This window comes from Shewanella gelidii (genome assembly GCF_014647855.1).
GTDB lineage: Bacteria > Pseudomonadota > Gammaproteobacteria > Enterobacterales > Shewanellaceae > Shewanella > Shewanella gelidii.
In genome coordinates this window covers 403,700-461,370 of sequence record NZ_BMPZ01000003.1, presented here as the reverse complement: position 1 = coordinate 461,370, position 57,671 = coordinate 403,700, and the positions used below count along the sequence as shown (strand labels likewise).

The 57,671-nt window shown below is 45.1% G+C and carries 46 protein-coding genes (2 of these 46 running past the window's edge); 25 read left to right on the top strand and 21 right to left on the bottom strand.

From position 1 onward, the window contains the following. On the top strand, positions 1–89 hold the end of the coding sequence (gene hemE, locus IEY18_RS09005) for a uroporphyrinogen decarboxylase (protein ID WP_188919930.1). It extends 976 nt beyond the left edge of the window; the window shows 89 of its 1,065 coding nt (coding positions 977–1,065); its start codon lies off the left edge, out of view; it ends in the stop codon at positions 87–89. Positions 90–181: 92 nt separating this feature from the next. Here hemE and IEY18_RS09000 read toward each other — a convergent pair whose 3' ends face one another. The 4 genes from IEY18_RS09000 to IEY18_RS08985 all read right to left on the bottom strand — a co-directional run bounded on the left by IEY18_RS09000 (position 182) and on the right by IEY18_RS08985 (position 3,981). Continuing rightward, a complete protein-coding gene (locus tag IEY18_RS09000) occupies positions 182–1,630 on the bottom strand; it encodes a sensor histidine kinase (RefSeq protein WP_188919928.1) in 1,449 nt (482 codons plus the stop codon). A 37-nt stretch (positions 1,631–1,667) separates the two neighbouring features. Continuing rightward, the gene (locus IEY18_RS08995; protein ID WP_188919926.1) at positions 1,668–2,405 is read right to left on the bottom strand and encodes a response regulator transcription factor; all 738 of its coding nucleotides are present in this window, start codon (positions 2,403–2,405) and stop codon (positions 1,668–1,670) included. A gap of 155 nt (positions 2,406–2,560) precedes the next feature. Beyond that, the gene (locus IEY18_RS08990) at positions 2,561–3,268 is read right to left on the bottom strand and encodes a spondin domain-containing protein (protein ID WP_188919925.1); all 708 of its coding nucleotides are present in this window, start codon (positions 3,266–3,268) and stop codon (positions 2,561–2,563) included. Positions 3,269–3,279: 11 nt separating this feature from the next. Then, complete coding sequence (locus tag IEY18_RS08985; protein WP_188919923.1) at positions 3,280–3,981, bottom strand: spondin domain-containing protein; 702 nt, start codon at positions 3,979–3,981, stop codon at positions 3,280–3,282. A 425-nt stretch (positions 3,982–4,406) separates the two neighbouring features. Here IEY18_RS08985 and IEY18_RS08980 point away from each other — a divergent pair, with 425 nt between their 5' ends. The 3 genes from IEY18_RS08980 to putP all read left to right on the top strand — a co-directional run bounded on the left by IEY18_RS08980 (position 4,407) and on the right by putP (position 9,589). Next, positions 4,407–6,998 (top strand): putative bifunctional diguanylate cyclase/phosphodiesterase, encoded by a 2,592-nt coding sequence (locus tag IEY18_RS08980; protein WP_188919921.1) that lies wholly within the window; start codon positions 4,407–4,409, stop codon positions 6,996–6,998. 83 nt (positions 6,999–7,081) lie between these two features. Next, the gene (locus tag IEY18_RS08975) at positions 7,082–7,885 is read left to right on the top strand and encodes an SDR family oxidoreductase (protein ID WP_188919920.1); all 804 of its coding nucleotides are present in this window, start codon (positions 7,082–7,084) and stop codon (positions 7,883–7,885) included. A gap of 213 nt (positions 7,886–8,098) precedes the next feature. Next, positions 8,099–9,589, top strand: coding sequence for a sodium/proline symporter PutP (gene putP, locus IEY18_RS08970; RefSeq protein WP_188919918.1), 1,491 nt, complete (start codon positions 8,099–8,101; stop codon positions 9,587–9,589). A gap of 401 nt (positions 9,590–9,990) precedes the next feature. On the opposite strand, the gene IEY18_RS08965 is transcribed toward putP, so the two are convergent. The 3 genes from IEY18_RS08965 to purH all read right to left on the bottom strand — a co-directional run bounded on the left by IEY18_RS08965 (position 9,991) and on the right by purH (position 13,750). Continuing rightward, on the bottom strand, positions 9,991–10,608 hold the full coding sequence (locus tag IEY18_RS08965) for a protein-disulfide isomerase (protein WP_188919916.1): 618 nt from the start codon (positions 10,606–10,608) through the stop codon (positions 9,991–9,993). A gap of 198 nt (positions 10,609–10,806) precedes the next feature. Beyond that, a complete protein-coding gene (purD, locus tag IEY18_RS08960) occupies positions 10,807–12,090 on the bottom strand; it encodes a phosphoribosylamine--glycine ligase (protein ID WP_188919914.1) in 1,284 nt (427 codons plus the stop codon). A 70-nt stretch (positions 12,091–12,160) separates the two neighbouring features. Continuing rightward, a complete protein-coding gene (gene purH / locus IEY18_RS08955; RefSeq protein WP_188919912.1) occupies positions 12,161–13,750 on the bottom strand; it encodes a bifunctional phosphoribosylaminoimidazolecarboxamide formyltransferase/IMP cyclohydrolase in 1,590 nt (529 codons plus the stop codon). Positions 13,751–14,045: 295 nt separating this feature from the next. Here purH and zntR point away from each other — a divergent pair, with 295 nt between their 5' ends. Next, on the top strand, positions 14,046–14,513 hold the full coding sequence (gene zntR / locus IEY18_RS08950) for a Zn(2+)-responsive transcriptional regulator (protein ID WP_188919910.1): 468 nt from the start codon (positions 14,046–14,048) through the stop codon (positions 14,511–14,513). Positions 14,514–14,515: 2 nt separating this feature from the next. After that, positions 14,516–15,934, top strand: coding sequence for a permease (locus IEY18_RS08945; protein WP_188919908.1), 1,419 nt, complete (start codon positions 14,516–14,518; stop codon positions 15,932–15,934). Between the two features lie 156 nt (positions 15,935–16,090). On the opposite strand, the gene IEY18_RS08940 is transcribed toward IEY18_RS08945, so the two are convergent. From IEY18_RS08940 to IEY18_RS08930, 3 genes are all read right to left on the bottom strand, one after another. Continuing rightward, positions 16,091–16,501, bottom strand: coding sequence for a hypothetical protein (locus tag IEY18_RS08940; protein ID WP_188919906.1), 411 nt, complete (start codon positions 16,499–16,501; stop codon positions 16,091–16,093). A 257-nt stretch (positions 16,502–16,758) separates the two neighbouring features. Beyond that, entirely contained in the window at positions 16,759–18,822 is a 2,064-nt protein-coding gene (locus IEY18_RS08935; protein ID WP_188919905.1) for a S9 family peptidase, read from the bottom strand. Between the two features lie 300 nt (positions 18,823–19,122). Next, positions 19,123–19,521 (bottom strand): nitrous oxide-stimulated promoter family protein, encoded by a 399-nt coding sequence (locus tag IEY18_RS08930; protein ID WP_188919903.1) that lies wholly within the window; start codon positions 19,519–19,521, stop codon positions 19,123–19,125. A gap of 534 nt (positions 19,522–20,055) precedes the next feature. On the opposite strand from IEY18_RS08930, the gene IEY18_RS08925 reads away from it, so the two are divergent. The 7 genes from IEY18_RS08925 (at position 20,056) to IEY18_RS08895 (ending at position 25,789) form a co-directional block, all read left to right on the top strand. After that, positions 20,056–20,886, top strand: a complete 831-nt coding sequence (locus IEY18_RS08925; RefSeq protein WP_188919901.1) for a hypothetical protein — start codon at positions 20,056–20,058, stop codon at positions 20,884–20,886. Positions 20,887–21,102: 216 nt separating this feature from the next. Then, positions 21,103–21,387 (top strand): hypothetical protein, encoded by a 285-nt coding sequence (locus tag IEY18_RS08920; protein WP_229779796.1) that lies wholly within the window; start codon positions 21,103–21,105, stop codon positions 21,385–21,387. 87 nt (positions 21,388–21,474) lie between these two features. Further along, on the top strand, positions 21,475–22,923 hold the full coding sequence (locus tag IEY18_RS08915; protein WP_188919897.1) for a protein adenylyltransferase SelO: 1,449 nt from the start codon (positions 21,475–21,477) through the stop codon (positions 22,921–22,923). 66 nt (positions 22,924–22,989) lie between these two features. Then, the gene (locus IEY18_RS08910; RefSeq protein ID WP_188919896.1) at positions 22,990–23,316 is read left to right on the top strand and encodes a DUF3630 family protein; all 327 of its coding nucleotides are present in this window, start codon (positions 22,990–22,992) and stop codon (positions 23,314–23,316) included. Then, positions 23,313–24,305 carry a serine/threonine protein kinase gene (locus tag IEY18_RS08905; RefSeq protein ID WP_188919894.1) on the top strand — a complete coding sequence of 331 codons (993 nt, stop codon included), beginning with the start codon at positions 23,313–23,315 and terminating at the stop codon, positions 24,303–24,305. Before IEY18_RS08910 ends, IEY18_RS08905 begins: the two co-directional genes overlap by 4 nt. 222 nt (positions 24,306–24,527) lie before the next feature. Then, positions 24,528–25,139, top strand: a complete 612-nt coding sequence (locus IEY18_RS08900) for a thiol:disulfide interchange protein DsbA/DsbL (RefSeq protein WP_188919892.1) — start codon at positions 24,528–24,530, stop codon at positions 25,137–25,139. A gap of 437 nt (positions 25,140–25,576) precedes the next feature. Further along, the gene (locus tag IEY18_RS08895) at positions 25,577–25,789 is read left to right on the top strand and encodes a DUF1107 domain-containing protein (RefSeq protein WP_188919890.1); all 213 of its coding nucleotides are present in this window, start codon (positions 25,577–25,579) and stop codon (positions 25,787–25,789) included. 75 nt (positions 25,790–25,864) lie between these two features. On the opposite strand, the gene IEY18_RS08890 is transcribed toward IEY18_RS08895, so the two are convergent. Continuing rightward, positions 25,865–26,068: a cell division protein ZapB gene (locus IEY18_RS08890; RefSeq protein WP_188919888.1), complete on the bottom strand. Its 204-nt coding sequence runs from the start codon at positions 26,066–26,068 to the stop codon at positions 25,865–25,867. 266 nt (positions 26,069–26,334) lie between these two features. Here IEY18_RS08890 and IEY18_RS08885 point away from each other — a divergent pair, with 266 nt between their 5' ends. Further along, complete coding sequence (locus IEY18_RS08885; protein WP_229779795.1) at positions 26,335–27,303, top strand: DUF1223 domain-containing protein; 969 nt, start codon at positions 26,335–26,337, stop codon at positions 27,301–27,303. Here IEY18_RS08885 and IEY18_RS08880 read toward each other — a convergent pair whose 3' ends face one another. Beyond that, positions 27,304–27,870 (bottom strand): outer membrane beta-barrel protein, encoded by a 567-nt coding sequence (locus IEY18_RS08880; RefSeq protein WP_188919886.1) that lies wholly within the window; start codon positions 27,868–27,870, stop codon positions 27,304–27,306. It lies immediately after the preceding gene. A gap of 386 nt (positions 27,871–28,256) precedes the next feature. Between IEY18_RS08880 and IEY18_RS08875 the strand changes: the two genes are divergently transcribed. After that, on the top strand, positions 28,257–29,351 hold the full coding sequence (locus IEY18_RS08875; RefSeq protein ID WP_188919884.1) for a branched-chain amino acid aminotransferase: 1,095 nt from the start codon (positions 28,257–28,259) through the stop codon (positions 29,349–29,351). An 82-nt stretch (positions 29,352–29,433) separates the two neighbouring features. On the opposite strand, the gene IEY18_RS08870 is transcribed toward IEY18_RS08875, so the two are convergent. From IEY18_RS08870 to ilvY, 6 genes are all read right to left on the bottom strand, one after another. After that, positions 29,434–34,002 carry an EAL domain-containing protein gene (locus IEY18_RS08870; protein WP_373290729.1) on the bottom strand — a complete coding sequence of 1,523 codons (4,569 nt, stop codon included), beginning with the start codon at positions 34,000–34,002 and terminating at the stop codon, positions 29,434–29,436. Positions 34,003–34,245: 243 nt separating this feature from the next. Next, positions 34,246–35,181, bottom strand: a complete 936-nt coding sequence (yihG, locus tag IEY18_RS08865) for a 1-acylglycerol-3-phosphate O-acyltransferase, YihG family (RefSeq protein ID WP_188919882.1) — start codon at positions 35,179–35,181, stop codon at positions 34,246–34,248. Then, positions 35,175–36,086, bottom strand: coding sequence for a 1-acylglycerol-3-phosphate O-acyltransferase, YihG family (yihG, locus tag IEY18_RS08860; RefSeq protein WP_188919880.1), 912 nt, complete (start codon positions 36,084–36,086; stop codon positions 35,175–35,177). The genes yihG (IEY18_RS08865) and yihG (IEY18_RS08860) overlap by 7 nt, the downstream gene beginning before the upstream one ends. Before the next feature lie 148 nt (positions 36,087–36,234). Next, the gene (locus tag IEY18_RS08855) at positions 36,235–37,761 is read right to left on the bottom strand and encodes a YifB family Mg chelatase-like AAA ATPase (RefSeq protein WP_188919878.1); all 1,527 of its coding nucleotides are present in this window, start codon (positions 37,759–37,761) and stop codon (positions 36,235–36,237) included. 321 nt (positions 37,762–38,082) lie between these two features. Then, positions 38,083–38,883, bottom strand: coding sequence for a GGDEF domain-containing protein (locus IEY18_RS08850; RefSeq protein WP_188919876.1), 801 nt, complete (start codon positions 38,881–38,883; stop codon positions 38,083–38,085). Positions 38,884–39,114: 231 nt separating this feature from the next. Continuing rightward, positions 39,115–39,987, bottom strand: a complete 873-nt coding sequence (gene ilvY, locus IEY18_RS08845; RefSeq protein ID WP_188919874.1) for an HTH-type transcriptional activator IlvY — start codon at positions 39,985–39,987, stop codon at positions 39,115–39,117. A gap of 197 nt (positions 39,988–40,184) precedes the next feature. Between ilvY and ilvC the strand changes: the two genes are divergently transcribed. From ilvC to IEY18_RS08815, 6 genes are all read left to right on the top strand, one after another. After that, positions 40,185–41,666, top strand: a complete 1,482-nt coding sequence (gene ilvC / locus IEY18_RS08840) for a ketol-acid reductoisomerase (RefSeq protein ID WP_188919872.1) — start codon at positions 40,185–40,187, stop codon at positions 41,664–41,666. Positions 41,667–42,232: 566 nt separating this feature from the next. Next, a complete protein-coding gene (gene ilvG / locus IEY18_RS08835; RefSeq protein WP_188919870.1) occupies positions 42,233–43,903 on the top strand; it encodes an acetolactate synthase 2 catalytic subunit in 1,671 nt (556 codons plus the stop codon). Beyond that, positions 43,903–44,160 carry an acetolactate synthase 2 small subunit gene (ilvM, locus tag IEY18_RS08830; protein ID WP_188920047.1) on the top strand — a complete coding sequence of 86 codons (258 nt, stop codon included), beginning with the start codon at positions 43,903–43,905 and terminating at the stop codon, positions 44,158–44,160. The genes ilvG and ilvM overlap by 1 nt, the downstream gene beginning before the upstream one ends. Positions 44,161–44,196: 36 nt before the next feature. Then, positions 44,197–46,047 carry a dihydroxy-acid dehydratase gene (gene ilvD / locus IEY18_RS08825; RefSeq protein ID WP_188919868.1) on the top strand — a complete coding sequence of 617 codons (1,851 nt, stop codon included), beginning with the start codon at positions 44,197–44,199 and terminating at the stop codon, positions 46,045–46,047. A 69-nt stretch (positions 46,048–46,116) separates the two neighbouring features. After that, complete coding sequence (gene ilvA / locus IEY18_RS08820; protein WP_188919866.1) at positions 46,117–47,673, top strand: threonine ammonia-lyase, biosynthetic; 1,557 nt, start codon at positions 46,117–46,119, stop codon at positions 47,671–47,673. 392 nt (positions 47,674–48,065) lie between these two features. Continuing rightward, entirely contained in the window at positions 48,066–49,196 is a 1,131-nt protein-coding gene (locus tag IEY18_RS08815; RefSeq protein ID WP_188919864.1) for a pyridoxal-phosphate-dependent aminotransferase family protein, read from the top strand. Between the two features lie 58 nt (positions 49,197–49,254). On the opposite strand, the gene IEY18_RS08810 is transcribed toward IEY18_RS08815, so the two are convergent. Further along, entirely contained in the window at positions 49,255–50,160 is a 906-nt protein-coding gene (locus IEY18_RS08810) for a DMT family transporter (RefSeq protein ID WP_188919862.1), read from the bottom strand. A 683-nt stretch (positions 50,161–50,843) separates the two neighbouring features. Here IEY18_RS08810 and IEY18_RS08805 point away from each other — a divergent pair. Then, positions 50,844–52,079, top strand: a complete 1,236-nt coding sequence (locus IEY18_RS08805; RefSeq protein WP_188919860.1) for a hypothetical protein — start codon at positions 50,844–50,846, stop codon at positions 52,077–52,079. A gap of 138 nt (positions 52,080–52,217) precedes the next feature. Here the strand turns inward: IEY18_RS08805 and IEY18_RS08800 are convergent, their stop codons facing one another. Continuing rightward, complete coding sequence (locus tag IEY18_RS08800) at positions 52,218–54,155, bottom strand: alkaline phosphatase D family protein (RefSeq protein WP_188919858.1); 1,938 nt, start codon at positions 54,153–54,155, stop codon at positions 52,218–52,220. A gap of 347 nt (positions 54,156–54,502) precedes the next feature. Here IEY18_RS08800 and IEY18_RS08795 point away from each other — a divergent pair, with 347 nt between their 5' ends. The 3 genes from IEY18_RS08795 to IEY18_RS08785 all read left to right on the top strand — a co-directional run bounded on the left by IEY18_RS08795 (position 54,503) and on the right by IEY18_RS08785 (position 57,539). Continuing rightward, positions 54,503–55,753 (top strand): sensor histidine kinase, encoded by a 1,251-nt coding sequence (locus tag IEY18_RS08795; RefSeq protein ID WP_188919856.1) that lies wholly within the window; start codon positions 54,503–54,505, stop codon positions 55,751–55,753. After that, positions 55,750–56,292: a response regulator transcription factor gene (locus tag IEY18_RS08790; RefSeq protein ID WP_188919854.1), complete on the top strand. Its 543-nt coding sequence runs from the start codon at positions 55,750–55,752 to the stop codon at positions 56,290–56,292. The genes IEY18_RS08795 and IEY18_RS08790 overlap by 4 nt, the downstream gene beginning before the upstream one ends. 269 nt (positions 56,293–56,561) lie before the next feature. Then, positions 56,562–57,539 carry a sensor domain-containing diguanylate cyclase gene (locus IEY18_RS08785; RefSeq protein WP_188919852.1) on the top strand — a complete coding sequence of 326 codons (978 nt, stop codon included), beginning with the start codon at positions 56,562–56,564 and terminating at the stop codon, positions 57,537–57,539. Between the two features lie 94 nt (positions 57,540–57,633). Here IEY18_RS08785 and ahpC read toward each other — a convergent pair whose 3' ends face one another. Further along, positions 57,634–57,671: the end of an alkyl hydroperoxide reductase subunit C gene (gene ahpC, locus IEY18_RS08780; RefSeq protein ID WP_188919850.1), read on the bottom strand. The gene runs 532 nt beyond the window's last position; the window shows 38 of its 570 coding nt (coding positions 533–570); its start codon lies beyond the right edge, outside the window; the stop codon is at positions 57,634–57,636.

Below are 57,671 nucleotides of genomic sequence, written 5' to 3'. Positions count from 1 at the left end.
GCCATGGTATTCACCAACATGTGAATCCTGAACATGCAGGTGCATTTATTAACTCAGTTCATGAGCTCTCTAAGCAATATCACAAGTAACCCTTGTGATATGTAATAAAAAAGGCCCGTTTAGGGCCTTTTTTATGGGTGCAGATTGGTCCCACCGGGCGAGTTTTTCCCACATTTTCAAATCAAACCAGTTGAATTCGGAACTGACTGCCTTTCCCGGGTTGGCTTTCAATTTCGATGGGGTACTGCAGAAGTCCTAATAGTTGCCGCACTATCGCCAGCCCAACGCCGAGCTGTGGCAATGCCGCATTATCCTCGTATCGAATCGGCTTGCCAGACATTTGTTGTAGGGCGCTAAGTTCGTGTTGATGCATACCTGAGCCGGTATCCACGACATCGAGCCATTCCTGCCCATTTTTTGAGTGGTGTCGAATCGATATTTTGCCACCGCTAGGTGTATAGCGAATGGCATTATCGACGAGATTACTAATCACTCGCTTGAGTAGGTGTGGATCGGTTTGAATTGCGCGGTCATGGGGCAACTGAAAGTCCAGCTGAATCCCTTGCGTTTCTGCGCGTGGCGCAAAGCTTTGTTGCAGTTCTTCGAGCAATAAGCGGAGTGACACTTGCTGGACTGAAGCGTGAACCTGGCCATTTTCTAAAGCTGCTAATTCCAGTAGTTGCGCAAGCAATTGTTGCAGCGTTTTTCCAGAGTTGGCAGCAATTTCTATCCACTCAGCTTGGCGTTCATTTGGTGGTGTGACTAGCCATGTTTCAATATAGCCCTGCAAAGATGTGAGAGGCGTTTTTAAGTCATGGGATAAATGGAGAAGGAATTCATGTTTGGCCTGCTGTTGCCCTGCGATTGTTTGATGTTGCAGGCTCAGCTCTGCGAGTAATTTATCGATGTGCTGGCTGAGCTGGTTGATCTCACGGCTACCTCGATAATCCCCTGGCAAAGCAACGCCCTCACTGAGGCTTTGACTTGCAACTTGTCCAAGGTCGTATTCAAGACGTGCGAGTGGCGCAGTGAAATACTTGAGGAGAAGGGTAAAAATAATCAAAGCGGCCAAAATGCCAAAAGCAATTGCCGCACTCCACTGTTTCGGGGCTTGATGCTGACTGATGAGGGTTTGCCAACTATCAAATATTTCGCCGCCAATGATGACGTAAAGATATCCTGTATGCTGGCCTGACTGGTCTAATAAGCGAGTTGCGGAAAAAATCTTTTGCTTGGTTTCACTTCTGGGATCGGTGCCGAGCAAGGGTAATTCTTGGCCTGCAATAAATTGTTCAATGTATTGTATATCGACTTGCGAAGATTTAATTTTTTCTTTCTTCGCGTCATATGCAACGACTTTGCCCGAGGTATCTAATGTATATATCTCGAAGCTTGGCCCAAGTAGCATGAAATCATGAAATGCTTCTTTTAACGCTGCATCGGAGGTTACCCCTTTGGATAGGAGCGGGTTGATATGTGCCATGTGAGCGGCCAGCTCTTTATGCAGTGATTGCTGAACCTGCTGGCTGGTGAACTCATGGCTAAACTGTAGCCATTGCCATATTGACGCAAATAACAGAATGACGGCAAATGTTGCAGACAGCCAAAGCCGACTAAATAAACTTTTCATAGAGCAGCCTAAAATCAATGAGTAAGAGTCGTAGGGATTACTGGGTTGCTAGATTGCTCGGTGGCGCGAATTTGTAGCCGACGCCCCATACCGTTTTGACGAGATCAGGATTGCCCGGTGCTCGTGAAAGCTTGCCCCGCAGACGGTTGATATGGCTATTCACCGTATGCTCATATCCCGAATGGCTATAGCCCCATACGGCTTCGAGTAGTTGCATTCGGCTGAATACTTGTTGAGGGTGCTGCGCCAAATACAATAACAAATCGAATTCTCTTGCCGTTAATTCAAGGGCGTTATTGAAGGCAACAACTTCTCGCGTATCACAGTTGATGGTGATCCCGTTGAACTCTAAACGCTGCTGCTCAGTGTGCTGTTTAGCCCCTCGGCGCAGCAGAGCTTTTACCCGTGCTCTTAATTCTAAAACGCTAAAAGGTTTTACGAGGTAATCGTCTGCACCGGATTCAAGGCCGAGCACAATATCTGCTTCGCTATCCTTTGCCGTAAGCAACATCATCGGGGTTTCACGGCCGCTTTCTCTGAGTTGCTGGCATAACATAATGCCATCTCCATCAGGGAGCATTCTGTCCATTAAAATGAGATCAATCGATTCATCTGCAACCATCTTATTGGCCTGCTCTAATGTAGCGCAATGAAACACCTTGTAGTTCAAGGCATTTAAGTTGAGCATGACCAACTTGGCTAGATCTTGCTCATCTTCAACCAACAAAATTTGTTGAATTGTTTTGTCTGGGTTCGATGCATGTAATCCTTTCATTTTAAAAATCCTCTCGGCAGCCCTGTTTTCACAAGACCTGCCTAGAAGTATTTTTATTGCAGAGGATTCATTCGGGACGTTCAAATGACGGCTTCATCTGACGTCAGATTTGACGGATTTCAACGCCCGAATCGACGACATCTAACAGTTTACAGTTACTCGCTGCGTGCGATCGTGACGCTCATGGTTGGGTTATCAAAGCGATGAGAGGCGCCAAGTACAGAATCACTGAGACCATCATCTGCACTAATGACACCGGGGTGACTATGAACGCGGTTGACATCATCTCGCGCCGCGTTGAATCCTTCACCACCATCAGCAGGTCCGGGAATGGTTCCCTTGGCTTCAGAGTTGTTTTCTGTGCCAGCATCATAGGTGATGGTGCGCATTTTAACCATTGAGCCAGCCGCGAGGGCTGAGATGTCATAGTTACCAAGCCCAGTAAAAGCATCATTGGTGTTGACTAGCATTGTGACCACACTGAGGTTGCTTACTTGCGCTGCAGTGAGACTCAGGTTAATGGTTTCGCTCATGCCAGGTGCGATAATACCACTACCACTGACGAGTGCTGCAACGCCTGTTTCAGTCGCGAGCCCTGAGCCATCTCCTGACTCTGCGAGGGTTTCTAGTGCGACACTTGCAGGCATGCCTGCGGTCCAAAGCGGTGTATCTGCTTGGTGAGCGACCACAGCAACAGGTGAAAAGGGCTGATTTGCCGTTAAGTTGGTGACGGTAACCACGTAATCAAAACTCTCTGGCTCAGGTGCTGGCGTTTGGTCATCGTCATCGGAACAGCCCACGAGCGTCAAGCTGGCAACTACGGCAAACGCTGTCGCGCCGTATTTAAATGTTGAATAAGCCATGGATGTCCTCCTTACTTCACAACAACAGTGATGCGTGCAACTGGGTTTAACCAGCGATGAATGCGGCTATCTAAGTCACTTGCTCCGCCATTGGGGTCGGTGTCACCCAATACACCAGGGTGAATATGTACTTTGTCATTGCTCGAACCGTCCATGACTCCAGTTCCGTTCGCGCCGCCATCCATGCCCGGTGCAGCAGGGATTCCCGGGGTACCGGCAGCACCACCGCCATTGATGATTTCATCATTGGCCTCAGTGCCTGCGTCATAAGCATTGAGGTTTAGGGTATATGTGCCTGCTTCTGTTGGAATCTCCCATGCATCTAACCCGACAAAGGCATCGTTTGTGGGAAGTAACATTGCAGTGACCGATAAGTGGGTCATGGTTAGCGTATCTAACATAATGCTATCAACGTGGGCGCCGGGAAATAATAAACCTCCAGCAGGGTTCTCAGATGTGACACCTCCAGCACCGGTGACTGCCGCTGCAAGATCTGCGATATCGCCACCTTCAGCCATTTTTTGTAGGGCTGGCGTTGCCATTTCTCCTGCTTGGAATAGATGGCTATCACCATCATGGGCTGCAATAAGAATGGGAGTAAATTGATTACCATGAGTGAGGTTTTGAACGGATATTTCAAGTTCTGCTGCAGCCACTGTTTGGCTCATAATTCCGCTGACGATCAGTGCGCTTGCTAAGGTTTTAAGTTTCATGCCATGTCTCCTTGATAGTGTATGCACTGATAATGGCAGTTGATTATCACCCTGATATCGCCGATTTATCACAAAAGTTTAACATCTTGATTTTGTACCGCATGGATCGCAATTTTTGCTAATGCTATTAGGTTTCTTCACAATCAATGCGCTACATCAAAGTCTCACCCATCAGATATGGGCAATCTAACGCTCACTTTAGCTTTGTTTAAAGTAATGCCAAACGGGCATGAATACTGGGATTGCGGGTTGTTCATCTATACAAAAATGTGGGTTTTAAACTTACTCTTTTGAAATTAGATAGTTAGCTTTGCAGTAGTAGTGAGATTGTAGGCGAGACGAATTAGGGAGGATGAGTTTAAGGTCAAGAAATGATCGGTGTCGCGGCGTTGCTTTTTTTGCGTTGGGTCATTTAGCGGCTGTTCATGCATATTTGTAAAAAAGTCATTTTATCTATTATTGGTATAGTTTTCCCTATACTCGCGTTGATTGCGTGGTGGGTGAATGGCTGGTTTTCTGCTCAACTTGAAGCAACCTCTCAGCTATCCAAGCAAAATTTTTCCACGCAAGTTCAGGCTGTCATTGGTCAAAACCTGTCTAGCTTTGAACAATATGCAGCTTTGTATGCCAATACTTACGATATTCTTGTCGAACAGTCTAAATCCCATGGTGACGCTAGGCTTCCCAGTCTTCCTGAAGGGATAGAGGTTTTCAGGTATTCACCAATGAAGCCCAAATACCTTTACCCATTACATTCGCAAGCTGCACAATCGAGCTCTCTGGCTTTCCAACAAGCCCTAAATCAAACGTTCGCTCATGATAGCGGTTTCGTGTGGTTGGGTGGTCAAGCTTACCTCATGCAATTGGTACCGATTGCAGGTGGTGAATCTTTAGTTTTCAGACAGAGTTTGACACCTTCGTATTTGGCCAAATTGATAACGACAAGTGCACGGAGTCCTGTCAGTTCCGATACGCTTTCCCCTGTCCCCAAACCATTGGTGACAAATGCCACCCAATTTGATGTAGAAAACTATGCTGGTATTCGTGTCGCTTTGCCTGCATTTGCGCAAATGCCTTCAATCTACCTGCACGTTCCTTATCATCCCGCAATAGCTGCCGGTTTGACACGAGGGATTGCCTGGTTGCCAGCCGCGACTATTCTTTTGGGGCTATTGATTGTCGCATTGGCTTGTTTGTGGCTAAAACGTGCTGTAGTTGAACCCTTTGCGGAATTAAATCAGCAGCTTGAAGCGATTGATCCCGATGCAAAGTGTGTCGATGAGATTAAGCTCAAGGCTTCTAAAGAGTTCACAAAAGTAGTAGAGCAGTTCAATCATCTGCTCAAAACGATTTCCCTGCATAAAGAGCGCGCGAAAGTTACGCTTGAAGCCATTAATGATGCGGTGATCGTGACCAACACTAATGCCAATATTTGTTATTTAAACCCGCAAGCGGAATCATTATTTGGTCATCATAGTAAACAGGCGTTTGGTAAAGATATTGATCAGTTAGTGAGCAGTGACTCACTATTTACGCCCATGATTAGCAAGCTTTTTCGGAGTGATGATCACCAAACACTAAGCAATAAGGTTAAGCTCAGAACCCAATCTCCCAAAATTGCCGAACGCAATATTAGTAAACTTTTTGGCTATCAAGGTGAGGTTATCGGTAGTGTCATTGTCATCCGCGATATCACACAAGAAGAACTATTGAAAAGCGAGTTAAGACGACGCGCCAATTTTGATCGAGTGACAGGTTTACTTAACCGCAGTGCATTTGAATATCAGGTAGAAAGCTTTATCGCCAATGCGCAATCAGTTGCCATTTGTTATATGGATTTAGAGCAGTTTAAGCTGATTAACGATAATTGTGGCCATTCAGCCGGTGATGAAATGTTAGCGCTCGTTGCGCGAGCAATGCAAAGAAGCCTTGCTGGACGTGGGCTTCTGGCGCGGTTAGGTGGTGACGAATTTGGCCTAGTTTTACAAAACTACTCTAAGCATGAAGCTGAATTGTTATTGAAACTCCTGATCCATAGTGTGTCGTCACAAGTGATGCATAATGATGATTGTCATCATAGCGTCGGCTTAAGTGTTGGCGTTGCATTTGTGGAAGGGCTGAACCGGCCCAAAGCAATGGAAATGCTCAAAGATGCTGATATTGCTTGTCTCGCCGCAAAACGCAAAGGTAATAATCAAATCGACTTTTATGATGATCATGATAAAGAGTTAAATTATCAACGAAACGCGCCTAAATGGGCGGTGCGGATTGCCCAAGCGATAGAACATAACGAACTACTTCTCTACTACCAGCCGATCAAAGGGTTGGCTGCGCATTGCCAACGCAAGCGCCTTGAAATCCTGTTACGCATTCTTGAGCCCAATGGTAATATCTTACCGCCAGCGCAGTTCATTGCCGCGGCCGAGCGGTTTAAGTTGATGACAGAAGTTGATAAAGATGTCATACGTAAAGCCTTTTTATGGCTATCTCTACATGAAGAGGTTTGGCACGATCACTGCCTATCGATCAACCTATCGGGCAATAGTTTAGGTGCCGTTGGTATGATTGAGTACATAAAAGAGCAGCAAGCTCGATTTGAAGTGCCTAGCGAGTGCATCTGTTTTGAGATTACAGAAACCAGTGCCATTCAAAATCAAACTCGCGCCATGGAGATGTTAAAACAATTACGCGCCCTTGGTTTTGCTTTTGCGCTTGATGATTTTGGAACCGGCTTCGCATCATACGGCTACCTCCGAGAGTTGCCTGTTGATTATGTTAAGATTGATGGTTGCTTTATCAAGAGCTTAGCGACTAATGCAAAAGATTATGCCATTGTTAAATCCATTCATGACGTGTCTATCTCGATGGGCATTCAGACTGTAGCCGAATTTGTGGAAAACCAAGATATCATTGAAGCACTCCATGAAATCGGTATTAACTACGCACAGGGTTATGCCATTGGCCGGCCGAAGCCACTGGAAGAATATTTACCGCTACGCAACGCGAAACGCGCCTAAAAACGAATCATTTGTTCATTTGAATTCAGCCAATGAATGTGCGAGATTTGAGTTACCTCGTCACTTGCCTGAAGGCTTCTGCTGTGAACTCCATTCAAAACAAAGTTGTAATTCTAACGGGTGCCTCTGAAGGGATTGGTCGCGCATTGGCACTTGAACTGGCTCAGTTAGGTTGCCGTTTGGTGATTACCGCTCGCAACCTAGCGCGACTAGAGTCTTTGGCTACAGAACTTGAAGCTTTGGGGGCTGAAGTGGTCGTTGAGCCTGGCGATATCAGTGTGCAACAAGATTGCCAGCGTATTGTTGCAACTGCGCTAGCACAATTCGGACACATCGATATTGTGATTAACAATGCTGGCATGACGATGTGGACTCGGTTTGATCAGTTGTCGAATCTAGATGTGCTTGATGATGTGATGCGCGTGAACTATTTGGGTCCGGCTTACCTGACACATGCGGCGCTACCACACTTAAAGCAAAGCCAAGGGCAAATTGTGGTTGTGGCGTCTGTTGCAGGCCTTACTGGTGTGCCAACGCGCAGTGGCTATAGTGCATCTAAGCATGCGGTTATGGGCTTTTTTGATTCATTACGAATTGAATTGGCTGATGACAACATCGCGGTGACAATGCTCTGCCCTGATTTTGTTTTATCGGAAATACACAAGAGAGCCTTGGACGGTGAGGGAAAGCCGTTGGGGCAATCTCCCATGCAAGAGTCAAAAATTATGACGGCTGCACAGTGTGCGCAGCAAATGCTTCCTGCAATTATTCATCGAGAGCGCCAATTGATTACCTCAACTCGCGGCCGATTAGGGCGTTGGTTAAAACTGTTTGCACCACAGCTGATCGATAAAATTGCACGCAAAGCCATCCAATCCGGACATTAATTTTCTAAAATTCTGTAATCGGCACCCCTGCTGAGCTGAATGATTAGACTAGTGTCGCCTTTTCTATTTGTCCTCGATGTGGTTTATTAGCATTACATCAATAACAATTGATGGTCTCTTTGCATAAATCGGTGGGCCATTACATGGGCAACTCGGGTTGCTTCAATTGGCATGTGCCTATCCACATAATAACGACTTAAAGAGGATTATAAGATGGAAAATAGCTTTGCTATTTCAGCCACATTTATTGCTTACCTAATTTTAATGCTAGCCATTGGTGTCATCGCGTATCGTCGCACATCAAATTCATCAGATTATTTTCTTGGTGGGCGTTCGTTGGGGCCTTGGCCTGCAGCGTTATCTGCTGGGGCTTCAGATATGAGTGGTTGGCTATTACTCGGTTTACCTGGTTATGCTTATGCTTCGGGATTTGAAGCGTTTTGGTTGGCAGGTGCTCTGCTGATAGGCACGTGGGCGAATTGGTTGATTTGTGCCAAACGCTTACGTACGTATAGCATCACGACCGATGCGTTAACATTGCCAGAATTCTTTGCGCGTCGATTTCAAGATTCCTCAAAGTTAATTCAAACGATATCAGCGTTCTTCATTCTATTGTTCTTCCTATTTTATACCAGCTCAGGGCTGGTCGCTGGTGGTAAGTTATTTGAAACTGTCTTTGGGCTAGATTACACCGCAGCAGTCATTATTGGCACCGTGTGCGTCATGTCGTATACATTATTTGGTGGTTTTCTCGCGGTATCATGGACTGATTTGGTGCAGGGGTTGTTGATGGCCGCTGCGTTGTTGTTGGTGCCTATTGCCGCTATGAATGGTGGAGTTACGCAATTGAGTGCAGATCTCACGAGCATTAACCCAGAGCTATTAACGTTATGGAATGATGCCAAAGGCCAACCGTTATCGCTTATCGCGATTTTATCGTTAGTCGGCTGGGGTTTAGGTTACTTTGGTCAACCACATATTTTAGCGCGCTTTAAGGCAACTCGAACCAATCGAGATTTGCAGGCAGCACGACGCATCGCGGTGATTTGGTCTGCCGTTTCGATGGCAGGAGCAATGCTCGTTGGTTTTGTGGGGTTGGTTTATGTCACCCAAAATAGCAATGTGACACTTGATGATGGTGAGAAGATCTTTATGTTGCTGGTGAATGCCATGTTCCATCCTGTGATTGCAGGTATCTTATTGGCCGCGATATTAGCCGCAATTATGAGCACAGCAGATTCTCAGTTGTTGGTATCATCTTCGGCGCTGGCTGAGGATTTTTATAAGCAATGGCTTAACCCACAAGCCACTTCTGAACAAGTGGTGCTGGTGGGCCGTTTAGCGGTGTTGATCTTATCAGTGATTGCATTGATGCTGGCACTATCCCCTGATAGTTCGGTTTTAGGTTTGGTATCCTATGCATGGGCAGGGTTTGGTGCTGCGTTTGGGCCGGCTGTGATATTGAGTTTGTATTGGCGTCAAATGAATCGTTATGGTGCCCTTGCTGGTGTGCTTGTTGGCGGCGTAACCATCGTGGTTTGGAAACAGATCTCGGGTGGTTGGTTTGATGTGTATGAAATTATTCCCGGCATTATTTTCTCGTCTGTGGCGATTGTCGTCATAAGTAAAGCGACCGGTGGTGCAGATCAACAGGTAGCAACGCTGCATCAGCAATTTGAAGCGGACTTAAAAGATTTGCCATGAACAAACAGGCATGTCCGGATTAAACAGAGCCACTTCTGGAGCGGCAAAACTTGTCTATTCGGTGAAGGTTGATATGCTGAATGAAGAAGAATGAACGGAGGAATAATCCGTGGATAGTAAAAAAGCCCGACGATTGAATATCATCATTGCAGTGTTTTTTGCGCTTGCAATGTTGGTGACATCTTATGTGATATCCGATCGCTCCTTATCTCAGAACGTAAATTTTCTGTTGATCGCGGTTTGGTTGGTGCCGTTTTTCTTTTTTTCGAAAAGAGCCCAATCTTGCAAGTCTGAGCAAGAGCAAAAAGACTAAGCGCAAGATATACACTGGGTGTTATCTATAACAAAAAACCTGCTTTGCAGGTTTTTTGTTTTGGAGTCAGGGGTCTTTAGGTCGCGTTCTATTTATTCGCTTGAATGGCTGCGAACTCATTGCTCACTGCAGAGACGACACTTTGAGGATCGGCAAGATGCTTAGAATGATCGATAAAAATTGCGTCATCATTAAGCGTCATCACCAGTGCGGGAAAGTTAGACGTACCGATCAATTGCTGTATTTCAGCAATCGTTTCTAAGGCTGTTTCTGCATCGATGCTGAGCTCGTTACGAAATACCTTATTGGAAGGTGACAACTTAAATTGTTCGATAATGGCATTAAAATCATGCTTTTTATCGAGTGGATTTCCATTTACAAAATGTGCTTTTTGGATTGCATTGAGTACATCAAGTTGTTTGTCACCTTGCTTGTTTTGTAGCCAAGTCATTAAGTTCGCACAAGCAATAGAGCTTTTAGGGCTGTTCACGTAACGAAGGTGATCTTTTCCGAACTTCAATCCGCTGATTTGCGCGACGGTTTCTACTTGTGCTTCTCCTGCACAATCCTTGCCTATGTAGTGGGCACAATGCAGCAGGTGTACCGTCATTTCTGGGTGTGCTTGTTTGAGTGCGTTGACAAGTGGTGTCGCGGCATAACTCCAAGGGCAATGGGAATCGTAGACAAAATATAGCGCAGTGGTCATTCAGTGGTTTCTTGTTAGCGAGCAGTAGCGATGATCCTAATGAGTTTGTCGGTATTATTCAATCATTGAACGCGAAACGACACACTAAAACGTAAAGCTGCTGAGCTACTGATGTACAAAGAAAGAGGCAAAAAAATACCTTGCCAAAGCAAGGTATTTGATTCAATTCATTTTCAAATAGATTCAAGAGGCAGAAAACTATTTTGCTTCTCGGGCAATGGCTCGGTAAGCAATATCTGTTCTGAAGTAAACATCATCCCAGTGAACTTGATCGACGAGTTGGTACGCGGCCTTTTGCGCTTCAGTCACGTTAAGGCCCAACGCGGTCGCACATAAAACACGTCCGCCATTCGTGACCACCTGCTCATCTTGACTCGCCGTCCCAGCGTGGAAGATTTTTGCGTCTTGGGTGCCTAAAGATAGACCCTCGATAACATCACCTTTACGGTAAGCTTCTGGATATCCTCCAGCGGCCAATACGACACCAACAGCAGGTCTGCTATCGTACTCTGCTGTGACTTGGTCAAGTTCACCTTTGCAAGCAGCTAAGCAAAGCGCGACTAAATCTGATTTTAGGCGCATCATAATCGGCTGAGTTTCTGGGTCACCAAATCGGCAGTTATATTCCAGTACCTTGGCGCTGCCATCGGGAGCTATCATAAGGCCGGCATATAAAAATCCGGTATAAACGTTGCCTTCTGCAGCCATACCGTCGACCGTAGGCCGGATAACATGGTTCATGGTCCAGTCATGGACGGCTTGAGTCACGACAGGCGCTGGAGAATAAGCTCCCATGCCCCCGGTATTTGGGCCATTATCGCCGTTGTCACGAGCTTTATGATCTTGGCTGGTGGCCATTGGAAGAATATTTTCTCCATCAACCATGACAATGAAGCTGGCTTCTTCGCCAACGAGGAACTCTTCAACAACAACACGTGAGCCTGCTTCGCCAAACTTATTACCTTCAAGCATGTCTTCGATTGCAGCGTCGGCTTGCGCTTGAGTTTCTGCAATAATGACGCCTTTGCCTGCTGCTAATCCGTCCGCCTTAATGACAATTGGGCAGCCCATTTGAGCCACGTAAGCTTTAGCTGGTGCGATCTCGGTGAAGTTTTGATAGGCCGCCGTAGGAATGTTATGGCGTGCTAAGAAATCTTTCGTAAATGCTTTAGAGCCTTCCAACTGCGCAGCATCTTTTGTTGGACCAAAGATGGCAAGGCCTGCAGCGCGGAATGCATCGACCACGCCGATGACTAATGGCGCTTCTGGGCCAACAATGGTTAGCTCAACCTGTTTTTCTTGAGCGAATGCAAGTAGTGCTTCAATGTCGCATGCATCAATAGCGACATTTTCAATGTTTGGCTCTAGCAAAGTGCCTGCATTGCCCGGTGCGACATAAACTGTAGTGACTTGAGGTGATTGTGCTGCTTTCCACGCCAGCGCATGTTCACGGCCGCCGCCACCAATTACGAGTACATTCATGTTTTGATCCTATGCCGCGATGCGCACGAACCTATGTTGGAGGTGGCATCGCATTATTTCAGTAAAAATATTAATGGCGGAAATGACGCATGCCAGTAAAGACCATCGCCATACCATGTTCGTCCGCGGCTTGAATGATTTCTTCATCGCGGATAGAGCCACCTGGCTGAATGATACAACTAATTCCCGCAGCTGCCGCAGCATCAATACCGTCACGGAATGGGAAGAATGCATCAGAGGCCATGACAGAATCTTGCACTTCAAGACCTTCATCAGCGGCTTTGATACCTGCAATTTTAGCGCTGTAAACTCGACTCATTTGGCCGGCACCAACACCGATTGTCATCTTGTTTTTGGCGTAAACAATGGCATTTGATTTTACGAATTTAGCGACCTTCCAGCAAAATAATAGGTCATTTAGTTCTGCAGCGGTCGGTTGACGCTTGGTGACAACTTTAAAGTCTTCTAAACCAACCATGCCGTTATCGCGATCTTGTAATAACATGCCGCCTTTGACGCGTTTGAAGTCTAGGCTGGTGCTTGTGCTATCCCACTGGCCGCATTCGAGTAGACGAACATTGGTTTTAGCTGCAACAACCGCGCGCGCGCCTTGGCTGACTGCTGGTGCAATAATGACTTCTACAAACTGTCGGTCAACAATGGCTTGCGCTGTGGCTGCATCCAACTCTGCGTTGAACGCGATGATGCCACCAAAAGCCGAAGTCGGATCGGTTTTAAATGCTCGTTCATAAGCTTCTAATAGGTTCTCACCCACGGCAACACCACAAGGGTTGGCGTGCTTTACAATGACACATGCCGGTTCGTTGAATTCTTTCACGCATTCCAGTGCAGCGTCAGTATCAGCGATGTTGTTATAAGACAGAGCTTTACCTTGTAATTGCACTGAGGTAGCGATTGACGCTTCGTCTTGCACTGTATCCACATAAAATGCAGCAGTTTGGTGACTATTCTCGCCGTAGCGTAAGTCTTGTTTCTTCACCAACTGTGTGTTGAATGTACGCGGGAATTGAGAGTCTTCATTGCACTCATCTTGGCTATGAGCTGGAACCATAGTTCCGAAGTAGTTCGCGATCATGCCATCGTATGCAGCAGTGTGCTCGTAGGCTGCAATCGCCAGATCAAATCGGGTTGCATATTCAGTGCTACCTTGGTTGCTAGCCATTTCAGCGAGCACGCGATCATAATCCTTGGCATTAACCACAATGGTTACATCTTTATGGTTTTTCGCAGCTGCGCGCACCATGGTTGGGCCGCCAATGTCGATATTCTCGATGGCGTCTTCTAGGGTGCAGCCTTCTTTCGCGACGGTTTGAGCAAATGGGTACAGATTCACCACAACAAGGTCGATGGCTTGAATACTGTTTTGCTCCATAACGGTTTCATCGGTGCCACGACGCGCAAGAATTCCACCATGCACTTTAGGATGCAAGGTCTTTACACGACCGTCCATGATCTCTGGGTGACCAGTGTAATCCGATACTTCAATAACTGGCACGTCGTTGTCGGCTAAAAGGCGAGCGGTGCCGCCTGTGGATAGCAACTCAACACCTTGAGCGTGCAAAGCTTGGGCAAACTCAAGTATTCCGGTTTTATCTGAAACGCTTAACAGCGCGCGACGAATGGGTCTGGCATTATTCATTTTGGGTACAGGGTCCAGTAGTTGTTATGCAAGGATCTTTCGGAAAACAGAACAGTCTCAGGCGAGGCCGCCTTTGATCTGCTTTACAAAAGTCCCTATTTTTGGGGTACTGGTACGCTAGCGCGCGTATTCTATCCCAAAAAAGGTAATCTGGGGGTATTTTATACTCGATTTCACAATATTGATTTCAGAACGTGCCCTAATTGAAATTAATTTGGGTTCAACTCTTGACCCTAGATTTAACTCCAAGGTTTATACTTCTATTCACTGCTCATGATTCATTGAAGAAATTGCTATGTATAAGATTGGAGAGCTGGCGCAGCTCTGTGAGATAAAAACGGATACTTTACGCTTCTATGAGAAGCATGGTTTGCTGGCGCCATCATCCAGAACAGATGCCGGATATCGTATTTATACTGAGAATGACGCTGCGCGTTTACGGTTTATTCTCAGAGCAAAAGCAGTTGGGTTCACGCTAAATGAAATCACAGAACTTCTTTCTATTGAGTTGGACAAGTCCAATTGGGCTTGTGCCGACGTCAAGGGTCTAGTGGATAGTAAATTGGAGCAAGTAGTTGCACGTATAGCCGAGCTCAATGCATTTCGTTCGTCTTTGCAAAACTTGTCAAATGCTTGTTGTGGCGGTCCAGAAAGTGCTGAACATTGTTCAATTTTAGACGCGCTTGAAACAGAGCAGGGGCTAGAGAAGCCGCTCATCAAAGGTGTCAACCACCATAACGCGATTGTGAAGGCCGAGAGATAATCATGCTTGTATCGAATTTTATAGAACTGTTTTTAGATTCCGCTCCGTGGTTACTGTTGGGGCTTGTGCTTGCCGGAATGTTGAAGATGTTTGTCCCAATGGCCTGGATGCATAAGCAATTGGGCGGTTCAGGCGTGAAAACAACGGTGAAAGCAGCACTTCTTGGGGCACCACTGCCGTTGTGCTCTTGTGGTGTTATCCCCGCAGCCGTAGGGCTACGTCGATCTGGTGCATCCAAAGCTGCAACGACATCGTTCATGGTCTCCACCCCCGAGACCGGTGTCGACTCCGTGACCGTTTCCTATGTATTACTTGGACCGTTCATGGCGATTGTGAGACCAATTGCTGCGGTGGTGAGTGCAATTGTTGCGGGGTTGCTTGTAGGGAGTGACGGTGACGAAGCTGAAGCCAATCAAAAGAAGACGCCACAAGATAAAGTCACAGCAAATAGTGATTCAGGTATGAGTTGCTGTAGTCAAAACGTCAGAAAGGCTGTGCCAGCGCAACCTGCAGAGCCGTCTGCCCCCCAATCAACTTGCTGTGCGAGTAAAAAGTCAGAGCTCACACCTGCAAGTAACACAATGGCAGCCGCGCCAACGCTCACGCCCGTCATAATAAGGCCTGTGGCAGTTGAGCAAAGTGCGGTAATGGCTTCTAGGGCTTTAAGTCTTGAGCCCAAGCAAGCCCCGAACGAGGCGAACAGCAGCTGTTGTAGCTCGAAGGTTGAAGTGGTTGCGCCAGCTCAATCAAAATCTTGTTGCGCAACTAAAACCGAGGCGAATAAGGCGCCAGATGCTGAATCTTGCTGCACCTCAACGAAAGATGTTGCCGATGAACTAAAGCAAGAGACTATCGTGCATCGTCTAGGTCAAGGCTTAAAATACGCCGCAACAGATTTGGTGCGTGATACGACTATTTGGCTTTTGATTGGACTGTTCTTCGCTGCGTTGGTGCAAACGTACGTCCCTGGTGACTTTCTAGCAAAGTGGGGAGACGGATTGCTTGCGATGTTGGTGATGGTGCTGGTTTCTATTCCCATGTATATCTGTGCAACGGCATCTACACCGATTGCTGCGGGATTGCTTTTGGCCGGGGTTTCGCCCGGTGCGGTATTAGTATTTATGATGGCTGGCCCCGCGACGAACATCGCAACTTTAGGGGTGGTGACCAAAGAATTAGGTAAACGCGCCTTGCTGGGGTATTTAGGTGGGGTATTGGGTGTTGCTTTGCTTGCTGGTGGGCTTGTCAATTATTTAGTCGCGAATTTTGGGTTTGAAGTGATGCCGCAAATTGGCGAGCATCATCAGTTGTTGCCGCAATCGGTCGTGATTGTGTCTGGTATCGTGCTTGCGGTTTTAATGGCTCGAGTGCTCTTTGAAAAATTGCCAAAGCATTGGTGGCGAAGGGATTGTTGCTCTTAGCGCGTACCGAGATTAGCAAGGTATTTTTGAACGACAAAAAAATGAAAGGCCTGCATTCATCGCAGGCCTTTTAGGTTCTAATGATAGAGCAGGCTTTCTATGGCACCTGAATGCAATTTATAACTTTGCATTTTGGGGGGTTGAGTCGACTTTAAGTTAGTCGCGTTTTTCGGCTTTTTCATCATTGGCTTGAGCTTCGGTATCATGGTTATCATTGACCTCTGCCTCTGCCTCTGCCTCTGCCTTTGTGCTCTGAGTGTCTGCATTATCTTCGTTGGTGTCGGTGCTTAAAGCTTCTTCGCTGCCTTCTTCGGCATCTTCAGCCGCTTCTTCAGGTGTCTCTGGTAGCGGTGGGCGTGCGACTTTATCCTCAATTAAAGCAAAAATGACGACCATGCCAAAGCCAGCGAGCCACCATATTTTGTCATATAAAAAGATGGTGGGTGCGATAATTGAAACGAAGAACAGGCTAAATGACCACTTTAAAACCTGATTTTTTTTGGCAATGAAAAAAGTAACAAAAAATAGATAAATGACAGTCAAAATTGTAAGCAATATATCGTTCATAGAGGAACCTTATAGTTAGTGCCAGTCGTCGTGGTTGTATCGCCAGGGTGCTTCGGTGCGCTCATTTAAACTTTAACGCTGTTGATTGCGTGTTGGGTTCTTCGAGTTTACTTGTTGCATATTTTAGTTGGATTTTGGGCGATTGACTGGCCATTCTATCCTTTGGCTTCTAGAGTATGTTGCGTTTTTGTTGGAAGTGTGTCGAATATCACAGCTCGCTAAAGTTGCGAGCTGTGAATAGTGAAGTGGCTAAATGATTAGTTCACTTTTTTTCCTAGGACATAGTGCTCAAACCACTTTTTGTCCCATGTCATTTTCGCTCTGCGGTGTTGATATTTGCTTAGGCCGTGACCTTCTCCCGGATAAACAATTAGCTCTACAGGAATGTTGAGGTAATTTTTGAGTGCTCGATATAACCCTTGCGCATGGCCAAGTGGAACGCGAGCATCATTCTCTCCGATGTGGATTAGGGTTGGCGTTTTAATTTTGTCGGCATAGGTGAGTGAAGAACCATGGCTATAAGCTTCTGGTTTTTCCCATGGGAGCCCTTGCATAAAGTTGACCACATGCCCTGGTGTGTCTTCCATAATCCATTGAAGCCGTTGATCAAACACCCCTGCACCAGAACTTGCCGCTTTGAATCGCGTCGTCGTGCTGATTAAAGCATTTGTGAGATAACCGCCGTTACTCCAACCCATGACGGCCATCTTATCGCCATCGACAACGCCATCGGCAATCAGTTGATCAACGCCGGCTAGGATGTCATTGACCTCGATATCATGTTCTCGGCCAACAAGCTCTGTAAGGAATTTATCGCCGTAACCGGTAGAACCACGATAGTTTGGCGAGAGCAGTGCCCAGCCAGTCGCGGTGAATGTACTACGGCCATATGAGCGGTGCTGCAGCGCATAGGGAGTTGCAGCAGTCGGGCCACCATGGATTTGGACAATAAGCGGCAATGGACCGTCGGTCTTTTTATAGTCGGCAGGTAATTCAAGAATACCTTCGACTAGTGAGCCATCAGGCGCTTTCCATTTGACGATGGAAATTTGTGGTAGCTTCCAGTTCTCGACTTGAGGATTGATATTGCTGATCCGCTTTGGTTTTGCTTTATTGCGATCGGCATCTGCTACGAATAAGTCAGAAAAATGAGTTAACCCATTGTGGTTAAAGCTAACAGTTTCACCATCCTGACTAAAACTAAAGCTGCCAATGACTCGATCGCCAGCAATGACGGTGCGAGTCTTGCCTTGTTTGCCCTTGTTGATCTGGGTGCAGTAAAGCTCGACTCGGCCATGGTTCGCGCCACGATAACAAAGTTCTTGGTTATCAGGTCGCCAAGTGTGGTCGTTTGAAGTCAGGGTTGTGTCGCCCGGCCGTTTTATCGCAAGTGTTTGTTGACCTTGCTTTGAGTGCTGAACAACAAATAATTTTCCCGGATGCCCGTCGAAGTCGACTCGAAAAGCCAGTTGCTTGTTGTCTTCATGCCAGTCGAGGCCAAGCAGCCAACCATAAGGAGAGGGGGCATTTTCACGCCATTGGCTATCTTCCAAAATCGTATTTTTTTGAGTTTTAGTATTGAAAATTTCAACATCAGACCAGCCTTCAAGATAGACCAACTCATTGTCTTGCGTGGTTATACGTGCAATTTTGCTTTCATCGTTGTTGACGTCAAAATGCCAAACCACTTTGTCATCATCAAGTAGCTTTTGTTGTTTGTAACTGACTAAATCTAATTTATAGAGTGGGTTGGTATTACGCTCTCCATGGGCATATTCTGGCGCTTGATGACTGGCGCGGAGGCTCGCCCATGTATCGGTGTCTGTGCTGGTTTTATTGCCAAGAAAATATAAGCTTTTGCCATTTTGACTTAGCTCAAAGGCGTTTACGCCCTGATTTTCTTTGGTGATCGGCACCGCGTCACCGCCACCGGCTGCAATTCGAAAAACCTGACGTTTACCATTAAAAGGGGCCTTACCTTGATCATCACCCATTTGACCTAGAAAGTAGATGTACTGGCCATCAGGGCTCCACACCGCTGCAGACTCTTTCTCATTGGTGAATGTTAAGCGCTTACTTTGTTTGGTGTTATGATCAATTTGCCAAATATCACTTTGGGTCTTGTCCAGTTCCTTGTCCCATCGCGTTTCTAGCCAGATTGATTGTTGACCATTTGGGCTGATTTTTACACTGTGCATCAAGCCAATATCAAAAAAATCGTCAATGGTTATGGTGTGGTTTCGCTCGGCTGTTTGTGCAAAGCTGCTCCAACCGACTGCACAGGTTAACGCCACAAGGCTTAACTTCCCCAAATTCTTCATGTTTTTTCCTAGATGTTTTTATTTTATGCATGACCATGCTTCAAGAGCATGGAGGATGGTCAATACACTAGCGTAAACCAGGATTGTTTGGCTAGAAGTGCAATGGAGTTTTCTTTCTCAGTTGTTCAGTGACCTAGGATTTGCTTGAATGTTGAATGCTGAAAACAAAAGCAGAGAATAGAAAAGGGCGCTTGTTGTGTGCTCTTGAGCGTTGTCGCAGCCACTAGTGACGCAGCTGCGTTTGGATACTATCGCTAGTCATATCTGTATAGACAGCGAAGAGTGAGGTTGCTCGATAGATTAGTTGCTATCTACCTGTTTAATTTTGATTCTTTGGTGGCGGTTGGATGCGGCTGCCGGTGGTTTGCCCGGAACGGGTTGTCGCTCTGCAAGTAGATGTTTGATTGCCATAATGGGGTGTGGCAATAACATTCTCGGCCCCCCATAGACCATGATTTCCTTGGCTTTAGCGCGCATATGAGGCTTGTAGCAATGAACAGGGCACTTGTTGCAGGTCGGTTTATTCTGACCGTATGGACAACGGTCTAACTTCTCATGTGCGTAAGCTAGGAACTCTTGGCAATCTTGGCAGTCAGCCCACGTGGTCTCTTTATGGTGAGCTTTGCAATATATCTTGACCATTGCTTCAATAGTCTTGAATTCATAAAGGAGCTTGCCAGATAAGATTTCTTGAGACACTGCATATACCTTAGTGTTTTGGTCGGGTATTGTTAGGCTATCTTTTTCTTTGCATGTGTAACAGTTTTCTTGCGATTTTTTTGAAGGTGCGCACAAAATATTTCTTTTTAGCCTGTTTATGTGGTTATCCACTGCTCCATCCGCGTTTTAAGCTAGTCATTCTGCCGTATGTACCCCTAAGAATCTTGGTGCCAGTATTTACTAAATACCTCATCTAAAAGTTGGAAATACTGCCGCTAAGGCGACATTTTGAACAAGAATGTAATCAGAGGTCGAATTTTGAGGTGGCGATGTTGTCAAGGACTGATATATTTGTAACAGTGGTTAAAAAATTCAGTCCATGTGTCAGTTTTTAATTAAGCAGTTGATTTTGTGGATTACATTGCAAGTCGCGTGAGAGTGAATCACGCAAGAATAATGTTGAAAGCAGTATTTGAACTCGGCAAATATACAGCTATATGTTTGTTGCAGTTTATCAAATGACAACCTAAAGACTCTTATCGCGAGAGTTGAGTTAACCAACGGTGAATAACAATGTTTAAGATTTTAGCCATTATTATTTTGGTCGGATTAGGCGTGTACCTGTTTAAACGCGCTCAGCGATTAGCCGAAGAAGAGCAGCAACAGGCATTAAATGAATCTTTGCAAAAGCGGCGTGAAGAGTACCAAGCTGTAGCGAAGGCAGAAGCAGAAGCGAAAGCAAAAGCCGAAGCAGATAAAGACGTGATTGAAGGCGAAGTGATTGCTTCAGAAGCGACACTGGCATCAGAATCTGAAGTTCAGCAAGCTAAAAGTTCTGAACCATTAGCGTTTGAATCAAGTCAAACTGCAGAGCCAGAGCCAGAGCCAGAGCCAGAGCCAGAGCCAGAGCCAGAGCCAGAGCCAGAGCCAGAGCCAGAGCCAGAGCCAGAGCCAGAGCCAGAGCCAGAGCCAGAGCCAGAGCCAGAGCCAGAGCCAGATTTAGGTTGGGCGACGCCGGCACTGCAGCAAGGGATGGCAAATTTAGCAGAGCAAAGTGAATTAGCGGGTAAACATCAAGCGATGCTGGTCGTTATTGCTGAGTGCTATAAGCAAAGAAAGTTGAAAGAGTATTTAGATTTTGGGGCACACTTAAGTGATGAATATTCCTTGCTATTTGCAGACTATTACAAAGCAGAAGAGGCGAATGGCAATTTAAAAGCCGTTAAAGGTATAGGCTTTATGCAGCTTGCGACTTTGTTAGCTGATCATCATGAATTCGACCGTGCGATAGGTTTTTGCCATCAAGCGATAGGATACGAGTTAAGTGATGGCACCAAAACTGGCTTTGAGGGGCGTTTAGCTCGAATTGAGAAGGCCAAAGAAAAAGCCGCTAAGTCACAATAAACGCAGGATGACTCAGGTGGGGTTTAAAAGGGAGCTAACAGCTCCCTTTTTTGTGGGCGATTGATGCGAGTTGACGTTTATCTGAGAGAATGGGGTTCAAATGGTGGTTTTTTGATCCTGTTGTGGTGCGCTTGGGTATGACCCTTGAAAGCTTACGTTTTAAAAGTATGGTAGCCGTGGCAACATGGGGAGCGAATTCTGAGTGTTGAGGTGGCTGTGTACAAGATAAATAGTTTTTTATTTGGTTTGCTAATCCTATTAAGTGGTTGCGGTAAAACGCCTGAGTGGACTTTGTTTTATTACGCGAATGCAGAGGCTGCATCTAAAAGTGAGTTAAGCACAGAAGATATTCGTGGCTATTACGAGACCCTTGAGCAGTGCCAGCGAAAAGGCGAGGGGATGAAAAGGCTGAGTCAATCAAAACTTGAAACCTTCCAGTGTGGTCAACGATGCCAGATAGATGCTGAGCAGCAACTCATTTGTTTACAGACCGTAAAATAATGGTGTTGTAAATAGTCTGATAAATATAGTGAAAATAGCCATGGATTTCGTGCAAATGGCTGGTTAAACGACATTACAAGGAAAGCCATGCGATTCAAACAGGATTTTTTTGAGCAGCTAACGGGCTTTTATAGCCAAGTCGCGCCGCTCGGTTTAAGTAACCCACATTGGCTTGCATGGAGTCATGATGCTGCAAGCCTTGTTGGTCTTTCAACGCCTTCTGAGTCATTGCTACAAGGTTTTGCCGGAAATCAACAGATTGAGGGTGCTGCGTATTATGCGCAGGTCTATAGTGGCCATCAATTTGGGGGGTATACCCCAAGGCTTGGGGATGGGCGTTCTATCATCTTGGGTGAGGCTCTTGGTCCTCAAGGCGCATGGGATGTTGCACTCAAAGGGGCTGGGCCGACGCCCTACTCCCGCCAAGGAGATGGTCGAGCCGTGATGCGTTCGGCTGTCAGAGAGTTTTTAGTTTCGGAGGCTTTGCATCATTTGGGAGTGCCGACAACTCGTGCTTTGGCCGTCATTGGCTCCGACATGCCAGTATGGCGCGAGTCACAAGAAACAGCGGCAACAACCGTACGTTTAGCTCGCAGTCACATTCGCTTTGGTCATTTTGAATACTTCAGTTATAGCGAGCAAGGGAGCAAAACCAAGTTAAAGCAGTTGCTAGATTTTACGATTACACAGCATTACCCACAATTTAGCTGCGATTCTGGCGGCTATATTGCTTGGTTTCGTCAGGTTGTTACAGATACAGCTGAGCTGATAGCTCTCTGGCAAGCGATTGGTTTTGCCCACGGTGTGATGAATACCGATAACATGTCGATTTTAGGTGAGAGTTTCGATTTTGGCCCGTTTGCATTTTTAGATACGTTTAAAGAAGACTTTGTTTGTAATCATTCTGATACGACGGGACGCTATGCCTTTAACCAGCAGCCAGGTATCGGTTTGTGGAATTTACAACAGTTAGCTCAAGCGCTTGCACCAGTGATTGAGTCTGATGATCTTATTGATGCGCTGGAGCTATACCAGCCAGCCCTTGTTCGTGCCTATTTAGAAAAAATGGGAGATAAGTTGGGACTACCTGAGCGCCCATTGGAGCAGGTGGGTGCATCAGATCTACAGTTAGTCGGAGGGTTCACCCAACTGCTGGAAAAAAGCCAGCTGGACTATACCAATGGGTGGCGGAAATTGGGTGCGCTTGATCCAAGCAGCGAGCATTGTTCGCTACGTAACGACTTTATTGATGTGGTTGGGTTTGATCACTGGTATCAAGCTTATCGGGCACGGCTAGGACCAGTGGAAGATGTTGAATCATGGCAAAAGTTGCGCGATCTGGCCAACCCCAAGTATATTCTGCGCAATTACTTGGCCCAAGAAGCAATTGTTGCTGTCGAGGAGGGTGATCTTCAACCATTGCAGGATTTGTTTCAGGTGCTACAAAAGCCATTTGATGAACAAGTCGACAAAAACCATTACGCCAAACGCCCCCCCAAATGGGGTCAAGGTTTGATTATGTCGTGTAGTAGCTAAAATCTATATTTTGTGGGCGACACGACCCTGGGCACAGCTTTACTTTAATGAATAGAGAGACAGTGATTGAATCCGCTAAACACAATTAAGTCTGTGCAATTTGATGCAGATAATAAATCGTTACAGGTTCGAGCAGCAATTGAATTCGACCATTTTGATGCTTTTGCATTGCCTCTTGTCCAAGCTCTAGACTGTCAGGTGCTAGAGCAGCAATGGGGGGCAGACCGCCATCAGTGGCGTTTAGATTTTGAGTCTTGTGTCGTTTGGCTGAATTATGAGTTTTATGGGGACGTATGTTGGCTCGCGGTAGAGCGTGAGCAAGATATCGAAGTGCTTTCATTTCTTCAGACTCTGCTATTGCCTTTTGTGAAGCAAGAAGGGGAACTTGGATGAGTAAATCCAGTGCAGAATTTCATTATCAAGCGTTAACGCCAGACCTCATTTTGGATGCGATAGAGAGTCTTGGCATTTACCCTGAAACAGGGTTGTTAGCGCTCAACAGCTATGAAAATCGCGTATACCAATTTCGTTGCGATCGTGGCCAGCGTTATGTGGTGAAGTTTTACCGACCGGAGCGTTGGAGTAATGCCCAAATTCAAGAAGAGCATGATTATTCGCAAGAGTTGCTCGAAGCTGAAGTTCCTATCGCGGCGCCGACTCGTATTGATGGGCAAACTTTATTTACCTATCAAGGATATCGTTTTGCAATGTTTCCTTCGATTGGTGGACGTTGTTTTGAAGTCGACAACTTAGAGCAGCTAGAGGCCGTTGGTCGATTCGTGGGTCGGATTCATCAATTTGCAAAACAGCGAACGTTTCAATATCGAGAATCCCTTACACTGCAGAGCTTAGGCGTTGATTCTATTGAATGGTTAAAGCAATCGGGCCATGTGCCTACAGGACTTGAGCAAGCATTTTTTACGATTGTTGAGCAAGTATATGACAAGGCTAGTGCACTATGGCAGCCGCAGTATGATGCAATCCGTTTGCATGGCGATCTGCATCCAGGCAATATTTTGTGGACACCGACAGGCCCAAGCTTTGTTGATTTGGATGACGCCAAATCTGGCCCGGCTATTCAAGATTTATGGATGATGCTTACCGGTGATCTGGGCCAGCGACGAATGCAGTTGGAAACGCTGCTAGAAGGCTATGAAGAGTTTAGCTATTTTGATACCCGGCAACTCGCTTTGATAGAGCCGCTTAGAGCACTGCGAATGTTACACTACAATGCTTGGCTGAGTCGGCGCTGGCAAGATCCTGCTTTTCCAATGCACTTTCCTTGGTATGCAGAAGATAAATATTGGGAGCAACAAATTCTAGCGTTTAAAGAGCAACTGGCGGTAATGGATGAAGCACCACTTAGTCTCGTGCCCTATTAATGTTTCGTTAATGTGTGCTCCGTAATATAGACGCTATGTTTGGTGAAGGCGATGCAAATTAGCGATAAAGTGTGTTAGCCTCTCGGCAAAGAATTAACCTCACAATACGTTATTGAGGATGAAATTGGTTTCATACAGGGTCTTACAGAGTCAACCCATTCAGGGCGATCGTTACATACCTTGAAGTCCAAAGAATTCGCTTAGAAAATTAAAGGAAGAGTAATGAAGAAAGTATTATTAATGACCGTTGCGATTTTGATGATGCCATTCGCTGCAATGGCTGCAAACTATCAAGAAGGGGTTCACTATACGACCATTAACAAAGGGCCTGCGACGGCGAAACCCGAAGTTTCAGAATTCTTTTCATTCTATTGCCCTCATTGTTATAGCTTCGCTAAGTCGGTCGTGCCTAAGCTGGAGAGCAAATTACCAGAAGGTGTGAAGTTTACTCAAAAGCACGTAGAGTTTATTGGGCGAGAAATGGGCGTTGAAATGTCACGCGCATTTGCTGTTGCACATCAGTTAAACGTTGATAAGAAGATTGAAATGGCATTGTTCTCCGCTATTCATGATAAAAAACAGCGCTTTACTAACCGCGATGATATTCGTAAATTATTTATCGCAAATGGCGTGGAAGGCAAAGACTTTGACGCAGCAGCGAGTTCTTTTATGGTGAATGCCCAGATGTCTTCAATGAAGCGTGATACTGAAAATGCTAAATTGAGCGGCGTACCAGCATTGGTGGTTAATGGAAAATATCGCTTAGAAACGTCTTCAATCAAAAGCTATGATGAACTCGTAGATCTTGCGGTATACCTAACGACGTTGAAGTAATCTTTTATGTTTTAAAAAAAGAGCCTTACGGCTCTTTTTTTGTGCCGGAATGGTAGATGAGTATCGCTCTGGTAGGATAAATTTCTTTATGGTTTGAGAACTCTGTTTTTTGTTCTCAATTATAAATAGTTTGATAGTTTCAGTAATTGTTTGAATAGCTTATTAATTTTAGCTTTTGTTAAAGTAGAAGTTGCTTAGGCCTTGTTTATGAATTGAATGCGTGTTCTGAATCAAAGATAGTGCCACAAATGCGTATTGGTATTGCGTTTTTTGTGATTATGAGGTTTTGATCTCGTTGCAATATTGGGCTTTGTGATCTTATGAGATCTGATCCCAGTTCTCATAAAAAAAACTCTGAATGATGAAACTATCGTGGTAAAAGTGATGTCAAACAACGGTACCAAAAATTATAACTAGTGTTGTCGTTCGGAGGTCATGTGAGAGTATTTCCTGTATACGCACCTAAACTGATTGTTAAGCACGCAAGAATTTTTTTGACGGGTGTTATTTGGGTCAAAGATTTAGGGAAGTTAGAGTTTGAAAAAGGACGGTTTTTGCTGCCAAGAAAAAGCCAACCAAAGATTAAACAAGTGGTTCAAGAGCTAAATGAATTACTTGCCGCGCAAAATTTAGAGGCACAAATCGCCTAATTCCAAAAGTAGAAGTGGGATATTGAAGGGTAGCACCTATTTGCGTCGCAATAGGTGCTGATGTCCTTTGATTTGCTATTCAACTTCGCTATTTAGCAAACCTACCAGTCCGGTTACTTTCTCATTCCAAGAGTTTAACTCTTGTTTGAGTTGATCGTTCTGCTCAGTCAATTGTGAACTCTTTTGTTTTTCTTCTTCAAGTTCCATTTTTAGCAGTTCAATAGTTTCAACTGCAGCCTGGATTTTAGTTTCCAGCTTGGACAGTAATTCAAGGCTCATCGGGAAGTCCTATAAAGTTTCTGGATTGGGGTAACGATTTTAGCAGCCCATAGACCGTAAAGAACAGCGATTATTCCTCTGAAAACTAAAAATTAATCGCGGATTTGTGCTTTTTATTAAGAATTGCTTATAGATTGATTTAAACCGTGACGAAAATGACCTGAATGTATCCATTTTTGCTTTAGGTGATGCATGGATTCCATCGTGTGAATTGTTTTCCCGTTTTCGCGGGTCTGTTTACCTATGAGACCTAGCGAGGACGATGGATGAAAAAGAAATTTCTTTATGGAGCACCCATTGTGATGGTGGTGGCCATTGTTGGTTTCGCGAGTTTTAGCGGTGTAGAAGTGTTTGCAAGTCGTGATGAAACAGTGCAGCCCATCAATCGTTCAGTGAAAACGACTCACACTGAATTAGCGAGTCATTCCCGGGCAACCGATTTATCAAATGAGCGCGTTCAGCGTTTATTTGATTTTTCAGCTCAAAGCCCATCAAAGCGCCCCTACTTTATTGAATTATTTACTTCGCAGGGCTGCAGCTCTTGTCCTCCCGCAGAAGCATGGCTCTCTGAGTTCAAACAAGAGCCTAAATTATGGCAGCAGTACTTTCCAATTGCGTTTCACGTGACCTACTGGGACTACATTGGATGGAAAGATCCTTATGGACAGCGCAAATTTAGTCAGAGGCAATACGATCATTTAAATCAACTTAATGTTAAGCAGGTTTATACTCCACAGTTTGTTGTAAATGGACAAGAGTGGCGTGGCTGGTTTAACCGAGTCTTTGGTACCACTTTCAGTCAGGCGCCTCAGGACTCCGGAGTTTTAACTGTTCAGTTGGATGACTTAGTGTTTGCGGCTCATTTTGAGCCTACTTTACCCAACGTGAAAGGGCGGGCGAGTTTTCATATGGCATTGGTGAGTGCAGGGTTAAGCACTTATGTACGCAGTGGCGAAAATCATGATAAACAGTTACAACATGATTTCACTGTACGCTATCACCAGTCTTATGACGTGTCATTGAATCAGGGAGCGTTTGATTTAAAAACTCAACTCTCGCTGGATATAAAAGATCAGCTGCAACGCATTCATGCCGAACAAGGGGGTCAAGAAAAACTTGCCTGGCTTATCTGGTTTGAGCTTGATCGAAAACCACTTCAAGCGGTGGCGAGTTGGTTAGACAAAGCAGAACTGGCGGCGATAAATCACGCACCAGTTCTCGCTATCGTTGAGTGACTAGAAACGGTAGTCAATACCAAAGTAGACTTGTTGGGTATTATCAAGACCAAACTTGGTACTTTCAGTACCATTTGTTATTGATGAACCATAGTCCTGTTTTAGATAACGATAACCTAGCTCGGTACTCATGTTCTTCGTTAACTGGAAGTTGAATCCTGTTTGTGCCCCCCAAACAAAATCATCTTTGCTACGCAAGTCTCCGTGATCAGGGCTCGTGTGGTTTAAGCCTGCTGTTGCACCAATGAACCAATTGAGTTTATTACTCTGGCCTAAGTTGACGAGGTAATCATAAGACATCAGAAAGCTCTGTTGCGTTGCAAAGTCATCAGAATTGTAACTGTAAGTACCGTAAACACGGTGATTATCGTTTAAGTATTTACCAGCTCGAACTTGGTAAACCGCATCGTTCTCTTTATCCGAAGACTTGCCTTCTAGGCTGCTATTTACTTCATATTTATCTTTTTGTGTGCCCACGGCACCACCAATAAACCAATCGGATGCCATTGTCGGCGCAGTAAAAGAAAAAGCCATGACCGATGCAAGAATTAGTGATTTTGATTTCATAAGATACTCCAATGTTTTGAGTAAAAAAGAGCGTCTGCTCTGTGGCTGAACTCAGACTAGAGCAACGTCGCTGAATAATAACTGAATGGAATTTCTAAGGCGTTTTTTATAGGTTTTAGGTATATATGGTGTTAATTTTGTACAGAGCAGGTTACAAACTTGGTTAAATACTGCAGGGTCGATTGACGCAGTGCATTTGTTTATGGAATAGCTCGCTCATCCTGCATTGCTTTTGGGCATCCATGTTGCTGCCGCTTTTTGGCATGCCAATGTTTCGTAAGGTTGACATCATTTTTTGCTGAGAAAATTGACTATAGCCCCCGTCGTGCTTGACATTATTTTCGTCTCTCCATAATCTGCATGTTCAGTCAAAAAGGTGGAATGCAATGGAAATAACTTACAATCTAAAACCGGATTCAGAGCGCCGCATAGAGCAATTTAAACCAGATGGAGATGTCGGTTTTGGTAAGTTAAGAACGGATCATATGTTCTTGATGGATTATCGCGATGGCGAGTGGCAAGATCCACGGATTGTGCCGTATGCCCCCTTTGAAATGGCTCCAGGTGCAATGTCATTGCATTACGGGCAGTCGATTTTTGAAGGTGCCAAAGCCTATATGCATGATGATGGCGAAATTTATACCTTTAGACTTGATAAAAATGCTGAGCGAATGAATCGTTCTGCAGAGATTGTGTGCATTCCATACTTGGACGAACAGGTGCAGCTTGATGCGATAAATGCATTGATTGATGTTGACCGCTTATGGTTCCCGATGCAGCAAGGGGCGTGTATGTACATTCGTCCTTTCATTTTTGCGACTGAAGATAGACTATCGGTGAGTCCGAGCAATCAATATACGTTCTGCGTGATGATTAGCCCGAGTGGTGCATATTATGCAGCAGGTGTGAACAATGCGATTCGCTTGCTCATTAGTAAGAAGTTCCATCGTGCGGTTTCTGGTGGCACAGGCGCTTCTAAAGCGGCTGGTAACTATGCAGCTTCACTAAGAGCAGGTAAAGCTGCTGCGGAGTATGGAGCTGCTCAAGTTTTATATTTGGATTCAACCAATACTCAAATTGAAGAAGTTGGTGCGATGAACCACTTCCATGTTTTGAAAGATGGCACCATTATTATTCCTGAATTCACGGACACGATTTTGCAGTCTATTACGTCAAAATCGATTATGGAACTGTCGGAAATCTTAGGCTGCGAAATCCGCCAAGAGACAGTGATGTTAGACCAATTTATTGCTGATATTCAGTCTGGTGAGATTGTTGAGGCGGGCGGTTTCGGAACCGCAGCAGTTGTTTCTCCTGTTGGCTCTTATATTTTTGAAGACAATACCGTTGTTACCGTAGGTGACGGCAAGGTTGGCAAGCATATTCAGCGGATCTATCAGGTATATACTGATATCCAAAACGGTAAAATGGCAGGCCCAGAAGGTTGGGTGAAGAAAGTTGAGCGAACGCGTCAAGCATAAGCAAACCGCACGGTTATAAAAAAGGCTCCTCGGAGCCTTTTTTAATGGGTGTTCGCTTGAGTAAGCTCGAGATGTTGAGCACTTATTCGTTGGATAATGACTGTTGCTGCTGTTGATACAAGAAAGCTTCACAATCTTTGGTATTGAGTGGCTTGCTCAGTAAATACCCCTGAATTTGATCGCACTTATGTTGAGCAAGGAAGTTTAGCTGTTCTTGGGTTTCTACCCCTTCTGCAACCACATTGAGTTCTAGACTGTGGGCGAGCGCGATAATGGCGCTCGTAATCGCAGCATCTTCTGGATCGTCAGTAATATCGCCAACAAACTCCCTATCAATCTTTAGGGTATCGATAGGGAAGCGCTTCAAATAACTTAAACTTGAATAGCCAGTTCCAAAGTCATCCACCGCTAAAGTTAAGCCAAGCCCCTTAAGCTGATTGAGCACCGAAACTGAATCTTGTGGCTTTTTCATAATCATAGACTCGGTTAACTCAAGCTCTAACGCATGGGCTGGCAGCCCGGATACGGCGAGTGCGACTTCAATGGTAGATACAATATCCATTTTCAACTGGTTGGCAGACAGGTTTACAGCCACATTGAGATCAGTAAAACCTTGCTCGTGCCACTCTGCAATTTGGTGGCAAGCATGGTTAATAACCCAGTGACCAATCTGGTTAATCATGCCGGTCTCTTCTGCAAGTGGGATAAACTCAGCAGGTGAAATATGACCTAATTCTTTGCTATGCCAGCGTAAAAGTGCCTCTAATCCAGTGAGTTTACCAGTGGCAACACAGAATTTTGGCTGATAAACCAAAGAAAATTCATTAAGCGTTATTGCTTGTTTTAATCCTGCCTCAAGCTCAACATGACGGACCGCATATTCATTGAGCTTTGACGTATAAAATTGGAAATTGTTTCGTCCCAAAGACTTTGCATGATACATGGCTGTATCGGCAAACTTGGTCAATGACGTAGAGTCTTCCGCGTCATCTGGATATACACTGATCCCTATTGATGGTGAGATGGTTAGAACCTTGTCATCCAACAAAAATGGGGTCTGGAAGGCGCGAACAATCTTCTCTGCCACAACGGTGGCGACTTTATTTTTTGTGACGCCTTCAATGATAATGGTAAATTCATCTCCACCAAGACGTGCGACGGTATCACCTTCGCGAACAGAGTTTTTAAGTCGTGCCGCAACCGCTTTTAATAGAAGATCACCAATGTGGTGCCCCATTGAGTCATTGATATGTTTAAAGCGGTCTAAATCTAGGTACATTAAAGCCACAACGTTTTTAGAGCGATGGGCTTGGTGAATCGCATGGGACAGTCGGTCTTGGAACAAAGTTCGGTTTGGTAAGCCCGTTAGCGTATCAAAGCTTGCCAATACTCTTAAGTCTTCTTCGGCCTTCTTTCGGTCAGTAATATCGGTGAATACTGCCACAAAATGGCTGGCTTCCTGTTTGGTATCGATAACTTGGTTGATTTCCAACCAGATCAAAATTTTGCGCTTACCTTTGGTGCGAATGGTTATTTCACCAGACCAGCGTTTGTTGTGAAGAAGCTGCTTTTCTATCGTTTGATAAAACGTCTTATTTTGCAGTCCGCGTGTGAGAAAAAGAAAAGGTTTGTTCATCACGTCATCAGCGCTAAATCCAGTGACTAAAGTGAAAGCTGGATTGACGGAAATCATGCGATAGTCGAGCCCTGCGACGACGACGGCCTCATTCATGCTATGCAAAACTTGCGAAGATAACCGAAGTTCATTTTCTGTGGTCTTGCGCGTTGTAATGTCTTTGAGTGTGCCGGTCATTCGCAGCGGTTCTTTGCGAGAGTTTCGCTCAACAACTTTGCCGCGGTCTAATAGCCAAATCCATTGTTCGTTGTCATCGAGTGTTCGGTATTCTGCTTCGTAAAAAGGAGTGCGTCCCTTGAGGTGATCGTTCAGTGCAAGTTGGACACGAGTTTTATCCTCTGGGTGAATATCTCGGGTTAAACTTTCACCATTATCTTCGTAAATTTCGTCATCTTGAACATTAGTTCTAAACACGCGATCTTCTGGAATTTTCCAGTCCCACATACCGTCGCCTGATGCCCACAATGCCATTTTTAGGCGCTCTTCTGAGACTCGGATGCTGGTCTCAAATTCATGCTCAATTTTACGCTTAGTTTGTCTGTCAAAAACATTTTTTAGAATAAACAAAGCCAGTAGCAATGAATACAAAGCGTATGCGTAACTCGTACGGTAAAAGGGGGCATGAACTTGGATTGGGACTTCTAAGACTTGCGAGCTCAGAGGGTTGTTTCTCAGCCCATACCTAACTTTTAGTGTGTATTTGCCGGGTGTGAGATTGGTGTATGTGATATCACTTGAATTTTCTATGTAATGCCATTGTTGCTCTAGGCCATCAAGTTGAAACGCAAACTGTTCGTTATTGGTGTAGCTGAAGTCGAGAGACGTGATTTCAAAACTCACAACTTGCTCATCGTAATCCATATGAATCACTGGAGGCTGACGCAAATCAAAAATGCGATGATAGTTACCGGCGATGCTATATCCGGTCAATGCGAGTTGATTATCGGTGCGGTGGGTTGGAATCGTTTGTGGCGAAAAATGGTTAATGCCATTAATACCGCCAAACCAAAGTTCGCCATTAGCATCTTGCATTTTTACTTTGCCGTTAAACTCGAGCCCTTGCAGCCCCTCGGATTCATTAAAAGTAATGATTTGCTTTGATTGAGGGTTATAGCGACTAATGCCCGCGTTACTACTTATCCAAAGGCTACCTTGGTCATCCTTCAAGATGGCGTAAATGGTCGCGCTCGGTAGACCTTGGGTGGTTCCAATATTGGTAAACTTAAAGCCTGATAACTCTTTTTCCATAAGAGTGAGGCCGCCATGTGTCGCTAGCCATATGCTGCCATCTTCATTAAATAAGATGTCACGTATACGACTGTTGAACATGCTATTGGGATTATCTACATCCTTATTTAGGATTTCTCCCTTACCCGTATCCATATCGATTCGAATCAAGCCATCCATTGTCCCTAACCAAAGTTGGTTCTTGTGCGATCGGGTGACCATGATTTGGTTTTGAATATCGTTAAAGTTGTCGATACGGGTTAAATCGAACTCCGTAAAATCATCGGTTTCGGCCTGATAGCGATAGAGGCGACTCGCGGCACTAATCCATAGCTGGCCTTTGCTATCAATTGTAAGGCTGCGAATAAGGCCCTGACCGATAGCACCAGGGCGAATATCACTTTGTTGATATAATTTGAATTGGCGGTCTTTATCGAATTTACCTAAGCCTAAACTGCTCGCAAACCATAGGTTTTGCTGCTCATCTTGAATGATATCCATGATCCGCAGTTGTGCTTCTGACTGGCTTAAACCAGCGGCATTGGAAAAGTATGCAAGATAGTGCTGATAAAATTCATTGCCGGGAGTGAGACTTTTTAAACCCGCACCATCCATCCCTATCCAGAGCGTGTTACGACTGTCTCTGAATAAAGCGCGAATATTGTTGCTTTGACGAGGGTTTAACTGATGGTGTTCGTAAATATGTTTAAAATATTGTCGCTCAATATTGATTTTGTCGATACCTGAATAGCTGGTACCTAACCATAAAGTGCCATTGTCATCGAGTAAGAGTCTTTGGATATTGTTATCAACGACAGAGCCTTTAATCAGCGGGTCATGGCGGTAGGCGTAGGCCTTTATCTGTTCCTGAGCGTTTGTCGAGGTGTTGGTATTGGGAAGAAGTTGCACTAAGCCTGCATTAGGACCGACCAGCCAGATCACCCCTTCTTTACCGATTACGAAATCACTGATTGTGTGTGTGGTATTTCGCTTGGGCTTTCGCTGCCAAACCATTTCACCATGACGACTCCCAATATCATACTTCCAAAGTTGGTTAGCTAAAGAAAGATATATTTGGTTGTTACCTGCGTCGCGAATTTGATTGACTCGCAAAGATTGCGGTAAGTTTAAGCGGCTGATGGTGTCGGTATCAATGGCGAATACGCCGCTGGCTTCGGTGCCAATGACAATGTAGTCATTACCTACGCGCCGTAAACTGGTTACATTCGGTTTGGTTCGATTGCCAAGCTCGACTTTTTGGATGACATTGCGTCGAGACGACAATGTATAAAGGCCACTTTTTGTGCCAATCCATACCGTATCGCCAACAACGGTTAATCGGTTTACTCGCAGATCTTCTAAACCATTTTCTTTGACAAAGCGGGTCACCTTTCCGGTTTTTAAATCAAGTCGATTCAATCCTTGATTAAAAGTGCCAACCCATAAAGCACCATTTTCATCTTGGGCTATATCGGTGATGAAGCCCTCTGACAGACTGGTTTGGTCCTTTGCATTGTGATTAAACACATGGAAATACTTGCCGTTATAGCTGTGTAAGCCATCTTGCGTGCCGACCCATAGTAATCCAGCTTGGTCAATAAACAGTTTGGTGATTGTATTTTGGTTGAGCCCTAAACGGGTATCTAAGTGTTCAAACTTAAGTGGTGGTGCGTCGTGACTGGTGGGTTCAGCTGAAATAGCCCCTGCATGAGTGCAGAATAAAAGAAGAAAGCTGAAAAGGAACCTTGATAATCCTTTGAACATCGTTTGCTTCAAATTCACTCCCATGGCCAAGCTTATCTCCGCTAGAATCTACGACAATCAATACTTAAAAATGATACGACTGAGCAGGAACGAGCAGTGTTTTAGCTTAGTCGATGGTTCTGGTTGAGTCATCAAATTTATTGAACACTCGTCTAGGCCAAATCCATTCAAGCTAGATGACCATAATACCATCATCCGAGACTTTGTTGTCAATTGCTTTAACCCCGCACCACAGCAGCAATTTTCTGCAATAATGGAATGCGGAGCTTAGGCGAGATCTCTTGCTTGATAGGTGGTTGTACTTGCTTGATGTGATAACAGCAATTGATGGATCTGCTGATCTTTTTCATCCCAAAGTTGGTTTAGCCAGCGTTGAAAATCCACTCGATACTGAGCATCGCTAAAATATTGCTTATCATCGACTTCTGGTACGTCTATTACTCTTGCGCGCACAATGACTTTTTTCACTTTGCCGAACATTACGGCTTGTAAGATATTCTCCGGTGCATCAGGGTACAGAATGGTCATATCAAGTAAGCCAGTAAATTGCTCTCCCATTGCCGATAACGTAAAGGCAACTCCTCCGGCTTTGGGGCGCATTAAGTAACGATAGGGTGAACCTTGGCGTTGCCTTTTTTCTTCAGTAAAACGACTTCCTTCAACATAATTCATGATCGACGTAGGAAGGTGCTTAAACTTTTCACATGCTTTGCGTGTCGTTTGCAAGTCTTTTCCCCTTAACTTAGGGTTTTTCTTTAATTTGGCAGGGCTTGTCCGGTGCATAAATGGCATATCTAAAGCCCAGCACCCAAGGCCTAAGAAGGGGACATAAATCAGCTCTTTTTTCAGGAAGAACTTAAGCATTGGAATATTGTTGCGTAATAGATAGGTTTGAACCGCGATATCAAAGCCACTTAAGTGATTACTAATCACTAAGTACCAGCCTTGCGGGTCAAGGTCCGATAAACCGTCAATATCCCATTCAAAATTAGCAAGTAAAAATAAAATCCCGCCATTACAGCTAGCCCAAGCCCACATCAATTTATTCATGATTTGGGTTACGAAATTGCGAAATCTCTTTAAAGGAACCAATAGCTTTACAAGGCCGCCAATGCAGATGAGAGAGGCCCACACTAAGGTATTGATAATCAATAGCGAAAGGCTCATAACAAATAAAATCGGACCGGGTAAAAAGTTTAGCATTCGTGCGAGTTTCCTTGCGTACTCTGTTTAATCAGTTGATTCATGGTTGAGTCTTTCTTCAACCAAATGTGGTTAAGCTGAGATTGAAATTGTTGTTTAAACTGGCGATCGTTGACGTAGTCGCCCTTCATCGATGCAGGGATTTCACTGACAGTCACGTCCACATACACGGATTGACATTGACCACTAATAAACTCCCAATAGCTTGGTGTCTTCTCTGGATAATAAATGGTGACATCCACAAGTTGGTTTAATTGATCACCCATGGTCGATAAAGCGAAAGCCAAGCCGCCAGCTTTAGGGCGCAAAAGATGCTGATATGGTGAATTTTGCTTTTGATGCTTACTTGACTGAAATCGAGTACCTTCAACAAAGTTCATGATGCTCACAGGCTTTGATTTGAATTTTGCACAGGCTTTACGAGTAATTTCTATATCTTTGCCGCGCAGCTTTGGATTTTTCTTCAACTGGGCGGTGCTGTAGCGTTTCATAAATGGAAAGTCTAGCGCCCACCAAGCAAGCCCTAGAAAGGGAACAAAGATTAGCTCCTGTTTTAAAAAGAACTTCAGAAAGGGAATCTTACCGTTAAACAGTCGTTGTAAAATGAGAATATCTACCCAGGACTGATGGTTTGCTATCACCATATACCATTCATTTTTATCAAGCTTTGCGTCGATAGAAGCGTGTATTTTAACCGGGTGTAAAATGCGTTCGACGATTCCGTTAATACTAATCCAAGCGGATGCACAGGCATCGAGCAAGTAATTGATGGCAAGCCGAAGTGGTGCAACGGGGATAAGTTTGATGATGCTGAAGACGAATATAGGGAACACCCAAAAGAGTGTATTTGCGATGTAACATAAGAATGCGATTGAACCCGTTATTCGTGACAAAACAGCAGCCATTGAAATTTCCCTGTAAAAATTGGAGGTCTATGGTACTCGTTGCGCGACATTGGCTCAATCTGTTCATGCTATTTTGCGGTGTATATCCTTGACTTTTACAATCAAATTCTAGTTTGTTAACAAAATTTCAAGGCTGATCCTATGATATTTACGATTGTTTGCTCAGCCGCTGTAAGAGCCTATCCATCGCTCGATAACCGAGTGCTTGTGCAAGGTGGCGTTTTTCAACCTGAGGTTGTTGGTTCAAATCCGCAATTGTTCGTGCTACCCGCTGTAATTTATGGAAGCTTCGAATTGATAGTCCTAACTTGTTCACGCTTGCTTCTAAGAATTGTAAATCCTCTTGTTTAAAGCCACCCACCTGCTTGAGCTCATTACCCGAAAGTTCATGATTAGGTTTTCCTTGTCGCTGCTGCTGCATTGCTTGTGCTGCGGCCACACGCTCGGCAATATCTGTAGATTTCTCAGAATCTATCTGATGTTTTGCAAGCGAGCCTTCGGGGAGCCGAGGTACCTCAAGCGTGAGATCGAATCGGTCGAGGAATGGTCCGGATAGTCGAGAGAGATAACGCAATATTTGGTCAGGCGTTGCTCGTGCGTGCTCATCTGTATCGCCACAAGGGCTTGGGTTCATTGCGGCGATTAACTGGAATTTGCTTTGAAAGGTGAGTTTGGCTGCAGCTCTAGAGATCACGACTTCACCGGTTTCCATGGGTTCACGTAAACAATCGAGTACTTTTCTGGGGAATTCTGTCAATTCATCAAGAAATAACACGCCATGGTGCGCTAGAGATATTTCTCCTGGTTTGGGAACTGCTCCTCCGCCAACAAGAGAAATCGCCGAAGCGGTATGATGGGGGCTACGAAATGGCCGACGGACAAAATTTTCTAATTTTGTGCTTAGCCCTGCAACAGAGTGCAGTGCTGCTACTTCTAACGCTTCATTATATTGTAAAGGTGGGAGCAACTGCATGATCCGACTCGCCAACATCGTCTTACCAGTACCTGGGGGGCCGAGCATTAGTAAATTATGTTTTCCTGCTGCGGCAATTTCTAGGCCCAGTTTTGCATGATGTTGACCGATGACATCACTAAAGCAAAGATGGCTTTGGGCTAGGTTCGGCTCGAGCCATTCTAGATCCGTATTGATATTAGGGAGCTCTGCTTGTCCATGTAAAAATGCGGCGAGAGTCTGCAAATGTTGAGTCAAAAACACTTGCTGATAACCGACAAGGCGGGCTTCATCTTGATTCTCTAATGGGATAACAACGCGAACATCTGCCTGCTGAGTAGCAATGATGACAGGCAGTAATCCGCTACATCCCCTGATCTCACCAGACAATGCCAGCTCTCCAACAAATTCCATTCGCTGGGTGCTTTCATCGGGGATTTGCCCTGAAGCCGCAAGAATGCCAATTGCAATGGGTAAATCGTAACGACCGCCCTGTTTGGGTAAATCTGCTGGTGCGAGATTGACCGTGATGCGACGCATTGGGAACTCAAATCCGGCATTAATCAAAGCGCTTCTTACGCGTTCTTTGGCTTCTTTCACCGATGTTTCGGGAAGCCCAACAAGATTAAATGCAGGTAAGCCATTGCTCAGGTGAACTTCTACGGTAACTTTTGGGGCGTCAACGCCGTTGCTGGCTCGGGTGGTGATACAAGCTATTGCCATAACAATTCCTTTTGTTCGAGATCAGGCGGTTTATACATTCCATTGTGTTATGAATTGAGGGTCAAAATGCTGCCTTAGGAATTGTAGTTGTTTATTGATTGATTGCTAATGTTTGTTGTGCAGGCGGCAAAGCATCGATTTTTGCAATCCTAAGTTTAGGTGCATACTTTGAAGTGAATCTAACCGCATGGCGTGATTTTTCGGGACAATGGAGAGTGTTGGTACAGAGACGTAGGCTGCGAGTACTGTTCTGGATCGCCAAGATTAGCGACGCAGGGAGGGTGTCTAAATATATCATTGCTAAACTGAACACTGTGTGGACTACAAAAATTTATGGAAAACTTGGCAATTATTGTCGTTGTACTTGGCTTGGTACATGGCGGTATCGGCATTTTTGAGTAGCGTTTCTTTGCTTTCTCCATGGTCTGGGTATTCCACAATACCGATGCTCACGCCAATCCCCAATTTATAATCTTTACACTCAATATCCTCTTTAAAGGCATGCTGAATTGAGCGTGCAATTTCAAACGCTTCTTGAGCACTTGCTTTTGGCAACAGCACTGCAAGTTCATCACCACCAATTCGTGCCGGTGTCGCTTCACTTGGTACGGTTTGCATGAGCCGTTGTGCGAGGATCTGTAATACCTCATCGCCTCTTGCATGGCCAAAGGTGTCGTTGATAATTTTAAAGTCATTCAAATCGAGCATTAAACAGCTAAATTTAGCAACCTTTTGGCTGATGAGTTGATCCGCTTTCTCATAAAACAGTGTGCGATTCGGGAGCTGCGTTAACATATCGTGGCGAGATTGGTAGTGCTTTTCTTTGACAATATCTTGCAGGCTAAGAATGGTTTTTTTACTCATTTTGGTGACGGCATAAACAAACATGCCGCCGCCGGCGAAAATTGCCGCGACAACGAGTTCATAATTGCCAGTACTTTGCTTGAATAGCAGCCAGAGGAAGCCTAGATAACCAAAAATAAAAAAGAGAATCATCACAAATAGCAAATACCAGCCCGAATTTCGATATTCAGGTAAGGTGCAGATCTTATAGCTCGGTTTGATGGCAAACAGTAAGCCAATCAATCCGCTAAAGGTCAAAAGCATCGCGAGTAAATTCATTTACCAATCTCGGTATTTAACACACGCCGTTCGATATTTGTTTTGGTCGACTAAGTATAGGGATTTATCTATTGAAAACCATTGCAGATGCTAAACAACTGAGCAACAAATGTTATTTCTTTGCGTTATGTCTCTTTTCATTGTTCACTTCGTTGTCGGGTCTCTGCCCAAGTTACTGTCATATATATAAAAATAGGTATAAGCTGATTCGGTTGTTTCGTTTAAGGACTGTTAGAGAACTTCCAAAAATGCTTTGATTGCTGGTTCCTCATAGCGGTTTTGTTTACAACAACAACCTAATTCAAAAACAGGAATGTCTATAGGAGATTGTAGCATCTGGATTCGATCTCTTACTGGGCTATTGGTGACCACAACTTCAGGGGTGATGCTTAGCCCAAATCCCAGCGCCACCATGGAAACCACGGCTTCATGGCCTGACACCTGCGCGTAAATTTGTGGCTTGAAGCCCATCTGGCTGAACCAATTGTCAGCGCGCTTTCTGCCAGGCCCATGGTCTTGCACGATAAATGGTAACGAAGGCCAATCGATTTGCTTTTGATTGAGCTGTTCCTGTAGTGGTCCAGGTAAGTTTGGCGCAATTACACTTAGAGGAATATCTTCAATCTTTGAAAAGTGTAGGCTATTTGGAAATGTATCTGGTAAAGCCGCTATCGCAATATCCGCGCGATTCTGCATCACCTCGGTTACTGCATTGGCGGGATCACCTGTCCTCAGCGAAATTTCAACCAGCGGGTGCTCTCGCCTAAATTGGTCGAGCAATTCAGGTAAATGGCTGTAGGCTGCGGTTACTGAGCAAAAGATATTAATCTTTCCCCTGAGCAAATCTTGATGTGGGCCGATGCGAGAGCGCATTGTTTGCCAACTTTGTAGCGTTTGCTGAGCAAACTGTTGGAATTCTAGCCCGGCACTGGTAATGGTGACGCTGCGATTGTCTCGCTGTAATAACTTGGCGCCAACCTCGTCTTCAAGACGCTGCAGCGCGCGGCTTAGTGTGGAAGGACTCATGTGCATTTGCTGCGCCGTTTTTGCAAAATGCAAGCTATCACAAAGATGTAAAAATAACTTAATCGTACGGATATCCATGTGACTTCTCCATTATGCTAACTTGACGAGGATTGCTGCATTGAAGCAGATGAAATCGTATTGCGTAAATTGCAACGTAATGTTCCGAATATATCATTTTAAGCAATTAAAAGCTTGCGCTATAGTGTGTTTAATTCGTGCAGACATGCATTGCAACTTGCACCCTACAAACATCCAATTACAAGGTGGAACACCCGATGGCTAACTATTTTAACTCTTTGAATTTGCGTCAGCAGTTGGCGCAATTGTCACAATGTCGTTTCATGGACCCTGCTGAATTTAGCGAAGGCTGCAGTTACATCAAAGATTGGAACATTGTCATCTTAGGTTGTGGTGCTCAAGGTTTGAACCAAGGTTTAAACATGCGTGATTCTGGCCTCAACATCTCTTATGCATTGCGAGCTCAAGCCATCGCAGAGAAGCGTGCTTCATTCCAACGTGCGACTGAAAATGGTTTTAAAGTGGGTTCATTTGAAGAAATGATCCCAGATGCTGACCTTGTACTCAACCTGACGCCTGACAAGCAACACACCAATGTTGTATCAACCGTGATGCCATTGATGAAAGAAGGCGCAACACTGTCTTACTCACATGGTTTCAACATTGTTGAAGAAGGCATGCAAGTACGTTCAGATATAACGGTTGTGATGGTTGCACCTAAGTGTCCAGGTACTGAAGTTCGCGAAGAATACAAGCGTGGATTTGGTGTACCGACATTGATCGCTGTGCATCCTGAAAATGATCCAAATGGCGACGGTTTAGATATTGCCAAAGCCTATGCAAGTGCAACGGGCGGTGATCGTGCCGGTGTTCTTTTATCTTCTTTCATTGCAGAAGTTAAATCTGACTTGATGGGTGAGCAAACGATTCTATGTGGCATGCTGCAAACCGGCGCAATTCTTGGCTATGAAAAGATGGTTGCTGATGGTGTAGAGCCTGGCTACGCAGCGAAGCTGATTCAGCAAGGTTGGGAAACAGTCACGGAAGCCTTGAAACATGGTGGTATCACCAACATGATGGATAGACTGTCAAATCCTGCGAAAATCAAAGCTTATGATATGGCTGATGAGCTGAAGGAAATTCTAGCGCCATTATTTGAAAAGCACATGGATGACATCATCAGTGGTCACTTCTCTGAAACGATGATGGCTGATTGGGCAAATGACGATGCCAACTTATTAAAGTGGCGTGCTGAAACCAATGAAACTGCTTTTGAAAATGCGCCAGCATGTGATGAAGAAATCGACGAGCAAACCTATTTTGATAAAGGGATCTTCCTTGTTGCCATGGTTAAGGCGGGTGTAGAGCTTGCTTTTGATACGATGGTTGCAGCAGGTATCGTTGAAGAGTCTGCATATTATGAGTCGCTCCATGAGACGCCATTGATTGCAAATACGATTGCTCGTAAGCGTTTGTATGAAATGAACGTAGTGATTTCTGACACGGCTGAATACGGTTGTTACTTATTCAACCACGCGGCGCTCCCTATGCTAAAAGACTATGTCAATGCGATGCCAGCAGAAGTGCTCGGTGCTGCTTTAGAAGTTGAAAGCAATAAGGTCGATAACCTACGTCTTATCGAAGTGAATGAAGCTATTCGCAATACCGAAGTTGAATATATCGGTGCAGAACTTCGTGGCTACATGACAGACATGAAGCGTCTGGTTGAAGAAGCTTAATCAAGTTAATGCGATGTAAATATATTTTTTACATCGCGATTTCTCACCGCTAATGCGCTTTGTTATAGGCGACTTTTGAATCAAAATGTATTCACTTTGGTGAATAGTCATACCCTAATGAAATGGGTTGTTTGCACCAAAAATGTGCTTGAGTTTGCATTTAAAGTGAATAAATCGTGATTTGAAGTTTTTTTTGTTGTGTTTTTGAGCACGTCTATGATACATCTTAGGGGTCGCTGCAATGCAGTAACAAGAATTTAACTTCAGCGCGCCGAATAAGCAGAGGCAAGTCAGACTTATCGGGCCGTAAGCAACAGAGTATTAGACTAGAGATTAATTAGATTAGGATTGGGTTAGCTATGTTGAGTCAACTGACGAAACGAATTCTCGTGATTATTAGCGTTGTGATTATTAGATCACAGCGGGGGATTCGCACGGCAAACAGACAGAGTTAAGTCAAAGTCAAATTGCATAACCCCCCGCTCCGAAAGGACCGGGGGGTTTTGTTTTTCTAGGGCTAAAAATAAATAACAACCACACGATAAAGCAATGAGCGAGTGCAGTATATGGAACAAGGGCAGACGATGAGAGGAGCCGACGCAGTTATTAAAGTGCTAGCGGCTCACGGAACTACCACAGTATTTGGCTATCCGGGTGGTGCAATCATGCCCATTTATGATGCATTGTATGGCAGTGAAGTTGATCATTTACTCAGTCGTCATGAGCAAGGGGCTGCATTCGCCGCACTCGGATACGCAAGAGCGAGCGGTAAAACTGGAGTTTGCTTTGCAACATCAGGCCCTGGCGCAACCAACCTGGTGACGTCGCTTGCAGATGCTTTACTTGATTCTATTCCCGTGGTTGCCATCACTGGTCAAGTCGCCTCGGCAGTAGTTGGTACCGATGCATTTCAAGAAATTGATGTATTAGGCATGTCACTGGCTGTCACCAAGCATAGTTTTATGGTTCGCAGTATTGATGAGCTCGTGCCGACTCTCTATAAAGCCTTTGAAGTCGCGGCCTCTGGTCGCCCTGGGCCTGTACTTGTCGATATCCCTAAAGATATTCAGTTAGCTGAAATGCAGTATCAGACGCCGTTGCAAGCACTGGAAACGCCGGTGGTTGAGACCATTTCAAATCTTGAACAAGCCAAACAGCTGATCCGAGCAAGCAAAGCGCCCATTCTTTATGTTGGTGGTGGTGTGGGGATGGCAGGCGCTGTTGAGCAGCTTCGAGATTTTGCCAAGCAAACTGGAATGCCCTCTGTCGCAACCTTGAAGGGGTTGGGGGCAATGGATAAAGAGAATCCACTCTACCTTGGCTTGCTTGGTATGCATGGAAGTAAAGCTGGAAATCTTGCGGTGCAAGCGAGTGATTTATTGCTGGTTGTCGGCGCGCGTTTTGATGATCGCGTGACCGGACGGCTTGATAGCTTTGCAAGCAAAGCTAAAGTCGTTCACTTAGATATTGATGCAGCGGAGCTTGGTAAATTGCGTGCACCAGATGTTGCAATAACAGAAGATCTTCGCGAAGTGCTACCTGCACTGTCGATGACGCTTGATATTGAACCTTGGAAAGCAGAAGTAGCTGCGCTGAAAGCAGAGCATGAGTTTAATTATAACCATCCAGGCTCGCTGGTCTTTGCTCCAAGAATGCTACGAACATTAGCGGATAAATTGCCGGAAGATAGTGTGGTTTCTTGTGATGTTGGCCAACACCAGATGTGGGTTGCGCAACATATGTGGTTCCGTCGTCCAGAAGATCATTTGTCGAGTTCGGGCCTTGGTACGATGGGCTTTGGTTTGCCTTCTGGAATTGGCGCGCAAGTCGCGCGACCAGACGCTAAAGTTGTGGTGGTTTCTGGCGATGGCTCAATCATGATGAACATCCAAGAGTTGACCACGATTAAACGCCGTAAACTGCCAGTGAAAATCCTCCTACTGGATAACCAGAAGCTGGGTATGGTGAAGCAATGGCAGCACCTATTCTTTGAGGAGCGCTTTAGTGAAACCGACTTATCCGATAACCCTGACTTTGTCACACTTGCTAGTGCTTTTGACATTCCTGGTAAGCAAATCAGTACAGCCGAAGAAGTTGAGCCTGCTTTGGATGAAATGCTAAATAGTGAAGGTCCGTATTTCCTTCACGTTGCAATTGACGATGCATTTAACGTTTGGCCTCTAGTTCCCCCTGGAGCGTCAAATAGCGATATGATTGAAACCTTGGAGAAAGAATGATGATCCATGCTCTAGAACTTGAATTACATCAGCGTCCTGAAGTGTTAGAACGTATACTACGAGTGGCTCGTCACCGTGGTTTCAAAATTATTAAGATGAATATGCGCTCAACAAGTGATGTGGATGCCACCATGGAATTAGAAGTCGATAGCGAACGCACCGTTGATTTGCTGTCAAACCAGTTGACTAAGCTAGTAGACGTGACTCAATGTAGAGTCCTGAGTAGTACACAAACTGCTCAAACCGCTTCGTTATAACGCTTAAAAAGATTGAATAGAACAAAGGATACAACAATGCCAAAGTTACGCTCAGCAACCAGTACCGAAGGCCGCAACATGGCAGGAGCACGCGCTTTGTGGCGTGCAACTGGCGTGAAAGATAATGACTTTGGCAAACCGATTATTGCGGTGGTGAATTCATTTACACAATTTGTTCCGGGACATGTTCACCTCAAAGATATGGGGTCTTTAGTTGCTGGTGCAATTGAAGATGCCGGCGGTATCGCGAAAGAGTTTAATACCATTGCCGTGGATGATGGTATCGCGATGGGACACGGTGGCATGTTATACAGCCTGCCAAGTCGTGAATTGATTGCCGATAGTGTTGAGTACATGGCCAATGCGCATTGTGCTGATGCGCTGGTTTGTATCTCAAACTGCGACAAAATCACACCGGGTATGTTAATGGCATCGCTGCGTTTAAATATTCCAGTGGTGTTTGTGTCGGGTGGCCCAATGGAAGCGGGTAAAACCAAGTTGTCTGATAACATCATTAAACTTGACCTCGTGGATGCAATGGTTGCAGCGGCTGATGACCGCATTAGTGATGAAGACAGTGAAAAAATTGAACGTAGTGCTTGCCCGACATGCGGATCGTGCTCAGGAATGTTCACTGCAAACTCGATGAATTGTCTCACTGAAGCTTTAGGGCTTTCATTGCCAGGCAATGGCTCTATGTTGGCAACCCATGCCGATCGTCGAGAGCTCTTTTTAGAAGCGGGTCGTCGCGTGATGGCTCTAACGAAACGTTACTATCATGACAATGATGAATCTGCATTGCCACGCAATATTGCCAACTTTAAAGCCTTTGAAAATGCAATGACACTTGATATCGCAATGGGTGGTTCAAGCAACACTGTTCTGCATTTATTGGCAGCTGCTCAAGAAGCAGAAGTTCCTTTTACCATGGATGATATTGACCGCTTATCACGCCAAGTACCACACCTATGTAAAGTGGCTCCTTCTACACCGAAATACCATATGGAAGATGTCCATCGCGCTGGTGGTGTCATGGGAATTCTTGGTGAGCTTGACCGTGCCAATTTATTGCATACTGATGTGCCGCATGTCGCTGGAGAGAACCTGAAAGCGGTATTGGCGCAATATGATGTAATGCAAACTCAGTCTGAAGATGTTAAGCGTTTCTTTAGTGCGGGGCCTGCTGGGATCCCAACGACGAAGGCATTTAGCCAAGAATGTCGCTGGGAAAGCTTAGATACAGACCGTACCGATGGCTGTATCCGAACCCGTGACAATGCCTTTAGCCAAGAAGGTGGTCTTGCAGTCTTGTCGGGGAATATTGCTGAAAATGGTAGTATCGTCAAAACCGCAGGCGTTGATGAGTCAAACTTGGTTTTTGTGGGCTCAGCCCGTGTATTTGAGAGTCAAGATGATGCCGTTGCAGGGATCTTGGGTGGAGACGTCGTTGAAGGCGATGTTGTGGTGATTCGCTATGAAGGCCCCAAAGGTGGCCCGGGTATGCAAGAGATGCTTTATCCAACGAGCTACCTCAAATCCAAAGGCTTAGGTACTAAGTGCGCGTTGATCACCGATGGTCGATTCTCTGGTGGTACATCCGGCCTTTCTATTGGTCATGTCTCTCCAGAAGCCGCCGCTGGTGGGACAATCGCTCTGGTTGAAACTGGTGATCGGATAGAAATTGATATTCCAAATCGTAGCATGACTTTAGTCGTGAGCCCTGCGGAGCTTGCTAAGCGTCAAACTGCAATGCTTGCTCGTGGAAAAGATGCGTGGAAGCCTGTTCATCGTCAGCGCCCGGTATCCCAAGCGCTCAAAGCTTACGCGATGCTTGCAACGAGTGCCGACAAAGGCGCTGTTCGTGACGCCAGTAAACTGGAAGGGTAATCCACCCTTCGCCTCAATTGATTGAGTCGAAATTGTCGGCTCAATCAGTTTCAAAAAGAGAGACTCTATATGCTCGCACTTGCTAGCGAAAGCCAATTGCAACTGGCCCAGTACTATTTACAAAAAATTCTACTGTCTTCTGTTTATGATGTTGCCAAAATTACCCCACTCTCGAGTCTAAATAAGCTTTCGGCACGCCTTGGTTGTCAGATTTTCCTGAAACGAGAAGATATGCAACCCGTGCATTCTTTTAAGCTGCGTGGTGCATATAATCGTATTGCTGAGCTTAGTGCTACTGAATGTGAAAAAGGCGTGGTCTGTGCCTCTGCCGGAAACCATGCCCAAGGGGTTGCCATGTCAGCCAGCGCTCGCGGCATTAGCGCGGTTATTGTGATGCCCGAAACAACACCGGATATAAAAGTCGATGCGGTAAAACGTTTAGGCGGTGAAGTCGTGCTTCATGGTCAAGCGTTTGATCAGGCCAATGCCTATGCCCAGCAGCTTTCCAAAGAGGAAGGGCGGGTATACATTGCACCATTTGATGATGAGGCGGTGATTGCAGGTCAAGGTACTGTTGCACAAGAAATGCTACAGCAACAGCGCGATTTAGAAGTTATTTTTGTGCCAGTTGGTGGTGGCGGATTGGTCGCTGGAATTGCAGCGTATTACAAAGCGGTCATGCCAACGGTCAAAATTATTGGCGTGGAGCCTGAAGATGCAGCTTGTTTAAAAGCAGCACTTGAGGCTGATGAGCCCGTAACCTTGCCACAGGTCGGACTATTTGCCGATGGTGTCGCGGTCAAACGAATTGGCGAAGAGCCTTTTCGCCTTGCAAGGGAATACGTGGATGACGTCGTTACCGTGAGCTCAGATGAAATTTGTGCCGCGGTGAAGGATATTTTTGAAGATACGCGCGCGATTGCTGAACCCGCAGGCGCACTCTCGTTAGCGGGCTTAAAAAAGTATATTGGTGATACAGGCAAGGGTGAGAAAGTTGCTGCCATTTTAAGTGGTGCGAATGTCAATTTTCACAGCTTGAGATATGTCTCAGAGCGTTGTGAGCTGGGTGAACATAAAGAAGCTGTGCTTGCTGTGAAGGTTCCTGAAAAACCGGGTAGCTTTTTACGTTTCTGTGAGCTCCTTGGAAAACGTGCTTTAACTGAGTTTAACTATCGCTTTAGCAGCCGAGAACAAGCCGTCGTCTTTGCGGGGATTCGTGTCGCTGGTGGTCAAAGTGAGCTTGATGAAATTATTCAAACCCTTGAAGCGCATCAATTTGAAGTGAAAGACTTATCGGCCGATGAAACTGCCAAGTTGCATGTGCGTTATATGGTAGGAGGCCGCCCGCCCGAGCCTCTTGATGAGCGTCTATTCAGTTTCGAGTTTCCGGAGCACCCAGGCGCACTATTGAAGTTTTTAACCACGTTGCAAAGCCAGTGGAACATTAGTTTGTTCCACTATCGAAACCATGGTGCCGCATTTGGCCGCGTTTTAACTGGCTTTGAAGTACCTGAGCAAGACGCTGATGCATTTCAAACATTCTTGGATGAGCTCGGATTTGTTTACCAAGAAGAAACGCAAAGCCCAGCGTATCAACTCTTTTTGAGCAACAGCGCTCCAAGTTAAGTTGTTTAACTGCTTGCTATGCGGTGCAGGGATACATGCATAATCGATGAAGGCTAGCCGAAGGAAGAGCGCAAAATGCGCTCTTTTTTATTGGTAAACCCTACGGCTCTCTTTACAGATGAAGGTCGGCGTTGATATTTTGTGGCGAAGCTTTGCGGTTCGAACGTTTAAAACATCAAAGCGTGTCTTCTAAACCCATAACCTCGCAAGACTTTTGTCTAACTCTCGTGAATTCAAAATAACGATATTCGACGTACAATTTGTGATAGTGTCGTGAAAGATGCGGTTGAAATTCCAGCAGGTCACTCCTTTTCTCGATGAGATTTGAGAGTTGCCGGATGCGCATCATTTCAAGCTATTTTATTCCAACTGTTTAGCGTCAAGGAGACATCATGTTAGCTGCGCCTCAACTTCAAGCTTTTAATCCACCTCGCCGTACTTTGATGGGCCCAGGTCCATCGGATGTTTACCCTGAAGTATTGGCTGCACAATCAAAGCCGACTATCGGTCACCTCGATCCGCTTTTTGTTGGCATGATGGATGAATTAAAAAGTCTGATCCAATACGCCTTTCAAACTCAAAATGAAATGACTTTGGCGGTATCGGCACCCGGAAGTGCGGGTATGGAAACTTGTTTCGTCAATCTGGTTGAACCCGGTGAAACCGTGATTGTTTGTCGCAATGGTGTGTTTGGTGAGCGAATGCGACAGAATGTTGAGCGTGTCGGCGCGACTGCCGTAGTGGTTGACAATGAGTGGGGTGAGCCAGTGAGTGTGGATGCCGTCGCCAAGGCGCTTGCCTCTCACCCTGAGGCTAAGTTTCTCGCTTTTGTTCATGCAGAAACTTCAACGGGGGCGTTATCAGACGCTCAATCTCTTTGTGCCCTCGCTAAGCAACATGACTGTTTATCTATTGTTGATGCAGTAACATCTCTTGGTGGCGTTGAGCTTCGGGTTGACGATTGGGGCATTGATGCGATTTATGCGGGCAGTCAAAAGTGTTTGTCCTGTGTGCCTGGGTTATCACCGGTGTCATTTTCTCCTGCTGCGGTTGAAAAACTAAAAGCACGTAAAACACCGGTACAAAGTTGGTTTTTGGATCAGACATTAGTGATGGGATATTGGAGCGGTGAAGGCAAACGCAGCTATCATCATACGGCGCCAGTGAATGCGCTCTACGCGCTTCATGAGTCATTGCGATTGCTCGCTGAAGAGGGGCTAGAACAAGCTTGGCAGCGCCATCAGCAAATGCACTTATTGTTGCGTCAAGGCCTAGAAAAGTTAGGCTTACAGTTCGTCGTTAATGAAGGCGATCGCTTACCGCAGCTCAATGCTGTTTATATTCCTGATGGTGTCAACGATGCCGCTGTTCGTCAGCAATTGCTACAAAAATACAACTTGGAAATCGGTGCTGGATTAGGCGCACTGGCGGGTAAAGCTTGGCGTATTGGCTTAATGGGTTATGGTGCCCGTCGAGAAAATGTAGCGCTTTGTTTGCGTGCACTCGAAGAGCAGTTAGCGTAGGCAGCTTTGCGTTTCGAGATGGTTGGATAAAAGAGGCCTCGCGGCCTCTTTTTTAGGGTCAGTTTTCGGGTTCAGCAAAGGCTTGGGCGGGTGTTTCGCCCTTGCTTTTAAATTGGCTGAGACCCACGCCAAACATCACGATAGCGCAGGCACCAATTTGCATGGGTGAGAGTCGTTCATCAAGAATCAGATAAGCCAGCACGAGGGTAAACACCGGGATTAAGTTAATAAACCCAGCCGCGCGGGTGACTGGCATATGTGAAATGGCGTAGTTATACAAAAGATAAGCACCAATCGTGACAAACCCGCCTAAAAATACGATGGCGGTTAGCCCTTGGGCATCCCAGCTCCATGCATTGCCTTGAAGCAGTGCTATCGGCGTAAAGAAAAGCATTCCCGTAAAGGACATCAATGCTGTCATTGTGAGCGCAGAGTATCGTTCGCTTAATATCTTGAGGCAGATACTGAAAACGGCAGCACACAACATGGCGAGAAACTCGAGTGAATTACCGAGCATCGGATTTGGAGCGGTTTCACTGCTATGGCCTTCAGAACCAAGAACCAAGACGCCAATGATGGCAATTCCAAGGCCTAGACTGGCGATTTTGCTGATTTTCTCTTTGAGTACGAAAAATGCGATCACTGCGGTGAGTAAGGGGGCTAAGGAGGTGATCATGCCAGCCTGACCCGCGGTCGTGTATTGTAGGGCGAGCGCTTCGAAAATGAAGTAGAGGCAGGGCTCTGCGGCAACGAGTAATAGTAGAAGTTTCCAGTCACCACTTTGGTAATGGAATTTTAGTAATTTACGCCAAAAACATAAAAAACAGACGCTGGCGACAACCATTCGGCCGGCAATAACAGTCCAAGGATCATAGCTCTGAAATGCGATTTTTAATGCGATAAAGCTGCTTGCCCAAAGAAGCATCGCGACAACAAGCGCAATTTCTGCAATACGGCCTTTCATTCAAACTTCCTCAATCAACGGTGGACGCTTGTGCATCCGCGCTCGGCATTCTAGTGGGGAAAGCAAGGAATTGCACGCATTGTTAGTCTTAGCAGGTATTCAAATTGTGTATATAAATTGCGCGGGTTTATGAAGATAACAAAGTCGTCGTTGCTATGTATTGAATGGCCGACCTAAAAGCTCTTTGCACTGTGTGAGTTTGCAGCGTATCGCATCAACGTTGGATATGGAGAAGCATCTATATTACGTTGTGATGAGCTCTACGGATGGTGTACTGAACAAATCAATGATAATGGCTTCGTGGTATAGGGAGGCGTTGAATCCGCTCTTCATGGAAGTTTTCTAGGTCGTTGAATTCCCGCCTAATCAATCAAAAATGATTCAATAAGTTTACTTAAAAATAGACGACTAAATTTAATATTTAATGGATACGATAACCTTGGATGAAAAATTTGTATTTCAGTCAGGTGTTGAATTAAGCAGAAATAGAGCAAATTGAAAAATTCTAATTAAGATATCAAGATAAATTTAGCCTAGCTCACTAATCAAATAAAAACATTTGCAAAGATTACAATCTGTTTGTAAAGGCCTATTTTCTTTAGTATTATGGCTCGCTATTGATTTGCTCTTGACCAGGATGTGGCTAGAGTGCTAATTCATATATGGAAATGACGGAGAAATCAGTGAGATACACAAAAATCACTTGCGCGTTGTTGTGTTTAGTTGCCAGCAACAGCTTTGCTTTGGAATTGATGACCAACAGCGAGAACAAAGCACTGAAGCAGATTGAAAGTCAGTATAATATTGATAGTCAATTGATCTCTGCCAATGACCGTTTGTCTTTATATAACAAGCGTGTTCGAGACCACTCTGGTATTGCTGGCGATATTGCAAATAAAAAGTCGCAATACGATTCTGCTATTTCAACACTTCCTCAAAAAATTCTCGCTAAATCTAATGTCGCCGAAGCATATAAAGAAATTGAAAAGCTGGTGAATGATATTGAAGCGTTAGAGAATAACCAAAAGCAAGAAGAGTTAGCGCTAAAGCAAGAATACAAAGAAATTCAAGCCGATTACAAAGCGATTGGTGAAAGACGCACAGAAAAAAGCAAAGAGCTTGCAAGTCTGAAAAACCAAATTTCAAAACGCTTGATAGCCGATCTTTCTAAATCAAAAAGCTCGTACAATATCAACCTAGACGGTGATTTATCCTGTTCTAAGTTCCAGTCAATTTTTGATTGTATGCGAGATGCAGAAACACAAATCGTATCGAATACCGTTGCGAAAGACCCATTCTTGAATGATCGCAGCGTACTTCTTGATTACGATGTGAAGAATGCCAGTATGGATATGCGTGGTAAGCTGAACTACAGTGTTAGCATGCGTTTTAAGCCTTCATACAACAAGAAAATCGACTTACTACTGAATGAAAAGCTTGGCTTTAAAACCGCTATGGTGACGTTAGTCAGTAATGTTAAAGCCGAATGGTTTGTTGACGGAATGAAAGTGGGTGAGGGTAAAAAGCTTTCCCATGAAATTTCTCTTGGTAAACATGGTATCTTGGCATCTTATAACTCAGAAGATAAGTCGAGTGTTGAAGTCGTTGAAAGCAACGCGGTCTTTAACTACAACTTCAAGCCGGGTCTCGCGACGACCAAAGACGGTGAGAATGTGGGTGCAGCACCAGTTGCACAGAAAAAAGTGACAGCGAAGGCGAAGAAGGCAGAGCCTAAGAAAACCGCTGAAACAAAGACAAAGCCTAAATTAGCGCTATTCACTGACAAGACGATTCGTCGTATGAAAGACGTTGAACTTGAAAAGAAAGTCATTAAAGATGGCGATAAATCTTTTGAATACTTTATGGGCTTAGAGCCTGCTTCAAAAGAGCAAGAAGAAGCGTTTTTAAATAAAAAATAGTGCCTTTAATTGGCGACAGATTAATCCCACCGCTCTTTGAGTCGTGGGATTTTTTATTGCCTAATCGTGTCACCTAAAAGCTTTTTTATTCGAACCCCCGTGTACCTGTCCTGATGTGGCGCAATTGTCAGCTTACAGTTAATCCTGTGCCTTTTTCCTTGGTTCAACAAATATTGTCTCGCTGCTATCCGCATGTAACACCGCAATTTTTGCCGGTGATCCATCTGCGTTGAGCTCGACTAGGCCAAGGCCACTTTGATTGACTAAACGCTTACTTCTATGACCATTTGGGCGACGGCCTCGTATAGTTAAGCGTTTTCGTTTAGTGAATAGGTTTAATGGTGAAAAATAGCCATATAGCCAGCCGTTGAGCTTACCAAAAATGGGGAGTAGCTTTTCTGGGAATTGATTTTTAATGCCGCTACAACAGATTTGGTAAATATTGGGGCCGCCATGGCGAAATCGAATGCCAATATCATAAGCAAATGAATAATGAACATCGCCCGATAGAATGATGAACTCTTGTGGTGTTTTTTTATGTAGAAAAATACTGAGAAGTGTATTGGCTGACCCCGGATGTGCCATCCAGTTTTCGGCATCCACTAAAAGAGAGCCGCCCATCATGGTCGCTATCCTTTGTATGGCTTCAATAACTTTTACGCCAAAAATGGGAGCCGGAGAAACGATGATGACTTGAGATTGATCGATGAGTTCATGCTGTAAATCCATCAAGGCTTCCCAGTCTAAAAGCCCAGAAGGTTTACCAAGGTTGGATTCACTTCGCCAGCGACGCGTCCGTGTGTCTAGCACCACCACTTTAGGAGAAGTATTTAAGGTGTAGTGCCATTGCTCAAAGCTGAGTAGAGCTTCAATGAGTGTATCGTGTTTTGCCGAGGTGGGTGCATGAAACAGCGCATTCAACAAGGGTTTAATCTGATGTTCAAAATGCTGGGGTTGATTGCCTAAGCCTTGAAAAAGCGTATAGCCAATCAGAGCATTCCCAATGATTCGCTTCGAAAATGGATGCCCATAAGCGGCCATTTCCCACTTTGCAGTGAGGTTCCAGTCATCGGTGACATCATGATCATCGAAAATCATATAAGTGGGTATATGAGCAAACAAGCGCCTGACCTGCGTTAGCCCTGCTTTGAACTCGAGTAAATGTTGCCATTCGTTGTACCAGCGACGCTGCTGGATAACGCCAAGGCCGGGCAACTCTTTGGGTATATCGATTAAATCCCAAAGTTCGGGGGACCAAATTAATAGATAGAGTGCGCTAACCTCCCCTAGGCTTACCAAGTGATTTTCAGCTAAAGAAGAAGTAAAAATGGGGTGGTTAATGTACCAGCGCCAAAGGGATGTTTTGGCTTGGTATTCGGTATGGGGCAGTAATTGTTTGTGTCGCTGATAAATGGCATCGGCCTGATAGTTTATCGCTTCACTGCTGGTAATCGGAGCTTTGACAAAGGTTTCATGTTGTAAGCCTAGTAATGAGATGACTTGGCCGATGGCGTAGATCATTGGCCCCGCAATATCATCGACATAGACTTGGTCACCAGACAGCATGAGTAATGCAGGCCGTTCCTGTGGGTCATGCTGTTGTTCAAACTGAGCATCTGCTGCAACCAGTGCATCACCACTGTGATGATGTGGGTTGCGACAAGAGCCATGTAAAATCCGTTCAAGGTTAGGTTTAATGACGAAACTGGGTTGGATCTCATCGTGATAGTTCAGTTGGTTAATGGATGAAAATACATGCCCCTGTTGCTCATCGATTAACTGATAATGGATGAGAACTTGCTCAGGCAATAGATCTGGTTCATGTAGATGAATCAAGTATTGATGGGCTGCAAGTCCAAGTGCAACGTGGTGACAGTTCGTGTCAGTCAACTCATACTTTTTTTTGATGTTTTGTGATGCTTTCTGCGGTTCTAGGTTTTGCACATGCCAGTGTAAATGAAGCTGGGTTTGTTGCAGTGGCTTAGAAGTGACTAACCAAAGGGTAAAGTTGTCTTTGTCGCAATGACGTAAGATCGGCCCTGCTAGTACAAGCGGGAGCGATTTATTTCTGGTCATTTGAGCTCTCCTGAACGTTTAGCGAACCTCTGACTTGCAGCAATCAAGGCATTCAATTTTCGAGTCGTGTATTTCTAGATTAACTGAGTTCACTAAAATTAAAAGCATCGCCATTGAAATGATGATGATTCAATTGCAACAAAATTCTTTCTATTGGTTTTTCCTTGCTGCTTGGTGGGGAAAATGCCCAGACGTGCATGCAGCAATCTTTGATTACAGCGCTGTGTTACTCAGGCTGTATGAATATTAAGTTTATTTAATATTCATATGAGAAATAGCCACTCAGTACTGATATAATCTTGCAAGCTAGGTAAGTAATAATTGTTTCTTATCAATGGATTAATCATATGGCATTTACCTTCACGCCCAGAATAAGAACAGCCGATCAAGTGGCTTTGCTAAGAAGCCTTGGTTTGATATTCAAGCTGCTCCTCACTTTTTTTGCGGCGGACACCTTTGGCCTGACCTTGCAGCAAGTACCGCTCAATTGGGCACTCGTGCTGGAAGCCATCTTCTTAGCGATGACATTCAAGCTACGCTTACCCCTGCTTAAGCAAGAAAATGCCTTATTTATCGCCTTATTGCTCGACACGCTATTCTGGATTACTTGGTTGTATTTCTCCGGCGGTGCAACCAATGCGTTTATTTCTATGTTGCTGCTGCCGATTGCGCTTGCAGCCGTCATGTTGCCGATGTGGGCACCATGGGTGCTATCAGGTTTATCTGTATGTGCTTATAGCGCGATGATCTTTGCCGTCCCTGATCATCATATGCAGATGCACGGTATGGATATGAGCTCTCACTATCAAGGCATGTGGTTTAACTTTGTTATTTCAGCATTGGTGATGACCTCCAGCGTCGCGCTTATCGCCAAACGTGTGCGTAAACAAGATCAGGAGCTGGCTAAGATTCGAGAAGGGCAACTGAGGCAGGAGCAATTGTTAGCGCTAGGTACCGCTTCCGCACAAATGGCCCATCAACTAGCAACCCCCATGTTTAGCATGCGTTTATTAATTGATGAATTACAAGATGAAGCTGCTCAACCCCAAGAGCTCGTTGAAGAAATGGATGGTGCCTTAAAGCGTTGTGAAGATGCTTTAGGAGAGTTGCGCTTAGCGACGGATGTGATCCGTAGTGGCCATCAACAAACGTTACCGGTATTGGAATTAGTGAGCTCATTCAAACAGAAACTCGATCTATTTATGCCGCAAACTGAAGTTGACTACGAGATGAAATTGGCCGATGACCACCTGAAAGTTCAGTCTGATACCAGTTTATTACCGGCATTACTTGCATTAGCAGAGAATGCTGCCCGAGCTAGCCAAGAGCATATTGGCCAACCTAGAGTCAGTTTTAGCGTCGAGCGTAACAAACAAAGCTTGCTTATTCGTATTCGAGATTACGGTGCGGGCATTGACAATGAATTGCTTAATCAATTGGGGCATCACTTGGTACAAAACCCCAAAGGGCTGGGAGTATCTTTAATGTTAAGTCATGCGAGTTTAGAGCGAATTGGAGGGCGCTTGATGCTAAGTCATCATCAAAGTGGTGGCTCCGTGGCTACTGTAACTTTGCCATTGTCTAAGGATCTGCAATGAAGCAGTTGCTCATTATTGAAGATGACCTTGCTCTGGCTCCAGTTTTATCGCGTCGGTTGAGCCGTCATGGGTTTGAGTGTTTCATCAGTCATGATGCGAGCTCGGCACTATTGCAAGCCCGCAAATACAAGCCAACACATATATTGCTGGATATGAAGCTTGCAGAAGCCAATGGTTTGAGTTTAATCCCTCCCCTGCGTCAGTTACTGCCTGATGTCACTATGGTATTACTTACGGGTTATGCCAGTATTGCGACGGCAGTCGAGGCCATCCGTCTCGGCGCAGACAACTATCTTGCAAAGCCTGCGGATACACAAACCTTGCTCTCGGCGCTACAAGGAACAGCGGTGACTGCTGCGCCGCAGGCTCTAGATGAAACACCGATTAGTCCAAAACGATTAGAGTGGGAGCATATTCAGCAAGTGTTACAAGCCAACAAAGGCAACGTGTCTGCGACGGCAAGGCAACTCGGAATGCACCGCAGAACCCTGCAGCGTAAACTATTAAAAAAACCGATTTCAGATCATCGAGAGTCTTAATTCTTTCCATCGTGCTCTGGAACTAAACTTTGTCACAAGTCTTCAAATAAACTTCAAGTCACTTCATCTATTCGCTGTCTATACTTAACACTTTAGTGCTACGCGTCATGCAAGGGAGGGCAAGGGCGAGTGTCAATGACTGGCCGAAATGAAGCTTGTATAAGGTCGTTTTGGTCGTATTGAACTAAGTTTGCTGGTGAAGCGGTCTATTTATATGTAAGCCCAACAGGCTACTTGCATAGGTCGAGAATTGTTGATTGGGGTATGTCATGAATAAAATTGTCAGTTTTGATAAAAATAAGTTCCTATTGGATAGCCCAAATGACCTGATTTCACTAGAGAAGTGGCAGAATACAGTCAATCTATTGTCAAAGCTGTTTAACGCACCGGCAGGTTTTTTGGTGCAATATACCCCGCAAGGCTTTCAAACAACCATTAGTAGCCAACAAGAGAGTAATCCGTATCCCGCTGGAGCAATTATTGAGCCTGAAGTGAACATCTTCTGTCGCCGAATTGTTGAAACCGGTCATGAGTTATATGTCAGCAATGCGCTGAGTGAATCTTGCTGGAATACGAATCCAGAAGTGCACCAAGATGGCTTTCGCTCCTACTTAGGGGTTCCGGTCAATTGGCCCGATGGCCAGCCATTTGGCACCTTTTGTGTGATGGATTATGAAGTGACAGATTATGGTGAAACTTACTTTGAACTCATACGCCAATTAAAAGACATTTTAGAATCCGATCTCACATTGATTGACCTGTACCAGCAAGTTCAGCAATTAGCGATTACCGACCCACTAACAGAGCTAAGCAATCGCAGAGGATTTGCGATTTTGGCTGAACAGCGCCTTAAACTTGCGAAACGGATGCAAAGTCAGCTAGCGCTGTTTTATATCGATGTCGATGATTTTAAAGTTATTAATGATACCCATGGTCATGGGGTGGGTGATCGGGTATTGAAGCACGTTGCCGAAGCGATAGAAGGATGTACCCGTCAATCTGATGTTGTCGGGCGCATGGGGGGGGATGAGTTTGTCGCTCTCATGATGTTAGAGAATGAGAACGATCTCAGCGCGATAAAGTCCAAATTGCAGCAAGCATTTGTCACTCAACATTTGCAAGATTTACCTGCCTTTACTGCCACGGTCGGTGTTTGTCTTGTGACCGGTAAACTGCAGATCTCAGATCTGCTTGATCAGGCAGATCGCGATATGCTGTCACAAAAGTTGAATAAGACTAGTGGCTAGAGGAGAGGCAAAAAAAACTTCCTTGGGCATGACAGGGGAAGCCCAAGGAAGCAAAAGGCAGAGATGATTTAATGTCGAGATGTGTTACTTTGGTCTAGATTTTTCCAACTAAGTCTAAAGACGGGGCAAGGG

Coding starts and splice junctions, on each gene's coding strand:
- IEY18_RS09000 (WP_188919928.1), bottom strand. CDS start 1,630: ATGAAAAGTTTATTTAGTCGGCTTTGGCTGTCTGCAACATTTGCCGTC.
- IEY18_RS08995 (WP_188919926.1), bottom strand. CDS start 2,405: ATGAAAGGATTACATGCATCGAACCCAGACAAAACAATTCAACAAATT.
- IEY18_RS08990 (WP_188919925.1), bottom strand. CDS start 3,268: ATGGCTTATTCAACATTTAAATACGGCGCGACAGCGTTTGCCGTAGTT.
- IEY18_RS08985 (WP_188919923.1), bottom strand. CDS start 3,981: ATGAAACTTAAAACCTTAGCAAGCGCACTGATCGTCAGCGGAATTATG.
- IEY18_RS08980 (WP_188919921.1), top strand. CDS start 4,407: ATGCATATTTGTAAAAAAGTCATTTTATCTATTATTGGTATAGTTTTC.
- putP (WP_188919918.1), top strand. CDS start 8,099: ATGGAAAATAGCTTTGCTATTTCAGCCACATTTATTGCTTACCTAATT.
- IEY18_RS08965 (WP_188919916.1), bottom strand. CDS start 10,608: ATGACCACTGCGCTATATTTTGTCTACGATTCCCATTGCCCTTGGAGT.
- purD (WP_188919914.1), bottom strand. CDS start 12,090: ATGAATGTACTCGTAATTGGTGGCGGCGGCCGTGAACATGCGCTGGCG.
- purH (WP_188919912.1), bottom strand. CDS start 13,750: ATGAATAATGCCAGACCCATTCGTCGCGCGCTGTTAAGCGTTTCAGAT.
- zntR (WP_188919910.1), top strand. CDS start 14,046: ATGTATAAGATTGGAGAGCTGGCGCAGCTCTGTGAGATAAAAACGGAT.
- IEY18_RS08945 (WP_188919908.1), top strand. CDS start 14,516: ATGCTTGTATCGAATTTTATAGAACTGTTTTTAGATTCCGCTCCGTGG.
- IEY18_RS08940 (WP_188919906.1), bottom strand. CDS start 16,501: ATGAACGATATATTGCTTACAATTTTGACTGTCATTTATCTATTTTTT.
- IEY18_RS08935 (WP_188919905.1), bottom strand. CDS start 18,822: ATGAAGAATTTGGGGAAGTTAAGCCTTGTGGCGTTAACCTGTGCAGTC.
- IEY18_RS08925 (WP_188919901.1), top strand. CDS start 20,056: ATGTTTAAGATTTTAGCCATTATTATTTTGGTCGGATTAGGCGTGTAC.
- IEY18_RS08915 (WP_188919897.1), top strand. CDS start 21,475: ATGCGATTCAAACAGGATTTTTTTGAGCAGCTAACGGGCTTTTATAGC.
- IEY18_RS08905 (WP_188919894.1), top strand. CDS start 23,313: ATGAGTAAATCCAGTGCAGAATTTCATTATCAAGCGTTAACGCCAGAC.
- IEY18_RS08900 (WP_188919892.1), top strand. CDS start 24,528: ATGAAGAAAGTATTATTAATGACCGTTGCGATTTTGATGATGCCATTC.
- IEY18_RS08890 (WP_188919888.1), bottom strand. CDS start 26,068: ATGAGCCTTGAATTACTGTCCAAGCTGGAAACTAAAATCCAGGCTGCA.
- IEY18_RS08885 (WP_229779795.1), top strand. CDS start 26,335: ATGAAAAAGAAATTTCTTTATGGAGCACCCATTGTGATGGTGGTGGCC.
- IEY18_RS08880 (WP_188919886.1), bottom strand. CDS start 27,870: ATGAAATCAAAATCACTAATTCTTGCATCGGTCATGGCTTTTTCTTTT.
- IEY18_RS08875 (WP_188919884.1), top strand. CDS start 28,257: ATGGAAATAACTTACAATCTAAAACCGGATTCAGAGCGCCGCATAGAG.
- IEY18_RS08870 (WP_373290729.1), bottom strand. CDS start 34,002: ATGGGAGTGAATTTGAAGCAAACGATGTTCAAAGGATTATCAAGGTTC.
- yihG (WP_188919882.1), bottom strand. CDS start 35,181: ATGCTAAACTTTTTACCCGGTCCGATTTTATTTGTTATGAGCCTTTCG.
- yihG (WP_188919880.1), bottom strand. CDS start 36,086: ATGGCTGCTGTTTTGTCACGAATAACGGGTTCAATCGCATTCTTATGT.
- IEY18_RS08855 (WP_188919878.1), bottom strand. CDS start 37,761: ATGGCAATAGCTTGTATCACCACCCGAGCCAGCAACGGCGTTGACGCC.
- IEY18_RS08850 (WP_188919876.1), bottom strand. CDS start 38,883: ATGAATTTACTCGCGATGCTTTTGACCTTTAGCGGATTGATTGGCTTA.
- ilvY (WP_188919874.1), bottom strand. CDS start 39,987: ATGGATATCCGTACGATTAAGTTATTTTTACATCTTTGTGATAGCTTG.
- ilvC (WP_188919872.1), top strand. CDS start 40,185: ATGGCTAACTATTTTAACTCTTTGAATTTGCGTCAGCAGTTGGCGCAA.
- ilvG (WP_188919870.1), top strand. CDS start 42,233: ATGGAACAAGGGCAGACGATGAGAGGAGCCGACGCAGTTATTAAAGTG.
- ilvM (WP_188920047.1), top strand. CDS start 43,903: ATGATCCATGCTCTAGAACTTGAATTACATCAGCGTCCTGAAGTGTTA.
- ilvD (WP_188919868.1), top strand. CDS start 44,197: ATGCCAAAGTTACGCTCAGCAACCAGTACCGAAGGCCGCAACATGGCA.
- ilvA (WP_188919866.1), top strand. CDS start 46,117: ATGCTCGCACTTGCTAGCGAAAGCCAATTGCAACTGGCCCAGTACTAT.
- IEY18_RS08815 (WP_188919864.1), top strand. CDS start 48,066: ATGTTAGCTGCGCCTCAACTTCAAGCTTTTAATCCACCTCGCCGTACT.
- IEY18_RS08810 (WP_188919862.1), bottom strand. CDS start 50,160: ATGAAAGGCCGTATTGCAGAAATTGCGCTTGTTGTCGCGATGCTTCTT.
- IEY18_RS08800 (WP_188919858.1), bottom strand. CDS start 54,155: ATGACCAGAAATAAATCGCTCCCGCTTGTACTAGCAGGGCCGATCTTA.
- IEY18_RS08795 (WP_188919856.1), top strand. CDS start 54,503: ATGGCATTTACCTTCACGCCCAGAATAAGAACAGCCGATCAAGTGGCT.
- IEY18_RS08790 (WP_188919854.1), top strand. CDS start 55,750: ATGAAGCAGTTGCTCATTATTGAAGATGACCTTGCTCTGGCTCCAGTT.
- IEY18_RS08785 (WP_188919852.1), top strand. CDS start 56,562: ATGAATAAAATTGTCAGTTTTGATAAAAATAAGTTCCTATTGGATAGC.